The following is a 57,671-nucleotide window of genomic DNA, read 5'->3' as shown; positions in this document are numbered from 1 at the left end:
CGGGCATGCCATGCACCTTGACCATCAGCGGCATATTGTCTACGCGTACCAAGTTCTCGCGCCAGACCGTAGCTGCCACCTCTTTGATATCTTCCTGCAGCAGATATTGCAGACACCAGTAGCGCTCCATACGGCCCTGGAATTCATTGTAGGCATTGTAGGTCTGGTCAAAGTTGCGCATCACCACCGCCAGCTCGTCGCTGTTCTGTTTGTAGCTAGGCTCTTCTTGATTGACGACCGCAATGATCTGACGCTGATTGACCAGATCGACCGCACGGCGTAATGGCGAGGTGCTCCAGCTATATTGATTCACACCCAGGCCTTGATGCGGCTCGGCCTTGACGGTCATATACACCTTGCCGCCATTCTGCGCGCGGTAAATGCCAGGCACATTGTGTTCAGCCAGCAAACCACCCCAATGACTGTTGGCTTCTATCATCAGCTCAGCCACCAGTTTATCCATGGGTGAGCCACGCGGCGGCTGATGATGCTGACCTTGCCGTCTTTAACGTAGAAGTTGTAATCCAGCTGGACTGGACGTGTAGGATCATATTTGCCCCTGCCTTTTTCCAGCGACTCAGCCAGTTGGAACAGGAACACCAGCTTTTGCCAATAAGGATGGCCGCTATCCTGCTCCAAGGTGTTTTCGTTGAAGTAAGGCTCTAGCGTGTCATGGCGCAGATTAGCCACCACCTTGATTTGCTCCACCTTGGTCTGACGCTGCAAGATACTCAGGTCTGGTGCCACGTCGAGATAGAGGGACAATGCAGGTCGCCACTCGCCTTCATTCAGGCTGAAAGGCTGTATCGCCACTTCCGGCAGCATGGTGATCTTGTTGCCTGGCATATAAACCGTGGACAAACGGTGCAACGCCACCGCGTCCAATGGGCTATCGGGCAGAATGCCCAGCGCAGGTGCGGCAATATGAATACCCACACGGGTCACGCCATCGGCCAGCGCTTGCAGAGAGAAAGCATCATCAATTTCGGTCGTGGTGCTGTCATCTATGCTGAAAGCCTCCACTTCCGCACGTGGCAGATCTTGCGGCTCAACTGGCGGCTCAATCTCGGGGAAACCACAGCCTTCAGCAAAGTATTCGCGCAGGAAAGCGCCCAGGTGATAGTCATGAATGGAAGCAATAGCCCCGCACTGCTCCAGCACTCTTACCTGATGCTGGTTGGTTTCAATCGCGGCTTGCTCCAGCGCCTTCCACTCCAGAGTGTTCTTATCAGGATCATAGAGCAAGGCATCCATTCTGGGCTTGAACTCTTCAGGTAGCTTGCCGCTCTTTAGCGATTCTACAAACTGCGCCACTTTCTCGGCTTGCAGGCGCTTTTTCTCTAGCCCTGCCAGAGCTGCTTGCAATGTTTCTTCCGGAGCGGCTTTGTATCTACTTGCCCTTGCGATAAAAATACATGGGCGCACTGTGCAAACGCACAGCGATGGCGGCAGATTGCAGAGGCGTGGGCTTGGGGCCGTAGTATTCAACGGCCAGCTCTTCAAAGCCAAACTCATCCTCACCGCTGCATTCCCACAAGAAAGGAATATCCAGGCCTTCAGCCTCGGCATTGGCGCTTTCCAGAAAACCCGCCAAGGCTTGGTCAAAACGCATCAGCACATTGGCTGATTTGATTTTGGAGCGCTTGCCGGAGATAGACTCAACCTGGAGTGAGCCGGGATTCTCGGCCATGATGGAGGCAACCTTGAAGTTACCTTCTTCTTCAAATAATACGTTCATAACTCTGCTTTTTGTCCGCGTCCAGTTGACGACACGGGTTGATTGTCTGTAATTTAGCGCCTATGCATAACGCCGAACGAATGATACATGAGATTGGGCAGCGCCCGACCTCGTCGCGTGTTGCGGTACTGAATGTGCTGCTGGATACGGAAAACCCCCTCACCCACAATGAACTGCTGCACACCCTGACCCAGGAAGCACCGTTTGACCGGGTCACGCTTTACCGGGTGCTGGACTGGCTGGTGGAGTGCAATCTGGTGCACCCCATCATGGGTGAAGACCGTGCGCGGCGCTTCCAGCTCACGCAACGCAATGCCAAGCACCACCACGCTCATTTCCAGTGTACGTCCTGCGGCAAGATGTTCTGTCTGGACGAGGTCAAACCGCGGATTCCCAACAGTGTGCCTTCGCATTTCACCGTAGAGTCGGTAGAGCTCAATATCAAAGGCCAGTGCGACCAGTGCAATACTGGACGTAACAAGAAATTGACTGGCATTGCTATCAGCGCGGCTTAAGGCATCCCTGCCTTGAGCCAGGCGTTGCAATCTGCAACTTCCTGCAAAGAAATCCCCAGGCATTATAAACCAGCCTGACTGTCCACCTTCCCTAATCCACACATAAAACTGCTTGCATGGCCCACCACCATGCCATTGCAATTGATGATTGCAATCGATTTCACATGGCCCTAAAATGCAACTTAGTTGCATAAAATGCCGCATTGAATAAGACTTTTACACCTTAGACCTATCATCTGCAATGTTTGCACTTGTTATCTGGATACTGCCATGAATACTACTTCTCCCTCGTCCCGATTGCCCGTCACCGTGTTGTCCGGCTTTCTTGGCTCAGGCAAAACCACACTGCTCAACCACATTCTCAATAACCGCGAGGGCAAACGTGTTGCCGTGATTGTGAACGATATGTCCGAGATCAATATCGATGCGCAATTGCTACGTGATGGTGGAGCGACACTTTCGCGTGCCGATGAAAAGCTGGTAGAAATGAGCAATGGTTGCATCTGCTGCACCTTGCGTGAGGATTTACTGGTTGAGATTCGGCAACTGGCGCTGGAAGAACGCTTTGACTACCTGCTAATTGAATCTACAGGCATTTCTGAGCCTTTGCCTGTGGCAGAAACCTTTACTTTCCGCGATGAGCACCATGCTTCACTCTCGGACATCGCGCGTCTGGATACCATGGTGACGGTGGTGGATGCCTGCAATTTCCTACGGGATTATTGCTCGTACGACACGCTTGCTGCCAGAGGTGAATCTATGGGCGAGGATGACCAACGTACGGTGGTGAACTTGCTGATTGAGCAGGTGGAGTTTTGTGATGTCATTGTGCTCAACAAGACCGACCTGGTGACGGCTGATGAACTGGAGCGCTTGCAGGCAATATTGCATGGCCTCAACCCACGCGCACGCATTGCACACAGCCAGTTTGGCAAAGTGTCGCTAGACCAGGTTTTGAATACTGGATTGTTTAACTTTGAACAGGCGCAGGCCTCGCCGCGTTGGTTGCAGGAATTACGCGGTGAGCATGTGCCAGAAACCGAGGAATACGGCATAAGCAGCTTTGTCTATCGCGCGCGCCGTCCTTTTCATCCCACGCGGCTTTGGCAGTGGATCAATAGTGCATGGCCAGGCGTGATACGCTCCAAGGGCTATTTCTGGCTGGCCACCCGCCCGGATCATTGCCTGCTGTGGTCACTCGCCGGGGTTGTCAGGCAGCACGAGCCTGCAGGTTTCTGGTGGATTGCTACCCCAACCACCTTATGGCCCACGGATGCGGAATCCCTTGCCTGATCAAAGCCAAATTTGATCGACACTATGGTGACAGGCGGCAGGAGATCGTGATGATAGGCATAGACATGGATCAAGAGGCTTTAAGCCAAGCATTTGACCACTGCCTGTTGAGCGATGAGGAGCTGGCTTTGGGCATGACTGGCTGGGCACAATTGGCAGACCCATTCCCTGCCTATAGCGTATAAAGACTATGCAGCGCGTTAGCCGGGCAAGATATCTTAATAAAATTTCATGCTCACTAAAATTTCATGCTCAATAAGCTAGCCGCATGCTGTCATGGTGCAATGACAAGCTCTTAAGTTAAAATTCTCCAAGCCGCGCTATCAGCGCGGCAATTTCATCAAGGATAGACTTCATCATGACGCTGGACCCCCGCATTCCGGTCACGCTGCTCACCGGTTTTCTAGGCAGCGGCAAAACCACACTGCTGAATCAATTGCTCAACCACAGCGGCATGAAAGACACCGCCGTCATCATCAATGAATTGGGCAGCACCGGGCTGGATCATATTCTGGCGCGCACGGTAGAAAGCCAGCATATTGCCGACAATACGGTGTTACTGGAGTCTGGCTGCCTATGCTGTACGCTCAGCAACGAGTTGGCCGATACCATGCGCGATCTATTCTTCAAGCGCCAACTAGAGGCCATTCCACGTTTCACGCGCCTAGTGATTGAAACCACAGGCATGGCAGACCCCGGCCCCATACTCTCCAACCTGCTCAATGAGCCAGTAATTTCCTCTACTTACCGCCTTGATGCCGTAGTAGTGACCATAGATAGCCTGTACGGCTTGCAACAGATACGCGATCAAGGCGAGGCACGCAAACAAGCGGCCGTTGCCGATGTGCTGCTGCTGACCAAGAGCGATCTTGCCAACGATGAACAGCTGGATGTGTTGTCGCATGCGCTACATGCCCTCAACCCCGGCGCCACGCAATACCGTATCAGCCACGGCAATATAGACCCGGCCGCGATTATTGATGCCGGGCTGTTTGACCCCAGTGGCAAACAAGCCCAGCCCCAGCGCTGGCTACGTGCGCCTACCCGCACCAAGGCGGCGCGCGGCATGTTGCCGCAATCGGTACATGAAGATGATATTGTCAGCTTCACCGTCACCATGCCCAAGCCCCTGACCTGGGGCCAATTGGAGCCTGTGCTGCAATGGCTGTGCAGCACCTTTGGCGAGCAACTGCTGCGCTTGAAGGCATAGTCCACGCTGAGGATGCGCCAGCCCCACTCGCCGTGCATGCCGTGCAGCACACGCTTTACCCGCCCAATTTGCTTGAAGGCTGGGATGAAGAAGAGCCGATTACGCGCTTGGTGTTGATAGGTAAAGGGCTGGATGAGTTGAAGATTCGTGATGCACTGATGCAAATTTGAAGCACAGTTAAAATTAAACATCGCAGGTACAAGCCTGCCATGTTTAATTCCTGCCTCTAATCCTGACGCGGCAGTGCCTGCAACAAGTGACTCAAGCTCGCAGGCACATCATCTTGCATAATAAATACTAGACGGCTGATACTGTCTTCCCCCTGCCATGTCGTCAGCACCTGTGGTGCATGCAATACATGTTGTACCCGGTGCAGCGCCAGCGGGGCTGCTTCTCCCTGCACATGGAATATACCTTTAAAGCGCAGCAGCCCTACCTCGGCATAATCGCGCAAAGCAGCTTGCCAGTGCTCAAACTCTGCACGGGTCAATGGCTGGGGCAGCTCCAGGCTTAGCGTGGTTTTATTATTGAGATGACCATGTGTTTGGTCATCGGCATGAAGTAGCCCCTGCGCTGCTGCCAGTGATTGCAGCCAGCGCGGGAAACCCTCAGCATCCTTGCCGCTGGCAAACAGCCACGCCGGGTTCACACTATCTTCCAGCACATAAACACTGGCAGCAGCGTTGTATTCACTCAGCACCTCTCGCAAGTCCGCTACTGCTGCTTCAGGCACAAGGTCAGTTTTGCTGATCAGCACAAGGTCTGCCAGTGCCAGTTGCTTACGCGCCTCCGCATGCTTTTGCAATGTGCCTAGCCCCAATTGCGCATCCATCACCACGGCGATGGTATCTAGCTGGTAAAGCGCCGCGAGGTAAGCATCCTGCATTAGCGTATGCAAAATAGGTACGGGGTCAGCCAGGCCGCTGGTTTCTATCACCACACGGCGAAACTGGCGTTTCCCCTGACGTGAAAAACGCCAGGAAACATCTTTAAGTGTTTGTTTGAGGTCGGTACGCAACTGGCAGCACAGGCAACCATTGCTCAGTTCCACCACCGTAGTGGTATCGGCTTGATGCGCCACCAGTAAATGATCCAGCCCAACGGCACCAAACTCATTGATGATCACCAGCGTATCGGCCATTTCTGGGTGGGATAGCCAGCGATTGAGCAAGGTGGTTTTGCCACTGCCGAGAAATCCGGTGAGCAGACTGATGGGCAGGCGTGCGGGTGGCTCTTGCATAATAGTATCTGGCATATTTGATTCACATTGCTAAAGGCAGGCATTGAGGTCTAAAGTAGCTTGATATGAGGCTGAGTCGGCGAATTCCTACTTGGCTTTCAGTGTAGTCTGATATTACCGTTTGCGGGGAATGCGTATTCTCCACCTCAGACACATCAGCAAAACCGCTGTCTCCACTCAAATCAAAAAAGGGAAAACATCATGTCCAGCATCATAGGTCTACTGATCCTCATCGCCGACATCTACGCCATCATCAAGATTATCCAAAGCTCTGCTGACACGGTAAAGAAAATCCTCTGGATTCTTGGCGTGCTGATATTCCCCGTGCTGGGTCTGATTGTCTGGTATCTCGCTGGCCCAGGCAGCAAAAACAACTAGAGTAGCATTGAGTACTCAAAACGTTTTTCCACCCGGCATATGCAACTGCTTAAGCTGGGTGGCAAGCAGCACTGTTTTTACTTTCTCAAATCGGGAACAAGACCATGATTGTGACTTTCTCTACCGCACGCTATAGCGACATCATGTTGTTTGGCGATATCGCCAAACAGATGTTGCACCTGATGGGTCATAGCGGCACTATCCCCGGTGCCATACTGGCGGCCGATGTACCCGCAGCCCTGCAACGCCTGCAACAAGGTATTACAGGCGCGCCCAGCCCGGCTGCAACAGCTGATGATGCAGAAACCGAGCAGGCCACACATATAGACCTCAAAACCCGTGCCCTACCCCTGGTAGAACTATTGCAATCGGCCATTAGCAACAATAGCGATGTTTTGTGGAAATAAGTTGTTTAAAGCCCGAGTCTGGCCAAGCTTAGTGCTTGATCCAGAGTTCTATTGGATCACCTTGAGTTTGCCAGTACACTGCTTTCCATGAACAACGCCGAATTCCACACCAAAACCTTTATCTTCCTGCTGATTGCAGTGTCTATCGCCCTGGTGGTGATACTGCTGCCTTTTTATGGCGCGGTATTCTGGGGGGTTATTCTCTCTATATTATTCACGCCGCTGTATAGACGCATGTTGGGCCTGACCAACAACCGAAAAAATCTTGCTGCCATTGGCACGCTGCTGCTTTGCGTGCTGATTGTAATTGTGCCTGTCACCTTGATCGCCAGCTCACTGGTGCATGAGGGTGCGGCGCTGTTCCAGAAGATCAAATCAGGCGAAATCAATCCTGCGCAGTATTCACAGGAAATCTTCACTGCTCTGCCCGCCCCGCTGCATAGCGTGCTGGATAGGCTGGGCCTGAGTGATGTTGGCACCTTCCAGGAGCGACTATCTACCACTGCCATGCAGGCCAGCCAGTTGCTGGCGACCAAGGCCTTGAGCATAGGGCAAAACACCTTTGAGTTTGTGGTTGGTTTTGCCGTCATGCTTTATCTGATGTTTTTCTTGCTGCGTGACGGTGCCAGCCTCTCCATGCGCGTCAAGCAGGCCATTCCGCTCAGTGCCGAGCACAAGCGTCATTTGTTCAACAAGTTCACCACCGTGATCCGTGCCACAGTCAAAGGCAATATTCTGGTGGCTCTGACACAAGGTGCGCTTGGCGGTTTGATATTCTGGATTCTGGGTATTCAGGCTGCCTTGCTGTGGGCTGTGATCATGGCATTCTTGTCCTTACTACCCGCCGTGGGCGCTGGGCTGATCTGGGCCCCGGTAGCGGTTTATTTCCTGGCCACAGGTGCGCTCTGGCAAGGTTTCACCTTGATTGCCTTTGGCGTATTTGTGATTGGCCTGGTGGATAACATTTTGCGCCCTATTCTGGTGGGCAAGGACACCAAGCTGCCTGACTACGTGGTGTTGATTTCCACACTGGGCGGCATGGCGGTATTTGGCCTCAATGGCTTTGTGATAGGCCCGCTGATTGCGGCCTTATTCATTACCTTGTGGGATATTTTTGGCAGCTCCAGAAGTATGGACAAAACCTAGGGTTAAATAACCGTGAGATAAAACAAGGGCTGGTTTGCACCAGCTTGTGTTTTCTAGCAAGCATGACCGTCAGTGTTGCCTGCCTCTTAGCTCAGTGCATGCTGCTTCCAGAAGTTAGCCACATCCGCCAGACTGCCATTGAAACTATCCCTATCTACAGGGCCTATGCCAGCCATGCTATGCGGCTCAGGCCCCAGAGTACCGTCGGTATACTGCAGCAGAGCCCAATCACTCCAGATATCACTGAGATAGCCAAAGTTGGATGAATAGAATGCCTGCCATAGCGGACATTGCCCTAAGTTACCCAAGTTTTTCTCATCCTTAAGCATGTCCAGCATCCAATAGCCGCCATAGATAACTGGATAAACACCAGTGGCCTGCTTGAACAAATCGATCAACTCGACCAACTGCTGCTGCGACATACTGCCCTGCTGGCTATCTGGGTTTAGCTCCCAATCGAGGCAAGGCAGTACCTGAGCGCTACCAAATGGCTTGATTGCAGCGAGGAAGTGATCCAGCTGCTGTTGCACTGGTGCCGCAGTGGCAAAATGATATGCACCTATATATAGCCCCAGCGCCCTGGCCTGCGCCACGCGCACACCATATTGGGGATCAATATAATCAGTATGTTGGGTGGCCTTATGTATCATGCCAACCAAGCCAGCCGCCTGGGCCTGCTTGAAATCGACATTGAGATTGTGGTGGCTCAAATCCACAAAGGCATTAAGCCCGGGAATAGTAGTACTCAATTGACACTTACCTCCAGCATGGGGGATGTTCCCAAGGTCAACACCGCATTGGTATTGAACGGCAGCGGCTGATTATTGGCACTGTGGCCAAACAGGTTTTCAGCTCGCAGTACGGCAATGCCTACCTGCTCCAGCTTGGTGGCAAAGCGATTCTGTATATACTCAAACTGCATTTCAATTTCAGCTGGGTTGGGGTGGCCGCCTGTTTGCACAAAGTTGCCAAACATCACCGCCTTGGCCTTGAGCACCATGTCCGAATACATAAAGCCATCCAGAATACGCGACAGCTCGCCAGGGTTAAGTGCCACAGATTCAATGAACAAAATGCCATTATCGGTATCAGGCATGAACAAAATCGTACCTTTCATTGCCGAGAGCAACAGGCTGTTACCGCCCACGACCCGCAGGCCATCATGCACCCCAGGGGTATGTGCTACGGTGTTGAGCGGCGTCAGGGGGTAGCGTAAGGTGGTTTGCTCACCGCGCAATACCTTCAGCGTTTCTTCAATATGGTTCTGGTTCCAGGCAGGCTCAATATCGCCATTGGCGCCTAACTCTATGCTGTGCAAGGTGGGCCAGTTCCACACATGATTGAAGAAGATATGCAGCGCCGTAACATCGCTATAGCCAATAATGGGCTTGACGCGCGCAGGTGGCTTGAGTTGCGCCAACAAGGGCAGTAACTCCGAGCCCCAACCGCCGCCAAGAATCGCCCAAATGGCCTTGGAGTCAGAATTCAGGGCCTGCTCTATAAACGCGACACGTTTTTCTGCGGTGTTTGCCGCATTCAGCGGGACTGTGGGCGCAATCAGGCCATCGGGGATATTGACCTTGATATCCTTGTCTGCGAAATAGGCCTTGATGGCGGCTATGTTTTGTTGCGGGTTAGCCGGTGGGGATGAAGGGGCGATTACATCTATGGTGTCCCCCGGCTTGAGGAAATCCCAATGCAATTTTGTAACACTGCTTGGCGGTTGTGCGGACATGTTGTGCTCCTGCTGGTTGGCTATCAAGCTGCTTGTAAGTGGGATGGTATAAAGCGCTGAATAAACAAAAGGTGATAAAACCTCTTATTCGCAAAAAATATACAATAGTAAAATTATTGACGCAAGCGGTTATTTACCAGCCTGGCAGCAGGCAGCAGAAGCTAATGGCGAATAGGACTGATCCAGCGCTGGAACAGTCCCTATGGTTCTTGAATATCTTGAGATTTTGAAAGGCTGGATCAGGCCTTGAGTTGAGCTTGGCGCAGGTTTTGGCGGTTTGTCTGCTTAGCAGTGAGAGGTTTTTGCAATTGCTGCTTTACTTTGACCCAGGCAAGCAGCATCAAGCCACCGAACATCAGTAGGCATAGTTCAAACCCCAGGCTGGTGCCATCACCATGCTGCCAGAAATTCCATATGCCAGGCGCGCCCCTAGCCCATGAAAATACTGGCAGCACTAGACATAAAATGCTGGCTAGGCACAACTGTTCTTTCCAGGCGCACATCGGTTTACGCAACAATGCATGCAGCAGACTGAACAACCAGGTGAACAGAAACGCTTTCATCTCCCACCCTGCCCGGCTTTCCATTACCACAGGCAAAGCACGATTAGCCCAGAAATATACCAGCACCGCATTGATACTCCCCATGACCGCTGTGACGTTGAGGGCTTCTATCAATCGGTACACAGGCTTGCTCCAACTGCCAAACTCGTTTTCTGGACGCTTGCGGCGCTTGATGGTGAACAGAATCAAACCCGTGGCAATCAAACCGCAACTGACCAGACCCGCAAAGAAATACAGCCAGGACATCACCCAGCCGCCAAACAAAGCCATATGGATACCGACAAATCCACGATAAACATAGGTCGAATCCCGCCATGCAGTTTGTGTGCCCAAGTGCTGACCTGTGACCGCACTGAAAGCCACATGATCCGCCACGGCAGAAATACGTCTATCCAGATTCTGGAAAAACTCCACCACTGCCCCTGCATTGCCGCCATTTTGTATCGTCAACCAGCCTATGCTGTGTATGGCGGCCTCAGCCTCTGGCAACAGGCTGGACACTCTGATCATGTCCGCGCTTGTGTCTTGATAAGGCTGTTCAAATGACTGTACGGCATCCGCACGCAGATCACGGGGATTGTCATAAACCGCCTTGATACCCCAGGGCATAAAAGTATTGGGCTGCATGACCAATCCGGTATAGGTAATCATGAGCAAAAAAGGCAGAATCAACACCCCAGCCAGATTATGCGCATCCAGCCATGAACGTTGTGCCGAGGCGCTTCTGCGGAAAGTAAAAAAGTCCTTGAAAATACGTTTGTGAATGACGATACCGCTGATCAATCCGACCAGCATCACCACAGCGGCTAGACCCACTATCAGTGTTCCCGTTAACCCTGCCAGCAGGGTGTAGTGAAAATGCGTGAGCAGTGCGCCCCCTTCTGTTTCCCGCGCATGCACAGATTCGCCAGTCTGGGGATTCAACAATACCTCTTGCCATTCGCCCTTATCGCGCCAGCGTACCTCCAAAGTTGCATGGTTTTCAGAGATGGGCGCAATCATCCAGTTACTGCCTTTTTCCCGCTTGGCGTGCTGCTCTAGGTAAGCCTGGGCCATATCCAATTGCTGTGCCAAGCTGACCTCGGCACTGGCAGTATTCACGCTAGCTTCCGGCTGCATCCAGTGGCTGATGCTATGTTCAAACACCGCCATGGTCCCGGTAAGAAACACGGCAAACAACAGCCAGCCCAGATATAGCCCCAGCCAGGTGTGCAACCAGGCCATGGACAATGAAAACGTCTTTTTCACTTCAACACCCTTGCTAATACCAATAGGCCTAGCAGCATCAGCGCCAAACCCAGCACCCAGGCCCAGGCGCGCCATGCGCTGCGTACGGCAAAGGCCATCATCAGTATCACTACGAATATGGCATAGGGAAAAAACGTCCCCCAATACACTGCGTCCGCTCTATGCCCAGGCCATGCCGTCACCCAGAGCAGATTGGCCAGTACCATTAACGCATAGCCGCCTGCAAAGCCAGCCAGCACTCTGAGAAAAATATCAATGCCCGGCTTCATGGCTTGCTGGCTGACGCTTTTGCATCACGGCTGGAAAAACTACGCTGGCCGACAAAAAACTCCACTGCCCGAGCTGTCCCAGTCAACATGGCGGAGCCATGATTTTCACCCGGCTGTATATAAAAATGCGTATCCAGGGCTGAAGACGGCAAACCTTCCAGATCGGCCACAAGTTCAGTGGCCGCCTCCACCATACGTCTACGCTGCACATGCGCCTGCCTTTGCTCACCATTAGCCACATTTATGGGTGTTTGTTGCTCCAGGCTGCCTACCATCAACAGCAGGCGCTTGCCTGCCTGCTCAGGCAGCACCAGTTTCTGCCGCTCTTGCAGTATGTATTGCTGGTTCCACCAAATAGAGGGGCTAGAGGCGATATAGGTCTGGAAAGCCTCGGGTTTGGTAAACAGCACATGCAGGCTGAACAAGCCACCATAGGAGTGGCCGTACAAAGCTTGCTTGGCAGTGTTGATAGGTAGCTCGGCCTGCAACTGCGGCTTGAGTTCGTTTTCTATGAAGCGAGGAATTTGTCCGCACCGCCCTGGCGCGGAGCGCGGGTGTCGCCAGTATTACTTATATCAGGCGCGGGCGGCGTGTAATCCTCCGCGCGTGCCACTTCATCTAGCAAGCCTTTGGTGGTGTAGCCTATGCCCACCACAATAGCCGGAGTTACGCCTGTAGCATCGCGGCGCTGGGCTTGCCCATGAACCAGCATGGATAAGGGTGCAAACATGGTATTGGCATCCAGCACATAAATTACTGGATAACCTTCTGCAGGTGCAGTGCCTGCAGGTTTGTACAAGAAAATTCGGTAGGTCTTGCCAGTATTGGTCGAGACGATATCGCGCTGCTGGGCGATAGGTAGCGTGGCTTCATGCCAGGCAGTTTCATCCGCTGCATGAACAATGGAGGCCATATGGCCCAGGTTTGCAGCACCGCCACAAGAAATAAAGGAATGAGCTTCATCTGTACTTCCAATAAAAAACGGTTGGCTACTTGTTGGCAGCCAACCGCTTGTTGCAGATTACCAGTTGTACTTCAGCGTGGCGTTGACCACTCGGCCAGAACCATAGTAGCAGGCACCCAGACCAGTACAGGTGGTGACAAACAACCTGTCGGTCAGATTGCTAGCATTGACGGCAAACTCAGCCCCGGCATAACCCAGCGATTTCAGGTTGTAGCGTACCGCCGCGTCATAAGTCGTATAGCCATCGGTATGCAGGAAGGGATTATCCGTAGGACCAACACGACTTGCTGCACCATAGGCATCGCCTACATAACGCGCACCCAAACCCAGGCTCAGGCCATCAAGATAACCAGAGGTAAAGGCATAGTTACCCCAGAGTGAGGACATATGCTTAGAGACCTGCGGCACAGCGCTACCCTGGATTTCAGTCGTACTGCTGCTGTTAGTGATCTCGCTATCCATATAGGTATAGCTAGCCAATAAACTGAGTTGATCCGTGATCTGAGTTTTGGCTTCCAGCTCGACACCGCGTGTTCTGGCATCTACTTGGGTATAGCAAGTGTTGTTAGAAACGGTTTGAGGGCAGTTATTCGTACCCGATGTCACCATACGGTTATCCTGCTTCAACTCATAGACGGCAGCACTGATCATGCTCTTGCTGCCGGGTGGCTGATACTTGATACCCGCTTCATACTGCTTGCCTTGCACTGGCTTCACCGTGGCGTTATTCGCCATGCCTACCCCCATCAAGCCAGGATCAAAGGAAGTGGAATAGCTGATATACGGCGCAAGCCCATTCTCAAACAAGTAGACAGCGCCAGTACGCCAGGTGAAAGCATGATCATTAAAGCCTTCACGGCGGTTATTCAAGCCATTGGCCAGCATATTATCGAAGTAGTCATAGCGACCACCCAGGCTAAAGCGCCATTGACCAAGCGCGGCCTGCTCTTGAACATAAGCACCAGTCTGCTTTTGATCTGCATCCTGACGCCAGGCATCTGTCATGGCGTAAGTGCCAGCACTGGTATACACCGGGTTTAACAGCGAGAGGCTGGTGGCAGTACCATTGCTACGCGTGTTTTGCCAGTTGAAACGCTGGGCATCCAGGCCCAGCAACACCGTGTGCTTGAGGTCGCCTGTGGCAAAATCTGCCTGTAACTGGTTATCCACGCTCACGCCTTCAGCCTCGCCCACGCCCATGGTGGAGCGACGTGGGAATACAGCCTGATTAACGCTGTATTGACCGCCGATAACTGATTTATAAGTATTTTCTATGCTGACATAGCGCAGGTTCTGGTGGAATTTCCAGGTATCGTTGAAGCGATGATCAAACTCCCAGCCAACTGAGGACTGCTCTCTATCATAAGTGTTCCAGTCCTTGTCGCCATAGAAAGTGTCTCTGTCCAGGCGGCCACCTATCGCAGTATTAAATGCGACGGTGCCGTAATAAGGCAGGAACTGGAAGGTGGCACCGCCTTTGTCACGTTGGTATTGCGCCAGCAAGGTCAGACTGGTGTTATCGGAAATCTGCCACAACAGGCTGGGGGCAAAATAGGTGCGCTCCAGGTCGTTATGCTTGATCTGTGAACCACCATCGTTGTAGGAGCCTACCAGACGGAACAGTACGGACTGGTCATCGGCCAGGCTGCCACCAATATCGAAAGCAGCTTTGTATTGATCAAAGCTGCCGCCTTGAATACGGACTTCATTGATCTGATGCGCTGTTGGACGTTTGCTGACCAAGTTGATCATGCCGCCAGGAGTAATCTGACCATAGACAGCCGCCGATGGGCCTTTGAGCACTTCCACGCGTTCCAGGCCGAAATTGTCAAAGGTGGCTCGGTTCCACATCCCACCTGCTGGCAGTTTGAGGCCATCCTGGAACAGGTTGGAAATCCCAGCATCAGCTTCCATACCGCCCTTGATACCGCGTATGGAATAACTATCCGCGCGGCTATCCATGCCGCCGACTTCGGAGCGCACGCCTGCCGTATAGGCAATGGCCTCATTCAGGGTTTGCGGATTGCGATCCTCCAGCTCTTTGCGATCGATGACGGAAATAGACTGCGGAGTCTCAACCAGAGCGGTATCAGTCTTGGTTGCACCCTTGCTGTTTTTGACCGCATAACTGCTGTATTCATCCTGCTGCTTGCTGCTTTTTACAGAAACTTCTGGCAGCACGGCATCATCAGCACTAGCTGGCATGGCGAACATGGCAGCGACCAACATACAGACCAGCTTGGGCCGCATCACCAATGAGGATTGCTTCATTATTTTTTCCCTGATAAAAAAATCAGCGATTATAATGAAAATAGTTCGCAATACCATTTGATAATGCAAATTTGTTACAAAAATTTACAAAATACGTCCCTAGAACAAGGGCAAGGTAGGTGGCTGGGCTGAGGCTTTGGCGCGGGGTTTACGGTTGGGTTTTTTGCTAGCCTGCTGCGCATCGGCATTGGCCAGTTCGGCACTGAACAAATCCTGCTGCACAGGGAAAAGATCACCCTGCTCTTGCCAGACGATGAGCTCTGCGCGCAACTGGCTATCTATGCTGATTTCGCCGCGCGGTATGCAGCAGCAAGGCAGGATTTCATCGCTGGCAACAAAGGCCAGGGGTTGCTCCAGATAATGAACTTCGCCGCTAAGCATACGCACCCGGCACATGCCGCAGTAGCCGCCGCGGCATTGATACTCCACTTCATGTCCGGTGCGCTCCAGCCCATCCAGCAGGGTTTCGTGTGGATTAAGGCTGAAGCTGATGGACTGGCTGCGGACTAGGCTCACTATTCGGTTGGTTTAACGTCTGGTCAGTTGCTTAAGCGTGTGCTTAGCTTAAAGCTCGAAGTCGTTCAGATCATCTGCCGAAACTTCGGCGTCGATCTGGCCAATGAGGTAAGAGCTAAGCTCCACTTCCTGCGGCGCTACCTGTACGGTGTCGGAGGACAGCCAGGTGTTGATCCAGGGAATGGGGTTGCTCTTGGCATTGGGGAATGCAGGTGGCAGGCCGACCGAGGACATACGATTATTGGTGATGTACTCGACGTACTGGCAAAGAATATCCTTGTTCAAGCCTATCATGGAGCCATCCTTGAACAGGTATTCCGCCCATTTCTTCTCCTGCTCGGCCGCGTTTCGGAACATCTCAAAACTTTCCTGCTGCAGCTCAGCGGCAATCTCGGCAAACTCAGGGTCATCCTGGCCTGAACGCATGATGTTGATCATGTGCTGGGTGCCAGTCAGGTGCAGGGCTTCATCGCGCGCAATCAAGCGAATAATCTTGGCATTGCTTCCATCACCTTGCGCTCGGCAAAGGCAAACGAGCAGGCAAAGCTGACATAGAAACGGATGGCTTCCAGGATGTTGACGCTCATCAGGCAGCGATACAGCAGTTTCTTCAGCTCACGCTTGTTGACGGGTTTGATCTCGCCATTGATCTCGTGATCACCCTCGCCCAATTGCGAATAGATCATGGTCTGGTGAATCAAGTCATCGTAATAGGCCGAGATATCACTGGCACGGGCAACGATGTTTTCGTTGCGCACGATATCGTCAAAGATGATGGATGGATCAGAGACGATATTACGGATGATATGGGTGTAAGAGCGCGAGTGTATGGTCTCGGAGAAAGCCCAGGTTTCCACCCAGGTTTCCAGCTCGGGCAGCGACACCAGTGGCAGCAAGGCCACGTTGGGGCTACGGCCCTGTATCGAATCCAGCAAGGTCTGATATTTCAGATTGCTGATAAAGATGTGCTTTTCGTGCTCAGGCAGGTTCTGGTAATCAATTCTATCCTGCGAGACATCGACTTCTTCCGGACGCCAAAAGAAGGACAATTGCTTTTCGATCAGTTTTTCGAATACCGGATACTTCTGCTGGTCGTAACGCGCGACGTTGACCGGCTGGCCGAAAAACATCGGTTCTTCAAGCTGCTTATTATCGGTTTTGGAAAAAATGCTGTAAGCCATACTTCGGTCTCGCTATGGGGGATAGATGGCTGGCTGCCCTGAAGGCAGCCAGCGCTTCAATTAAATCTTGCAGGCACCACTGGCGCAGCCGTCATCTTCGGCCTCGGCACCACCCTCGCTCGCACCATCACGAGTGTTGTGGTAGTACAGAGTCTTGATGCCCAGTTTGTAAACCTGCAGCAAGTCCTTGAGCAGTTGCTTCATGGGCACACGGCCGCCCTCGAAACGCTTGGGGTCATAGTTGGTATTGGCCGAAATAGACTGATCGACAAACTTCTGCATGATGCCCACCAGCTTGAGATAGCCTTCGTTGTTGGGCAATTGCCATAGCAGTTGATATTGGCTACGTAGCGTATCAATTTCCGGTACTACTTGGCGCAAGATACCGTCCTTGGATTGCTTAACGGTCACCAAGCCACGCGGTGGCTCAATGCCATTGGTGGCATTGGCAATCTGGCTGGAGGTTTCCGAAGGCATCAGCGCGGTCAAGGTTGAGTTACGCAGGCCATGGGTCTTGATCTCACCACGTAGGGTTTCCCAATCCAGGTGCAGCGGCTCCTGGCAGATGCTATCAAGGTCTTTTTTGTAGGTGTCTACTGGCAGTATGCCCTGGGCATAAGTAGTTTCGTTGAAGGCGGAGCAAGGGCCGAATTCACGTGACAGCTGCACCGAGGCCTTCAACAGATAGTACTGAATCGCCTCAAAAGTGCGGTGGGTCAAGCCCAGCGCAGCATCGTCGGTATAGCCTGTGTTGTTCTTGGCCAGGTAGTAGGCATAGTTGATCACGCCTACACCCAGGGAGCGGCGCTTGTCTGTCGCATTCAGCGCAGCCTTCACCGGGTAATCCTGATATTCCAGCAACGCATCCAGTGCGCGCACTACCAGATCAGCCAGGCCTTCCAGTTCATGCAAATCTTCCAGCGCACCGAGGTTAAAGGCGGACAAAGTGCATAGCGCAATTTCGCCCTCTTCATCGTTGATATCGTTGAGCGGGTTGGTGGGCAGCGCAATTTCCATGCACAGATTGGACTGACGCACCGGAGCCTGCTTGGGGTCGAACGGGCTGTGAGTATTGCAGTGATCGACGTTCTGGATATAGATACGGCCAGTACCAGCACGCTCCTGCATCACCAGCGAGAACAGATCTACCGCAGGCAGCGTGCGCTTGCGTATGCTGCTATCGGCTTCGTATTGGGTGTAGAGACGCTCAAACTCATCCTGATCGGCAAAGAAGGCATCGTAAAGGCCGGGCACGTCATGGGGCGAGAACAGGGTGATATCGCCGCCCTTGATCAAACGCTGATACAGCAGGCGGTTGATTTGCACACCGTAATCAAGATGGCGTACGCGGTTTTCTTCTACGCCACGGTTGTTCTTCAACACCAGCAGCGATTCCACTTCCAGATGCCACAAGGGATAGAACAAAGTAGCCGCACCGCCACGCACACCGCCCTGCGAGCAGGATTTAACCGCGGACTGGAACAGCTTGTAGAACGGCAGGCAGCCAGTATGCTGGGCTTCGCCACCACGAATTTCGCTGCCTAGGGCACGAATACGGCCAGCGTTGACTCCTATACCAGCACGCTGGGAAACATATTTCACAATGGCACTGGTGGTCGCATTGATGCTGTCCAGGCTGTCATCACACTCAATCAGTACGCAGGAGCTGAACTGGCGTGTGGGGGTACGTACGCCCGACATAATGGGCGTAGGCAGGGAAATCTTGAACGTTGAGACCGCATCATAGAAACGCTTGATGTATTCCAGCCTGGTTTTGCCGCTGTATTTGGCAAACAAGCACATCGCCACCAGCACATAGAGGAATTGTGGGCTTTCGTAAATCTTCTTGGTGACACGGTTCTGCACCAGATACTTACCCTCTAGCTGCTTTACCGCAGCATAGGAGAAGTTCATATCGCGCCAATGGTCGATATGGCTGTTGAGTTCGTCGAACTCTTCGCGGCTGTAATCAGCCAGCAGGTGTTTGTCATACTTGCCCAGCTCGGTGAGCTTGCTGACATGGTCAAACAGATGAGGTGGCTCAAACTGACCGTAGGCTATCTTACGCAGATGGAAGATGGACAAACGCGCAGCTAGGTACTGGTAGTCTGGGGTATCTTCAGAGATCAGGTCGGCCGCAGACTTGATGATGGTCTCATGGATGGCATCGGTACGAATGCATCATAGAACTGGATATGCGACTTCAGTTCTACCTGCGATACAGAGACATTGTTGAGGCCCTGAGCGGCCCAATCAATCACCTTATGGATCTTCTCGAGATCAATAGGCTCCTGTCGCCCATCGCGCTTCGTGGCTTTCATGGATTCGTACTTGCTCATCGTGGCTCCCGGTCAGGAAGCAAGACATCCTATAACATGCGTACCGATACCCCATCGGCAGGTTTGCCTAGCAAACCCATGCGCATGAACCAGCAGACCGACAGCATCTGGACAATACCAGGACTAGCCAATCAGCCGAGGACACCCCGCCTCAAACATTATCAAATAAACCTACGGCAGGTTTCCTGGCTGCCGGATCACTGTTATCCATCGACCTTCCCGAGCTTGAGCCTACTAGCCCAGTGGTATTGTTGATGATGGAAAACTCCCCGGTTACAGTTGCGGGGGCAGCTGCGGTTTTCCAGGTGGTTACACCTGGCTCGCATTCCCTGTTCCCGATAGTGGCGGACGCCATATCGAGCACCGTAGTGGGAAGCACTATACCGCAATAAAATGGGGTAAGGTAGCTTGCAAAACACTACATATAGATATTTAAACTATTTACGTCTGTAGATGCCGGATTTATAAAGAGAAATTTTAGCGAAATTTTTTTACGTTTTTTCTGTCCATTTTCAGTAGTAAAAAATCCCAGAATAAGGTAGCCGACATGACAGATTCCTTGACCCCATCCCAACTACTCCCCGAAGACACCGCTACACCAGCCATTCAGCCGGTAACAGAACCCACACGTGGTGACATTGATGCCATGCCTGGCTTGGTATTGCTTGAGTTTGGTGCTGGCTGGTGCGGCTACTGCAAAGCGGCTCAGCCTTTGATCATGGAGGCCTTGAATAAAGATGCGCAGACACAACACGGCAAGCTCATGCATATCAAGATTGAAGATGGCAAAGGCAAGCGACTGGGGCGTAGTTTCAGCATCAAGCTCTGGCCGACCTTAGTTGCTTTGCTTAACGGCGTGGAAGTGGGACGTGTTGTGAGGCCACAGGATGCCAGGGAAATCCTGGACATCCTGCCACCCGCCTGAAAGTGACCTGGCCTAATCCCTGGCCAGCATTACAACTTCAGACATGTCTAGCTCAGACATGTTTAGTCAGCTGCAAACTCCTCGCGCAAGGCTTTGGTCACCTGCACCATATTAATCAGTGCCAGCCTGGTTTCTTCCCAGGCGCGGGTTTTGAGTCCGCAATCTGGATTAACCCATAGCCGCTCCACCGGAATCACCTGTATGGCTCTGCGCAGCAAGGCTTCAATCTCGGCAGTGCTAGGCACTCGCGGGGAATGAATATCGTAGACCCCTGGCCCTATCTCGTTGGGATAGGCAAACTCACCAAAACCATCCAGCAATTCCATATGCGAGCGTGAAGTCTCTATGGTGATGACATCAGCATCCATGGCGGCAATCGCTGGCAAGATATCGTTGAATTCCGAATAACACATATGGGTATGTATCTGCGTGCTGTCATGGGCCACACTGGCTGAGAGCTTGAATGCACGCACCGCCCACTCCAGATAGTGCTTCCACTCGCCGCCCTGCAATGGCAGGCCTTCACGGAAAGCAGGCTCATCAATCTGAATCACCTCTATGCCTGCACCTTGCAAATCATCCACCTCATCGCGTATCGCCAAAGCGAGTTGCAAGGCGGTCAGTTGGCGCGGCTGGTCATCGCGCACAAACGACCATTGCAACATGGTAACCGGGCCAGTGAGCATGCCCTTGACCGGGCGCGTGGTCAGCGACTGGGCATATTGCGCGGTAGCTACTGTCATGGGTGCAGGCCTATAAACATCGCCGTAAATCACTGGCGGCTTGACGCAACGCGAGCCATAACTCTGTACCCAGCCATGCTGGGTAAAGGCATAGCCCGCTAACTGCTCACCAAAATACTCCACCATATCGTTACGCTCAGCCTCGCCATGCACCAGCACATCAATATCTAAAGCTTCCTGCTCTTGTATGGCATGGGCAATATGCGCTTGCATTGCAGTTTCATACAGCGTTTGTGCCAACTCACCTTTTTTAAAGGCGGCACGGCTGGCGCGTATTTCTGCGGTTTGCGGGAAGGAACCTATCGTGGTGGTAGGCAATAAAGGTAAGCCCAGGCTAGCCGCTTGCACTTTGCGCCGTTCAGCATAAGGCTGCGCACGCTCCTCATTCAGCTGAGACAGCGCTGCCAGCCTGGCCTGCACTGGCGCTGCATGTACCCGTGTGGACTGTCTACGTGATGCAATCGCCGCCCTGGAAAGCGCTAGATTTTTTGCCACGCTTTGCTCACCCTGATTGATGGCGCGTACCAGCACACTGAGCTCCAGTAATTTCTCATCGGCAAACGCCAGCCAGGAGCGCGTCTCTGCATCCAGCTGCTCTTCATGCGCCAAAGTCACCGGCGTATGCAGCAAAGAGCAACTTGGAGCCACCCACAGGCGCTCACCCAGCTTGGCTGCGGCGGCTTGCAGCAAAGCCAGACTTTGATCCAGATCGTTACGCCAGATATTGCGGCCATCAATCACGCCAGCCGACAATACCCAGTGCCCAGGCAAGGCATTCAGCCAGGGTTGCAATTGCTCCGGCGCCCGCACCAGATCTATATGCACGCCATCTATGGCAGATTGGTGATATAGCCTGATAACGGGCAACGTTGGCAAAATAGGTGCTGAGCAGAATCTTGGGACGTGCGCCCCTGAACCAGGCATAAGCACGCTCCAAGGCTTTGAGCCAGGCATCGTCCAAATCCAGCGCCAATATAGGCTCATCTATCTGCAACCATTCGATTTTGCGCTGCTGCAACTCGCGCAACAACAAGGCATATTGCTCGGCAAGCTGATCCAGCAAGTCCAGACGCTCTACCCCCTTGGCCTTGCTTAAATACAACAGGCTGACTGGGCCTAATAACACAGGCTTGACCGGGTGCCCTTGCGCCTGCGCTTCATCCAGCCGCGCCAAGAACTCATGCGCCTGTATGGTAAAGCGCGTTTCTACCGTCAGCTCTGGCACCAGATAGTGATAATTGGTATCAAACCACTTGGTCATTTCCATCGCTGGTTGAGCCGCATTACCCCGCGCCAAAGCAAAATAGTCCTGCTCACTCAGGGGCTGAGCATTATCACCGCTAAACCCAAAGCGTGTTGGCGCCGCCCCAAACAGCAAGGCGGTGTCCAGCACATGATCATAAAAGGTGAAATCTCCCGCTGTAATGAAATCCAGGCCAGCCGCCTTCTGCTTTTGCCAATGCTGTTCACGTAAGCCTTTGCCTACCTCTTGCAGCCCAGCTGCGGTCAAGCCGCCTTTCCAGTAAGCCTCTTGTGCAAACTTGAGAGTGCGTTTCTCACCTATACGTGGGTAACCCAAAATATGTGCTTTTGCCATCATGCTTCCTTGTTTTTGTTGATGGCATGCATTGTCGGTCAGGCAAATTTTTTAAAAAAGCGAAAGTTTTTTTGATAAACTTGAATTAAATTCATATCACAGCCTTATCAAGATAAACCGGGACAGGAAAGCTCATCATGCTGGAAATCCGTCATCTCAAATCCATGCTCGCTATTGCCGACACTGGCAAGCTGGCCCATGCCGCTGAACGCGTGTTTCTCACGCAATCCGCCCTCTCACATCAGATACGCGTGTTGGAAACCCATTACGACATCACGCTGTTCCAGCGCACCGCCCATGGCATACGCTTCACTCCGGCAGGCGAACGCTTGCTGGCATTGGCACGCGAAGTGCTGGAAAGCCTGGGTAAGGCCGAGCGTGACTTGATACGCCTCAAGAGTGACCAATCTGGCGAGTTGCGGCTGGTGCTGGAATGTCACACCTGTTTTGACTGGCTGACGCCAGTGATGGATGCCTTCAGGCGCGCCTGGCCTGAAGTCGAGTTGGATCTGGTGGCAGGCTTTCACAGCGACCCCTGGCATTTGCTGCATGAAGCAAGGCCGATCTGGTGATAGGCAGCCTGCCTGATAAGCAGCGTGAACTGGCCAGCATGCCGCTGTTCAAGTTTGAGATTCTGGCCGTATTGCCGCCCGAGCATGAATTGCGCAACAAGCCGCGCTTACAGGCGGCAGACTTCGAGACAGAAACCCTGATTACTTATCCAGTACCCGAGGAACGTATAGACCTGATACGTCAGGTGCTGAAACCAGCAGGTATCAACATCAACCGCCGCACAACTGAGCTGACCATTGCCATCATGCAATTGGTCGCAAGCCGCCGCGGCGTTGCCGCCCTGCCTAGCTGGGGCATACAAAGCTATGTGGAGCACGAATACGTGATTGCCAAGCCGATAGGCACAGGCTTGTGGTCAGAACTGCATGCTATAGGCATGGTTGATACCATGGCCAAGCCCTACACCCTGGAGTTGGCGCGTATCATCCGCGATACTTGCGCCGAGCGCTTGCCTGGCATCAAACTTTTGTAAACTGCTTAAACCGTCTTGAGCGGGTGATAGGCGGGATCTGTGGCTTCAACAAATCCACTCATGCTTATATTACTTTCCTCAGGCAGAGCAATCATGTTGAACGATGAGATAAACGGATAGAGGTTTTCCGGATAATCGTTGAAATTATTCGGATTGAACAAGGGTGGCGTATGCACCATAAACGATAGCCCTGCGCTTGCACCCAGCAGATCAAGCTTTCAGACAAGTGCACACGGTCATTCTCGAAATAAATAACAGGCCTGCAGCGCTGTATCAATTGCTGGCTGCCCTTGAGTACCTCCAGCTCAAAGCCCTCAACATCCAGCTTGATCAGCGCGACCTGCACCTGCGCTAGGTGCGCATCCAAGGTGACGCAAGCGACCCGCTGATCGCGGGCATCCCCCTCCATGCGTAGTGACACTGAGCCAAAATTATTTTCCTGCATGTAGTCAGGTGCTCTGAAATACAACTCGGCATTGCTGGCACCGCAGGCCAATGGATAGGCGCGCACATTGGCGAGCGCATTCAAGGCCAGATTGGCATTCAGATTCTGGAAAATAAAGGGCTGCGGCTCATAGGCATACACGGTCTGGCCAAACTCTGCAGCACGTCTGGCCAGGCCCAGGGTGATAGCGCCGATATTAGCCCCCACCTCCACCACTGCCCCGCTGCCATTGATCAATTGCGACAATACAACAAACTCCAACTCGCTATATTCACCATATTTGATCAGGCCATTGCTATGTAGAAATCCATGGTATTCGCCAGCATGAGCCCATGGCGACATTTCACAAGTTTGTAAGGGAACGCAACTTTGCTCGCCAGCCCCTGCTCACTCTCAGACATGCCCTGTTCATCAAGCTCGATTTCCATTGCGCTCATATGCCCATCCTGTATTTAATCTGGTTTAAGGCCTGCCAGCCCGGGTCAAGCTCAGTCCAGTGCTCATGCCTCATGTATTAGTCATCCCCACAGAGATCACCCCCAGAATCAACATCAGCAGCAACACGAGCTTGAAGCGTTTTTCGCGGCGCTTAGTGCCAAAAGGATCCTGCGACTGGCAGCCACTGCACACCTCTGTAGTGGGGCTCAAAACCTTGTTGCAATCTACACATCCAAGCAGAGGCATAGCGTGAGTTTCCTAAAGCAAATTGATAGATAGAAGAGATCGCCACGACACTGGCGCTAATCAAGAAAACCCAGTCGGTAGATACACCACAAGCCCATCAGCAGCATCACACTGGCCAGTAACAGGCGCAATTTCCATCTATCCTTGCGGCGCTTGATACCAAAGGGATCGGTAGACTGGCAGCCACTGCAATAGCTCGCATCGGCATCTATGACCTTATGGCAATGCATACAACCCATTCTCATCTTTTGCTCACTGGCTAGAGGCTTGCTATCCATGCCCATATCAGTGTTGGCTGCGCTTGATTTGTTGTCCATTTAAGCTGGCTCTCCTGCACTGCTAGATAAGCTTGCTTGTGCATAGCAGCAAGCCAGGCACCAGGCATGCCTGTGTTTAATTGACATCAGCAACCTGCTTTTTCGACTTCGACACAGGGCCGTGCACCAGCTTGGCAACCACTTCGCTCGCGCCAGCGGCCGTGGTGTCGCCTTGACCGAGAAAACCCGGAATGGTGCTGATCAAGCCCTTGACGTGATCCAGGGTAATCAAGCGCGTGCACTCAAACTCGCGAGGTGTGTCCTTGTGGCGTGGGCACCAGAAAAAGTCATTATGGCTCCACATATGGCGCGGATCATTCCAGCAGCTATTGCAGGTGTGGTGGTTGAATACGCGATAAGGCGTATAAAATTCGTTTTCAGGATGGGTAAAGCCACTGATCATGACGGTAGGTGTGCCAGCAGCCCAGGCCAGCCAGGCGAGACCACTGGAAAGGCCAACAAAGAAATCCGCATGCTTGAGCAAAGCCACACGCTCAGGCAAAGGCAGTTGTCCGGTAAAATCTTCGGCCCCATGAGGGATAGACATCCAAGCCCTGCCCTGCCCCCAGGTGGCATCGCGGTCTATGCATAACACACGGTAACCTGAGTCCTTAAGCCATTTGACCAGTTGCACCCAGCCGCCTGGGTTGTTCCAGTATTTGCAGAATGAGGAGCTTTGCACAGCAATGCAGACATAAGGTTCTTTGATGCTGCGTTCATTGCTGGAGGCATGCACTCGTGGCGCGATTTCGCTAGGGTCCACACCCAGAATATGACCAGCGGTCTTGTGCAGCCCCACATAGCGAAAATCTACTGGTTGATGTGTACAGCTCCAGTCATCAAAGAACAAACCTAAGCGATAAGAGGCATAGAACTCGCCCTGAACTGACTCAGCAGCCTCTGGAGTGAGGAAGCGGATATGCGGGTATTCCGGCGCAAACATATCAATGGCGTATTGCCCCATCAAACAGGTCAGTTCGCAACCATGGGTTTCTTGAAAGCGCGCGGCATAAGGAAACCATGCCAGCACGTCACCCAGCGTACCCACTGGCAATTGCACCTGCACTTTGCGCCCACTGAGATCCATCTTGTGGTCTAGCAATAACTCTTCACCCAGCCAAATTTCAAGGTGCAGCGGAATATAGTATTTCTTGGTGGTGTGGATATGGCCGCCATCACTCAAGGTCTCAAATATGACGTTGCGCGTTACCAGGTCGCTGATGCGTACCCGCCACTGTGGCATTTTGCCAGTACGGGCAGGCAGGAATACGCGACAGCCGTAGTTGAAGTCATAGCGGATATTCTTGGCCCCTGTGAGTACGGGCATTTCCGCAGCCTCGACAAAAATGCGCACTGGCGGGCTTGCATCACTGCTGGTTTCTGCTGGGGCTGAGGTGGCTGATCGTGCTGGTCGGAGGATGCTTGATTGGCGACTTGTGAGTCTACTTTGGAAGCATTTATTTCAGGCGTATTGGCATTCTGGTCTGGCATCATTTCCCGGCTTTCAATTAATGTCAAAAAAGACAATATTGCGTAATTAATACGCCGGGAGTATACACGCTTAAATTTTAATTGTTAAATAAATTGCTTATTAAAGCGGGTAATTAATGTCAAAAAATCCAGTATAGATGCATATAGAAGACTTAGAAATGCGTAAACTACTGCCTCATAAAAGCAAGAAATCAATAGTTACTATTGATTTCATTGAGTTTTACAGCCCACCCTCCTGCCAAACAGCAGAAGGGCTTAACTGCAGATAATTTTTGATGACTTAAGCTATATCTATACGATGACCTTGAGCGGCAGATTGCATGGCAGCCACGATAGCTTGAGCATTGGCACGTGCATCCGCCAAGGTTAGGAATGGCGCCTTGTCATGCAGCACGCAATCACTGAAATGCTCAATTTCCAGAATGAAATGACTGCTCACGGGCAAGCGCTCTTCCCAATGGCGTCCATCTTCAGTCCACCAGCTGATTACAGGCACATCACCCGCCTGCTGCCAGACGGTATGGCACTTCAGTCCGCCCTTGCTGCCAGTGACTTCATATTCTGAGCGACGTGAACATTGGAAGCTGATATCAAAATGCCCATGCTGGCCATTACCGAAATCGAACACACCGCTGGTGGCAATATCGGCACCACTCTCGGTGTAGGTCGCCTGAGCAATCACGCTCTTGGGTTCGCTGCCGAAACAGCTGCGCAAGGAATGAATGGCGTAAGGGCCAATATCCCACATGGCGCCACCCCCATGGTCCACATCCTTTTCCAGCCTATAAAGCCGGGCAGGCTTCATGATGAAGGAGTAGCTGGCACGCGCAAACTTGATATCGCCTATTGCGCCAGAGCGTAACAACTCTTGTACGCGTGCGTATTGCGGATGGAAAGCATACATAAAGCCTTCCATGACCTTGACGCCCTGCTGACTGGCCGCCTTGGTGATGGCATCCACATCCGCCACAGTCAGCGCCAGTGGTTTCTCAATCAGCACATGCTTGCCATGCGCAATGGCCTTCAAAGCCCATTCAGCATGCTCATGATTCGACATAGGCAGGTAAACCGCCTCTACGCGCTCATCGTCAAGCAGCGCTTGCATGTCGTCATAGCAATTCACGCCTGCCAAGCCTGGCGCATGTTTTTCCAGCGTGGCCGCAGCCGCACCCGGCCTGCGGCTGGCAATGGCTACCAGCTCGCTATTGGCCGCTTCTACTATCGCTGGCAACAGGCGCTCGTTGACGCGAGCAGCACCGAGTATGCCCCATCGCAGTTTTCTTGCTTGATTCATATGCTGTCTCCTTGCGTTAAATTCTGATCAAAAAATGGCGAGTATTTAAGTCTTACTTTTGAGCTTTCCTAGGGCATGGTACCTGGAAAACCCGGGATCAATTCAGTCTGTTCCTGCGCCAGTGCAGCCGCGCGCGCCACCTCTTGTATCAGGCTGGGGCTGGCATAGGCATCGGCATGCAGCCCATGCGCAAGCTGATAAGCCCGTATCGCGGCCTGGGTTTTGGGGCCAGGCAGGCCGTCATGACCTTCGGTATCAAAGCCCAGGCTAGTGAGTTGCTGCTGCAAGCGTTTGATGGCCTCAATACTGACCGCCTCTTGCTCGGCCAGTTGCCCACCTTGCAAGGCTGGCCCACCTGCTAGACGGCTGGCCAAATGCGCCACACTCAAGGCATAAAGCGTAGAGCGATTCCATTTCATGATGATATTGAAGTTATCAAACACCATAAAAGCTGGCCCCTGCCAGCCCTGTGGCAGCACTACAGCGGCCTGGTCGTTGCCCGCAAGAAAACTGGCTGGCAGTGCATCTGGCATGGCCAGGCTCACCCCGGCCTGCATCCAGGCGCTGACACTACGCCTATTGCCCAGGCCAGTGTCTTGCCAGGCAAAATTCTCGGGCAGCACCACCTCCACCATCATAGGCTTGCTGCCCTGCCACCCCATGGCTTGCAGATAATGCCCGGCAGAATGCATGGCATCCGCAGTGGAGTTCCAGACATCTATCTTGCCGTCGCCATCTCCGTCAACCGCATAGGCCAGAAAGGTGGAAGGCATGAATTGCATATGACCCAAAGCCCCAGCCCAGGAACCCAGCATATCGCTGGCGGCAATATGCCCCTGATCTATGATGCGCAAGGCATCAACCAACTGGCTTTGGAAGAAAGCCTGGCGGCGTCCTTCATACGCCAGTGTAGCCAGGGCATGCGGCACCAGGAAGTTGCCGCGGGTCTGGCCGTAATTGGTTTCCAGGCTCCAGAAGGCCAGCAATACCTGGGCAGGTATGCCATAGCGCGCTTGCACCGCCTGTAACAATGCGCCCTGCTCGCTCTGCAATTGCTGACCACGGCTGATTTGCTTGGGCGTTACCCTACGCTGAAGATAAGTTGTGAAGGTTTGGATAAACTCCGGCTGAGATTGATCCAGCTCCACCACCCGTTCTATGGGCTTGGCATCGACAAAAGCCTGCTCCAGCGTCTGCTCGCTAATGCCCAGCTCACGCGCATAAGGCTTGAAGGCCTGCAACCAGGCGTCGAAATCTTCTGCCGACAACAGGCCAGGCTGTAACAGCAACACCATGATCAGGACAGCAGCCCTGAACCTACTGCTATTCAATGCGTTTCTCCTCGTTGCCAAGCTGATAGTTAAGCTGGTACGCAATTTTATAAGCAAAGCTGACCAGACAAAGTCAGGCCAAGCATGCATTTGGTTTAATCTAGCTATCAATCACAACACTGCGTTGATCGATGCCATATTGATCAACGCCATATTGATCAATGTATATGGTTCAAACATATATGGCTCAAGCGCGACTCAAATCTTCCCACACCTTGTCCAAACGTTTGGCCGATACCGGGAATGGGGTCTTGAGCTCTTGCGCAAACAACGACACCCTCAACTCCTCCAATAACCAGCGGTAATCCAGCAAGGCGCTAGGCACCTCATGATTGGCTTTGCGCAAGGTTAGCACTTTGCTTTCCCAACGCTCCCATAGCTGCTGCACCACCTGGCCACTGCGGGTATCGCGCTCAACACTGGCGGGATATTTATCCAGACGCAACCGCATGGCCTTGAGATAGCGCGGTAGATGTTGCAGGCTATCCCAGGGTGTAGCGCTAAAGAAGCGTTTGGGCAGCAGGCGCGCCAGCTGGGTTTCCACTTCCTTCTTAATTCTGGACAGGCTGCTAGGCACACCGTTCAACTTTTGCGTCAGCAAGGTATATTCCTCTGCAATCGCCGTCGCCAGGCGGCCAGCACTATCCACGACCGCGGGCAAGCGCGTGCGGGCTCGGGTTTTCAAGGCCATGAAATCCTGGTTGTTGCGTGGCAGGCCGTCATCGGCAATAAAGGCCCGGTCGGTAATCGCCACCAGCATATCTTCGCGTAATTCCTCTGGCGTCATGATATGGCGCAACTGCAAGGCATACTGATTAAAACCCGGCAGGCCTTTTTCCAGTTGCTTCATCTGCTCTTTAAGCTCAAAGCGTAGCAGGCGGCGCACCCCTGCGCGTTGTGAGGCTTCTGCCGCTTGCGCCGTGTCAAACAGCTTGATCGCCACACTGTCACCATGATCTTCCAGCGCGGGATACCCCGTCAGTTGACGGCCCTCACGGCTAAAACTCAGCGTAGCTGGCAGGTCACCAAAATCCCATTGCTTAAGCCCGGTTTTTTCTATGCCGGGAGAAGTGTTGCGGAAGGTCAGCTGTGCCGCCTGCCCCAGTTGTGCCTTGAGCGCATGCCAGTCGCGGCCACTGCCCAGCTCGCGGTTTTTTTCATCCACCACGCGGAAATTCATCAGCAAGTGCGCATCCAGGCCTTGGGTATCCCATTCACTGGTCGCTAGCTTAAGCCCGGTACGTTGCTGGATATAAGCCGCCAGCGTGGGCAACAAAGGCTCGCGCTGCTTGCCTGTGGCTTCGAGGAAGCCAGTGACAAAATCCGGCACAGGGACACACACGCGGCGCAAGGTCTTGGGCAAGGCCTTGATCAGGGCGGTGACCTTCTCCCGTATCATGCCAGGCACCAGCCATTCCGCCTGCTGCGGGTTAAGCTGGTTGAGCAGCGCCAGCGGCACGGTGGCTGTGACGCCATCCAGCGCGTGGCCAGGCTCAAATCTATACTTCAAGGGCAGTTGCACCCCATCCAGCGCCAGTTGCTCGGGGAATTGCACCTCGGTAATGCCTGCTGCGCCGTGGCGCATGAGGTCATCACGCGTGAGATACAGCAGGCGTGGTTTGGTTTTTTCCTCATCCTCGCGCCATTTCTCAAAGCTGGCCCCATTGAAAATGCCCTGAGGAATCAATGCGTCATAGAAGGCAAACAAGGTGTGCTCATCCACCAGCACATCCTGACGTCTGGCCTTGTGCTCCAATTCCTCAATCTCGGCAATCAAACGCTGGTTGGCACTGAAAAAGGCCGCACGGGTATCAAACTCCATATTCGCCAGCGCTTCGCGAATAAAAATCTCCCGGCTTTGCTGCGGGTCTATGGGGCCGTAATGCACGCGGCGGCGCGGCACCACGGTGAGGCCGTAGAGGCTGACTCTTTCCCAGGCCGCCACTTGTGCGGTCTTGCGCTCCCAGCGCGGGTCACTGTAATGGCTTTGCGTCAATTCACGCGCCAGTGGTTCTATCCAGTCCGGGTCTATACGCGCCACACAGCGGGCATAAAGCTTGGTGGTTTCCATCAACTCTGCCGCCATCACCCACTTGGGTCTGGCCTTTTTCAAGGCCGAACCTGGGGCCACATGGAAGCGTATGCCGCGCGCGCCCAGGTAGTTGTCGGCATCGCCATCCTTGAAGCCTATATTGCCCAACAGCCCTGCCAGCAAGGCACGGTGTACCTGTTCAAAGCTGGCAGGCGCTTCGTTGAGCTTGAGTTCCAGCTCCTCGGCAATCTCGCGTAGCTGTTGGAACAGTTCACGCCATTCCTTGAGCCGCAGGAAGGAAAGGAAATTGCTGTGGCATTTATTCAGCAAGTCCTTGTTGGATTTTTTGGTTTTGAGCGCTTCCTCGTAAAACTCCCATAGCTTGATAAAGCCCATAAAATCAGAGTGTTCCACATGGAATTTGGCATGCGCCTGATCAGCCGCCTCGCGCTTGTCCATAGGGCGCTCACGGGGGTCTTGTATTGCCAGCGCACTGGCAATAATCAAAATCTCGCGCACACAGCCCTGCTTCTTTGCCTCCAGGATCATGCGGCCCACGCGTGGGTCCAGCGGCAAACGTGCCAACTGGCGGCCAACCTCAGTGATCTGCTGCTCGGCATCCACCGCGCCCAGTTCCTGCAATAGCTGGTAACCATCGGCGATATAGCGCGAGCTTGGCGGTTCTATGAACGGGAAAGCCTGCACATCACCAAGCTTGAGCGCCGCCATGCGCAAAATTACCGCTGCCAGCGATGAGCGCAGGATTTCAGGGTCAGTAAACTCCGGGCGGTTATTGAAATCCGCCTCGTCATAAAGGCGTATGCAGATACCGTTGGAAACCCGGCCACAGCGGCCCGCGCGCTGCCGCGCCGCTGCCTGCGAAATCTTTTCTACCTGTAACTGCTCTACCTTGGCGCGCGCACTATAGCGATTCACCCGTGCCAGGCCAGTATCAATCACATACTTGATACCGGGCACGGTCAGCGAGGTCTCAGCCACATTAGTGGAAAGCACCACACGGCGGCCGCTACTATTGCGGAACACCTTTTGCTGATCTTCTATGGACAGTCGCGCAAACAGCGGCAGGATTTCCACATGGCGCAGGTGCTTGCCTAAATAATCTGCAGTGTCTCGAATCTCGCGCTCGCCGGGCAGAAACACCAGAATATCGCCGCCGCCCAGTCTGGATAACTGTTCAACCGAATCAAGTATGGCCTCTTCCATGGCTTCTTCGGCGTCATCCTCCTCCAGCCAGCTAGCGGCTGCCCGTGGCTTGCGCTGCACACCCATCAAATCCTGGCCCAGCAGCTCCACGTCATCATCTTCCAGCCATTTACGCAGCGAAGGATCAAGATTACCTGCCTTGCGCTTGAACTCGGGGCTGGCGTTGCTACTGGTTTTAACATCGGGTTCAACAGACGCAGCATCTGCCTCAAGTGCCAGCGTAGGCATCTCCACAGCTTTATTGGCCTGTGGCTCGGACTTGGCAGATAACTGCAGGCTGCGGCGATTGCCCAAGGCACGGTAACGCACTTCTACCGGGTAGGTGCGGCCAGAAACTTCAATCACGGGTGCGCCATTGAAATGGCTGGAGAAGCGTGCTGCATCTATGGTAGCGGAAGTAACAATGACCTTGAGGTCTGGCCTGCGTGGCAATAACTGCTTGAGATAACCCAGCAGAAAATCAATATTCAGGCTGCGCTCATGCGCCTCATCGATAATGATGGTGTCGTAGGCATTAAGGTAACGGTCGCCTTGAGTCTCAGCCAGCAGAATACCGTCCGTCATCAGCTTGATATAACTATCCTGCGACAACTTATCGTTAAACCTGACCTTATAACCCACCACCTCACCCAGCGGTGAAGAGAGTTCCTGTGCAATGCGCGAGGCAACAGAGCGCGCAGCAATACGCCTGGGTTGGGTATGGCCGATTAAACCTCCCACACCACGGCCCAACTCCAGACAGATTTTGGGCAACTGCGTTGTTTTGCCAGAGCCAGTCTCGCCACTGACAATCACCACCTGATGCTTGCTGATGGCTTCGGCAATTTCATCCTTGCGTGCGCTAACCGGAAGTTGCTCAGGATAGTCTGGCTTGGGCAGTTTTTCCTGCCGCTGCGCGCGGCGTAGCGCCGAGGCATGCAGCTTGGTGACCAGCTCGGTCATGGATTTGGTGACTGGCTTGCCTTGTTGCGCCATGGCGTCCAACTGCTGGATGCGGCGCTTGAAGGCAAACTGGTCTTGCAACATGCAGGAAGGAATTTCAGCCAGCATGCGTTGCAATAACTGGCGTTCGGAGATAGGGCTGGATGTACTCATAGATGGGGTGGGATTCTAACATGGCTACCTGACATTCCCGTGCTGGCAACCGCGCTGGCGCTTAGTCATGGGTATGGTTTTATGCACTTACTGCAGAAATTGTGCGTACTTGCGGCTCAAGCTCAGCTTTATAAAATGGGATTGCTGGGCTTGAGTCCAACATCTCTTTTTATCTGGAGGAATTGCATCATGAAAACAGGCTTACCCATACTACTGGCCATGCTCACCACGTTTGCCCTGCCACTCAACACCGTTGCGCAAGGAAAAACCAGCTTGCAAGTGAGTAAATCCATCACCATCAACGCCGATGCGCAAAAGGTCTGGGCGCTGGCGGGTGATTTTGGCGGCATGCAAAACTGGCATCCGGCGATTGCCAGCACCCAACTTGAAAGCCGCTCTGCCGCCAATGGCAAAACAGAAACGGTGCGTGTGTTGACGCTCAAGGATGGCGGGACTATCACTGAAAACCTGATCAGCCTTGATCAAAGCAAGATGCGTATCCAATACGCCATCATCACCAGCGTGCTGCCAATTTCAGACTACTCCGCCACCATCACGGTCAAAAAGCTGGCACAGGGAAAAACCGAGGTACATTGGCAGGGTCATTTCAACCGCGCTTATCAAGGCAAGGGCCAGATTCCGCCTGATCAGGATGATGACACTGCACGCAAGGTGATCACCCAGGTCTATGAGTCTGGGCTAGCCAGCTTGAAGCAGAAGCTGGAAACGCGTGATCAAGCACCAATAGACGCCTGCTCCGCAGTACCTGACGCTGAATCCTGGCTGCAAGTACTGCGATCCAGATGTTGCTCCCCCCAGGTTTTCAGTGCATTGAGTATGGGAGCAAGGCTGCGGCCATGCTCCGTCAGGCTGTACTCCACGCGCGGTGGCACCTCGGCATAGACCTGCCTGTGCACTAGCCCAGCAGACTCCAATTCGCGCAACTGGTTGGTCAGCATGCGCTGGGTGATATTGGGCAACATGCGTTTAAGCGCATTGAAACGCTGAGTACCTTCTAGCAGATGGTAAAGCAGCAGCCCTTTCCATTTACCGCCTATCAATTCCAGAGTAGCCTCAACCGGGCACCCTGCTACACAGTCATAGGATTCATGTTTAGCCATGGTGAGCGTCTTTCCTGCTTAATTAGCGTTTCCATTAGTATCATTTTGGATACTATATGCAAAAATTGTGCGTACTTGTGAATACAGAAGCATTGGTCAAGAATACGCCTCATCCCACCATAGTCAAGGAAACTATATGAGCACGATGAAAGCCATTGCCCTTACCCGCTACCTGCCTATTGCAGACCCGGAATCCCTAGTGGATGTGACGCTGCCGCAACCCAGTCCAGGCCCGCGTGATCTTCTGGTTAAGGTAGAAGCCATTGCCGTCAACCCTGTAGATACCAAGGTGCGCGCACCCAAAGATAAGGTGGAAAGCCAGCCACGCGTACTAGGCTGGGATGCTGCAGGCACGGTAGTCGCAGTTGGTGCAGAAGTCAGCCTGTTCAAGGTAGGTGATGTGGTGTACTACGCTGGCGATATCACCCGCGCTGGCAGCAATAGTGAGTTTCAGTTGGTGGACGAGCGCATTGTCGGTCACAAGCCTGCCAGCCTCAGTATTGCCGAAGCCGCCGCCCTGCCGCTGACCGCAATTACAGCATGGGAATCGCTGTTTGACCGTCTGCAGGTCAAGACGCCGCCACAAGTTACCAAGCGCCAGAGCATACTCATTATAGGCGGCGCTGGCGGTGTGGGTTCGATTGCCATTCAGCTGGCTGCCAAGGTGGCTGGGCTGGAAGTGATCGCCACCGCCTCCCGCGCCGAATCCCGTGCCTGGTGCCTGGAATTGGGCGCGCACCATGTGATTGATCATCGTGCTGATCTGGTGCAACAGGTGCGTACCCTGGGACGGGAATATGTGGATTACGTGCTGATACTCAACAATACCGACCAGCACATGCCTGCGGCGGTCACTGTGGTTGCCCCACAAGGCGCTGTTTGCAGCATCGTTGAAAATGCAGAATTGCTGGATGTGGCGCCGCTCAAAAACAAAAGCGCACGTTTATGCTGGGAGATGATGTTCACCCGCGCCATGTACCAGACTGAAGACATGATTCAACAGCATTACCTGCTTAATGAAGTGGCCAGGTTGGTAGATCAGGGCATTTTACGCACTACGCTTAATCAGACGCTCAGCCCCATCAATGCCGCCAACCTCAGGCAAGCGCATGCCGCACTGGAGTCAGGCAATACCATAGGCAAAATTGTGCTACAGGGCTTTTAAACCTAGGCATACGTTCAGCCAAGAGGGCTGCCGCACAAGGCAGCCCTTTGCTTTATAAGCTTGCTGGTAAGCCGTAAGCGAGTGCTGCCCGCATTAAGGCATGTCACCATCATAGCCACTGACATCATGCTAATATGAGCCATGCCTATGCCAAACCGCTACCACCCGCTTGCCGACTGGCGCGCCCGGTTATCTCCCTGGCTTTGCCAGCTTGGGCAAGCCGTCTCTTTGCTTGTGCCTGCAAACACTCCCAGGCTGACATTACGCACTCTGCGCTCAGGTAAAATCCATCGCCTTCTGCCAGCTTTTGGACTGCTTCTGCCATTGCTGGCAGTTGCCGTTCCTGCTCAAGCCGAAGTCACCGTTGTAGATCCCTGGGTACGCACCACAGCGCCCGGCCAACAAGTGGCTGCGGGTTATCTGCGCATGATGGCAGATCAGCATGGTTCTGGTTGGCGCCAGCTCAGCCTTTGCCGATAAGGTGGAGCTACACGATGTTCAAGTGGATAACGGCGTCATGAAAATGCGTCAGGTTTCTGAAATGGCGCTGGAACCGAAGCGCGTTGTGGAACTCAAACCCGGCGGCCTGCATCTGATGTTGACTGGCATCAAAGGCCCGGTAAAAGCGGGTGACAATATCCCACTGACCTTGATTTTCGTGGACAAGCACAACCGCCAGGAAAACCTCAACATTATCCTGAACGGACGCACTCCGGCAGCTTATGGCCTGCCGGTACATGGACACTGATGGCAGCGTATTGATGTCGGCAAAATAAAAACCAGCCAGATTGAGGAGTCCATATTGATCAGAAATTTTATCCGTGGCCTGAGCCAGCAATCCCTGCATAGGCTGAAATGCCTGCGTCAGCTATTCCTGCAATCCGTGCTGTCCTGGTTTTCACACAGAGCCACCAGCAAGGGCGCAGCGCTTGCCTTCTACACCATGTTTTCGCTCACCCCCATTCTGGTGCTGGTGATTGCGATTGCGGGCTATTTTCTTGGCGAGCGCGCGGCACACGGTGAAATTGTGGCGCAGATTTCTGATCTGGTTGGCGATAGCGGCGCGCAGGTGATACAGAGCATGCTCGCCAAATCCAGCAATCCCAAATCCGGCATTATTGCCACCCTGATTGCCAGTACGCTGCTGTTCATAGGCGCAACCACGGTATTTGCGGAACTGAAGGCAAGTCTTGATGAGGTCTGGGAAACCAGCAAGCCGCAGGCGCAAGGTGGCAAGCAAGCGGTAAGTGCTTTATTGAAAACCCGCTTGCTCTCCTTCAGCATCATTCTCTCGCTGGCCTTCCTCTTGCTCACCTCATTGCTGGTCAACGCAGGGCTGGCATTGGTTGAGCAGTTTGCTGCCGACTTTGTTGGGCGCTTTATCACCACCATAGGCATATTCAAGCAGGTATCAGCCCTGGTGAGCTTTGGCGTAATTACTTCAATGTTTGCGGTGATCTACAAAATGCTGCCCGACGTGAAATTACCGTGGTCAGATGTGTGGGTAGGCGCAGCGTTCACCGCCATCCTGTTTGGCCTGGGCAAAACCCTGATCGGCATTTATCTGGGCAATAGTGCCGTGGCCTCCAGCTTTGGCGCGGCTGGCTCCTTGATTGCGCTGTTGCTGTGGGTGTACTACTCGGCGCAAATTTTCTTCTTTGGTGCCGAAATCACACGGCAGTATGCCTTGACCTTTGGCAGCTTGCGCGATATCCCCGCAGATCAGATTCCGCGCAAATCCCAATAAATATCTAGGCTGCAGGTGCCTTAAGGATTAAGGTTTCTGCGGCCTAATTTACTGGGCTTAATGAAGTCTTAATTAAATGAAGTCTTAATTAATAGATAAACCGCGAGCGCAAATCTGCCAGATTGAGTGAGCTCAGTATCTGCTCCAGGCGCTCCTGCGCATTGCGCCTGGGGCTGTTCTTGTAGCGCGCGATAATCAATTCATTCTTCATTGAATGTTCCCAGCCCACCAGCTCGGTCACCGTCACCTGATAGCCATGGGCCTCCAGTTGCAAACAGCGCAGCACATTGGTGATCTGGCTGCCAAACTCACGTGTATGCAGCGGATGACGCCAGATTTCCGCCAGAGGTGTCAGGCCAAAAGACTCGCTCTTGTGCTTGCGCAACACCTCGGCCACCTCGGCCTGACAGCACGGCACCAGCACCATGAATTGCGCGCGTTTTTCCAGACCAAAGCGTATGGCATCATCGGTAGCAGTGTTGCATGCATGCAGCGCCGTGACGATATCCACTTGCGCGGGTAATTGTTCGGTGGTGATGGCGTCTTCCACACTGAGGTGTAGAAAATCCATGCGGCCAAACCCCAGCCGCTGCGCCAACGCGCGTGATTTTTCCACCAGCTCGCCACGGGTTTCTATGCCCATGACACGCCCCGTGGCTTGCTGCTTGAGAAAGAGATCGTAAAGAATAAAGCCCAGATAGGATTTGCCAGCGCCATGGTCTACCAGCACCGGGTCGGCCTGCTCTTGCATGACCTCAGTCAGCAAAGGCTCTATAAACTGGTAAAGATGGTAAACCTGCTTGAGTTTGCGTCGGGTGTCCTGATTGAGTTTGCCATCCCGGGTGAGGATATGCAGCTCTTTCAAGAGTTCTATGGATTGTTGCGGCTTGATTTCTGGGATTAGCGTCATACCGCCATTTTAGCATTGCCTGTGCTATTCAAATCCAGGCAATTCCAGTGCTGGCGATTCAAATCCTGGCAGCATCAATGCGATGCTTTAGATCGTGGCTTAAAGCCCAACCGCAGTGTGCTGCAATGTCTGACTAGTGTTGTGCATCACCCGCGCATGCGCGCTGGGCTGCTCACAAAAACTTGCGCGCAGGCGCATGAATTCCTCGTCACTGACATCCTGCTCGGGGTATTCATTGTCATGAAACTCCCAAGGGAAAATACGCCGCACCTGATGCTGATAACCCAGATGCACACTGGAAGGCAGATAAACCAGTTGAATAAAGGGATGCTGCTCGAATTCCTTGCGGATATACACTTCATCATTCACCGCCAACAGCCAGGGCAGACTGCCAGAGCCAGCAAATTGCTCACGGATAATCGCCTCAACCTGATTGATGGCGGTAAACGCCAGTTCGCGTTTATAGAGAAGCTCCTCCTCATCCACATGCAAGCGCTCGCGCGAGCTGGTGTATAAGCTGCGCCACAATTCGGCGGCGGTGGGCGTAATCGCCTGCCATGCCAGCAGAATTTCCAGCGCTACATGCCAATCCCTGCCCTGCTCCCAAGCCTGCATCACCTCCCAGGTTTGTCGCTTGATTGCGCTCTCCTGCGCGGCTTCTGCCGTGGCATTTCTGCTCTGCAAGTCCTTGCGCCCTGCCAGATCATCGATGAGTTGCAAGCCATCAATCAAGTGCGCCAGCATGCGCTCGGCCAGCAAATAGGCCGAAGCCAGCGCCGGATAATATTGACCGCAGACAAAAGCTTGCCTGCACTGGTTAAGACAATGATTATGAAACTCCACCACCGACATGGGCTTGGGGTTGAGCAGCCTCAAATTGGCCAGCTTGGCTTCAAAGCCAAACTCGCCATATTCGGCCTTGAGCATGGCCAGGGTGCGGCCATAACTTTGCTGTTGCAAAGCACGCTCCGCCTCAGGCAATTGTGCAGCAGGAGGCTGCAGGTTCAAGATACGGGTTTCGAATTCAGTGGCGATGACACGATAGCGCTTCATGTTGACTCCAGTGAGCAAACAAACCCCGCTGGCGGAGGTTTCAATTTTTTCACTTTGACTCAAGCTCAAGCACAAGTCAACTATTTTTCGACCAACAGCATTTAGGTTCGATAAAATGCATTTTCACGGTAATCACACCCCATGTCATGAACCCAGACCTCACCAGTTTCTGGCAACAATGCAGCCTGCTATTGGCACGCTACAACCGCACCGAGTTCATAGACCACCTGCTGGCCATGCTGGGGCGCATGCACCGTGCTGACCGCGCCTGGCTCATTGTCTATAGCGCCGATGGCACCCATTTCTGGAATGCCCACGAATGGGTGCGTAGCGGCGTACAAGCCTACCTAGATGCGCTGCAAGGCACTCCGGTGTCATTGATAGACTGGCTGCATCAGCAATTGCTTAAACGCCAGATTGTTTATATCGCCAACCCTGAGCTTTTGCCGCGCCAGGCACGTGGCTCAAGGCCGAGTTCCTGCGTCAGGGCAATAAGAGCATTTTGTGTGTGCCGATTTTTCATGGCGAGCGCCTGCTGGGGCTGTTTGGCTATGACACTGTCAGGCAACATGAAAGCTGGACTGAGGCCGAGCAGGATTTGCTGCGCGAAGTAGGCACGCTACTAGGCGAACTGGCGCAACAAGGGCAGCACCCACAAACCGCCCTGCAGGCCAACCAGCATCATGGTGATTTCATTTATGTGCGTATGAAGTACGGCCTGGCGGCAGTGAGTATGGATGATGTATTAATGCTGGAAGCGCAACGCGATTATTGCCACATTCACTACCGCGATGGCAGTAGCTCCATGGAGTTACGCAGCCTCAAGAGTTGGGCGCAGCAACTGCCGCCAGAGCGTTTTGTGCAAATTGCGCGCGGCATTATCGTCAATACTGGCCGCATCCAGCGCCTGGATAGATCTGCGGCCCAGGGCTGGCTGTTGACACTGGATGGCGTGGCGCAGCCGCTGAAGATAGGTAGACAATACCGCCACCAGTTGCGCCACCTGCTGGGTTTCTAAAGCTCGCCGTTTATACGGCAGGCAATTGCCCCAGATGACTGCCAATGATTAATGCACATGACTATTGTCACCTGCATGCTCGGCCTCATGGTGATGCACATGCACGCCGGGCGCGCCCTTGGCCTGTGACAGCCAAGCGGTGGCTATCGGATCATGTTCCATATCGCCGATATCGGTGAAATCCACGTGTTGATAAGCCTCTAGCATGGCTTCCGTCGTCGGCGTAATAGGCAGTTTGCCTTGATAGCGCTGTTTCAGTTGCACCGTCACCGTGTGCTTGGGGTATTGGTATTGCAGCTTGAGCGGTACTGCCAGCTCAGGAATCCAGGTTACTTCGGTCTTGATATTACCTATCTTGCCTTTGTAGATTTCAGTCGCCATGCCCTGATAAGCACGGCCTGCTTTCTTTTGCATACCATCCAGCTCTTCACGGCTGACCAGTTGCGATAAACCATGCCACTTACTCTCGCTGGCGTTGATGCCCAGCAGGCGCAAATCCACAGGCGCGTAGTCTATGGCACGCTGCAGGCCGTGCATGAGGTAGACATACTCCAGGCTGCCATCAGCTTGTAGACGCCAGAGATCGCTATGGTCGTCGTTGAGATCGCGCAGCTCCACCTGATTGGCCTCGCGCAGCATGAACCATTCACGCTTGACGGGTTTTTTGCAGGGAGTAGCGCATTGGGTAGTTTCAAATCTGGCTTGCAACTCAGGCAGGCTATCGGCCAGGGCCAGGCCGGGCAACAGGCTCAACAATGCCAGAGCGGCAGATTTCAGGGTGTTCTGCATGGTGCACACTTCCTCACTCTATTTAAATTTTTACTTGCTTACACAACTTCTGCTTGCTCAACAAAAGCTAAAGACGGAACCGCTGGCGCGGCCCCGTCTATCATAGGTTTTACCTAATCAATTGCTGCATCAGGCACACGCGATTAGAAGCCGAAGGCATCCTTCATCACGTGGAAGATATAGCTTTGTTCCTGGATACCTTGGAACAGGTAGGACTTAGGACCACCCGCGAAGATTTCAACTTCTTCAGCCGCGTGAGTCTCGGAGTCCAGCGGTACAGTCACTTCTTGGTGGAAGTCTGGATGGCTGGTATCCACATTGCTCATGTCTTCGATACGACCCGCACGTGCTGGGAAGTTGTAGACATTCTCACCAGGCACGTTAGGTAGTAACCCTTACCGTTGGCGTAGGAGATGGTGGTGTAAGGATTGCCGTCAGTGGCCTTGGTCAGCTTGCCATCCACAGTCACTTTACCCAGGATAGGGTTGCCACGTTGTGGGTAGCCACCAATGGTCATGGTGTGGCTGTGGTCAGCGGTCACGATGATCAGGGTATCATTCAGGTCAACCTTGGACAGTGCTTCCTTCACAGCGTCAGACAAAGCAATTGTGTCAGTCAGCGCGCGGTAGGCATTGTTGGCATGGTGGCCGTGGTCGATACGACCCGCTTCCACCATCAGGAAGAAGCCCTTGGGGTTCTTCTTGAGAATATCAACGGCCTTGCCTGTCATTTGTGCCAGGGATGGTTCCTTGCCAGTATCGCCAGCACGGTCATGCTCGTACTGCATGTGCGAACGCTCGAACAAGCCCAGCAGACGGTTGGTGTTGGCTGGATTGATGGCGTCAAACTGTGCTTGATTCCAGACAAACTTGCCACCGAACTTGCTGACGTATTCCTGGGTCAGGTTACGGCCATCACGGCGGTCACCTTTGCGGCCTGCATTTTCAGGATCATCCACAGTGTTAGGCAGGAAGCGGCTACGGCCACCACCCAGCACCACTTCGATACCATCACCAATACCGCCTGCACCGAAGTTGTCTATCAGTTGCGAAGCGATATCCTTAACCTCGGAGCCAGCAGGCACGTTGTTGTCAGACTCCCAGTCACGCGCGGAAGTGTGAGCATAAGTTGCGGCTGGAGTAGCGTGAGTGATACGCGCTGTGGAAACCACACCAGTGGAGCGGCCGTTTTGCTCGGCCAGTTCCAGGATAGTAGCCAGCTTGGCAGCTTGTACCTTGCTGTTATCACGGTCACCGTTGGCAACGCGGGAATCAACAGAAATCACACCGTCGTTGGTCTTCACACCGGTCACCATGGCAGTCATGGTGGGTGCAGAGTCAGAAGTCTGCTGGTTGGAAGAGTAAGTCTTGGACAAAGCCAGGTAAGGCAGGGTCTCGAAGCCCAGCTTGTTACGCTCACCATCCTGGCCCTTGAGTTGACCTTCAAGAATACGCGCAGCGGTAACAGTGGATACGCCCATACCGTCACCCACGAACAGAATCACGTTCTTGGCCTTGCGGGTATTGGGGTAAAGCTTCTTGGCAGCAGCCAGTGCATCCTGGCCATCCTTGAGCCAGAAAGCGGCATCTTCAGCGGCAGCCTGGCCAGCCAGTGCCATCATGACGGCAACAGCGGAAACCTTGAGTGTGATTTTCATTTTATGCAACTCCCAGAGTGATTAAACAGATTTAGTTTTATTAAACAGATTGGCGGCGACGCAAGGCCAGACCCAGCACACCCAGACCAGCCAGCAGCATGGCGTAGGTATCGGCTTCAGGCACGGCAGTCACGTTGAGGCTGACGTTATCAAGACCCAATTGCAGTGCGCCCTGGTTGCTGACAGCAGCAAAACGCAGGGTGTAATCACCACCTGCAGCCAGCACAGTGCTCAAATCGAAGCTGTATTCAACATAGCGGTTAACGTTGTCGTTGCCATCAAAGCGACGGCCATTGGCACCACCGAGGTAATAAGTGCCGACTACATCACTCGCCAGTACAGAGAATGGATCAGCACCTGCCTTGAGGATATCGACGCGTACGTGTTGGTTGGCGGCATAGCTACCGCCAGTAGTGGCGTCGAGGCCAGCCTGGTTGATATACACAATACCGTTGTCGCTTTGATCGTTCACAAACATATCAAAAGACAGCACAGCCGATGTCAGGGCAGTGACAGAGAAGTTCTGGTACAGCACTTGGCTGCTGGCAAAAGCAGAATCGAGCAGGCCGTAGTAGTTGCCACTCGCAGCGCCTACAGTTTTGTAACCGCTGATGGAAGATTGATTACCTTCAGCAGCCAGTACAGAACCAAAAATGTTCTGCTCAGCGACTTGCCAACCTTGTGGGTTGTAGCTTTCGCTGGCATCAGCTTCAAAGCCGCCATTAACAATAACTTGTTGCGCGAAAGCAGGTGCAGCAAACATTACGGTGCTGGCCAAAGCCAGGGCAATGCCGGATTTCTTGGACATCATGGTACTTCCCCTTGAACAGTGATAAACGATAACGGGGGCCATACTAGGAAGCGCTTGTGTTAACGATATGGAGCCATCTAGTCCATTCGGACTATGCCGCTGCCTTGGCAAGCGTCAGAAAATGCAACATAGCTGCAAAATAAAGCCGGGATGGCGAGCGGATGTTAAAATGACAGTGCAAACCGCAGGAAACCCGCTGGCACACTGAAAAAACTCATCGCTGGCATCAAATCATTCTCCTGGCGCTTGCCTGTAATTCCTCAACGCATGACTTTCAAAGAGTATCTCTAGATTATGGCAATTCAATGGTTCCCCGGTCACATGACTTCCGCACGCAAGAAAGCGGAAGAAACTCTGGAGTACAGCGATGTGGTGATCGAGGTGCTGGATGCACGCGTGCCGGAAGCCAGCCATAACCCCATGATTGATGGCCTGCGCCGCCATAGACAGCGGCCCAATCTGAAGATACTTAACAAGGCCGACCTGGCTGACCCTGCCGTGACCCAGGATTGGCTCAACTATTTCAATCGTCAGGATGGCGTCAAAGCCGTAGCCTTGTCCTGTAAAAAGCCCGGTGATGCCAGCAAGATTCCTGGTCTGTGTCGTGCACTGGCGCCACACCGCGGCACTCACCTCAAGCCTTTGCGCATGTTGATCATGGGCATACCCAACGTCGGCAAGTCCACCTTGATGAACGCCCTGCTCAACCGTCGTATTGCCAAAGTGGGCGATGAACCTGCGGTGACCAAAAGCCAGCAGCGCTTTGAGCTTAGCCCGCAGATGTCGATAACCGACACCCCAGGCATGATGTGGCCCAAGATCGAATATGAATCTGATGGCTTTATGCTCGCCGCCAGCCACGCCATAGGCCGCAATGCGGTGATTGATGAAGAAGTCGCCGAATTTCTCGCCGGAATTTTGCTGCAACGTTACCCTGCCCTGCTTAACGCACGTTACAAAACCGATGTCAGCAATATGGATGCCGTGGATTTGCTGGAAGCCGTGGGCAAGCGTAGAGGTTATCTGCTCAAGGGTGGGGAGCTGGATATGGAAAAGACCGCCATGGCTTTTCTGGTGGATTACCGCTCTGGCACTTTGGGCCGCATCAGCCTGGAAAGCCCAGCATCACGTGCAGAGATGCAGCAGCAGGTAGCCCAGGCACTGGCCGAGCAAGCTGCGGCAGAGGCTGCCGCCATTGAGGCCAAGCAGCAGGCGTTGGCCGCGCATATTGCGCAAGCTCAAGCTGAGTCCGGGCACACCCAGCCAGAAGATGAAGACCAGGCTTAAAGCAAACCAGGTTATCAAACTGAGCATGCATGCCAGCAAACTGATGTGACTATCTGCTGGCATGGGCACTGTTTACTGGCATGGCCTTGGCCTTTCACGCTAAAATCCACACCGTTGTTGTTACAAGCTTGTAGCAGCGCTTTCCTGATCAGGCTTGCCTGAGTAACCCCTGAATACCCCGCGCCTACAGGCAAATCAACATGTTAAGTTCAATGAATCCGCAACAGCGCGAAGCTGTGAAATATCTTGATGGCCCCTTGCTGGTACTGGCGGGTGCCGGTAGTGGCAAGACCCGCGTTATCACGCAGAAAATCGCCTATCTGGTAGAAAAATGCGGCTACTCCCCCAAGGAAATTGCCGCGATTACCTTTACCAACAAAGCCGCCCGCGAAATGCAGGAACGTGTGGGCCACTTGCTGCAAGGCAACAGCGCCAAGGGTCTGACCATTGCCACTTTCCACTCGCTGGGCTTGCAGATGCTGCGTCAGGAGTCAGAGCTGCTGGGCTATAAACCGCAATTCTCTATTCTCGATTCCTCAGACAGCTTCAAGATACTCTCGGATATTCTCGCCACCACCGATAAGCAATTGCTGCGCAAGACGCAATGGCAGATATCCAGCTGGAAAAACGACTTTATCAACCCGGATCAGGCAGCCGCCACGGCGGATGAAGAACTCACTCATGCCGCCGCCAAGTGCTACCAGATTTACCAGCAGACGCTGAAAGCCTATCAGGCCGTGGATTTTGACGACTTGATCAAGCTGCCGGTAGAGCTTTTCGATCAGCACCCGGAAGCGCTGCGTAAATGGCAGCATAAACTCAAATACTTACTGATTGATGAATACCAAGACACCAATGCCTGCCAGTACAAACTGGTGAAAATGCTCACCGGGGTTGAAGGCCGCTTCACTGCCGTGGGCGATGACGATCAGGCTATCTATGGCTGGCGCGGTGCCGATGTGGAAAACCTGCGCCAACTGACGCAGGATTTCAGCCGCCTCAAGGTGATCAAGCTGGAACAGAACTACCGCTCTACCGTGCGTATTTTGCGCGCAGCCAACCAGGTGATTGCCAATAACCCAAAGTTATTTGAGAAAAAACTCTGGAGCGAACTGGGCACTGGTGATTTGATTCAGGTGAGTGCCGCCAAGGATGAAGACCACGAAGCCGAATCTGTGGTGATGAAACTGCTGGCGCACAAATTTGAGCACCGCACGCAATTCCTCGATTACGCCATTCTTTATCGCGGCAATCACCAGGCGCGTATTTTTGAGCAACACCTGCGCCAGCAGAAAATCCCTTACACCATCTCTGGCGGCCAGTCTTTCTTCGACAAGGCCGAGATCAAGGATTTGGTGAGTTATTTACGGCTAGTCGCCAATGAAGATGACGACCCTGCTTTCATCCGCGCGGCCACTACGCCCAAGAAAGGCATAGGCAACACCACGCTGGAACGCCTGGGAGAATATGCCAGTGTTCACAAGATGTCACTGTTTGAGGCCGCTTACGAAGGTGATTTCCAGCGTGATATGGCTAACCGCCAACTGGAGGATTTGCTCACCTTCTGCCAGTTCATCAGCCGCATACAGGAGCGTGCCGAGAAAGACCCGGCGGGCGAAGTACTCAATGACATGCTGACCGCGATCAATTACGAGGCTTTCCTTTACGACAGTGAAGAACAGCGCAGCGCTGAGAACAAGTGGAAAAGCGTGCTGGATTTTGTGGCCTGGCTCACACGCAAAGGTGATGAAGATGAGAAAAACCTGCTGCAACTGACCCAGATGATCTCGCTGATGTCCATGCTGGAAGGCCGCGAGGATAGTGAGCCGGACGCAGTCAAACTCTCCACCTTGCACGCCTCCAAGGGTCTGGAATACGGCCATGTGTTCCTCATCGGTTGCGAGGAAGGCATTCTGCCGCACCGCGAAAGTGTGGACGAAGGCAAGATAGAGGAAGAACGCCGCCTGATGTATGTTGGCATTACCCGAGCGCAGAAATCCCTGCATATTTCCTGGTGCCGCAAGCGCAAGCGCGCGGGTGAGAATGAATCCTGCGAGCCCAGCCGCTTTATCTCTGAATTGCCTGCCGACGACGTCAAGCACTTTGGCGGCCCACAGGCCGACCCTGCCACCAGCAAGGAAGAAGGCCGCCAGCGCATGGCACAGATACGTGCCATGCTCAGCGGACAAAACTGAGGGGACAAGACTGAGCGGTAAATGCTGAGTAGTCAGGCGCACACAACCTAAGCTTTTCCTATTGATCCCCCAGGTTGCGCTGGCTTGGTAGATGACTGTTGCATAGCCATCAGCCTGCTGGTTTTAAGGTTATACCTATAGTCTTAATAGACTATTGAAACTATGGCGGCTTGGGGCAGAATAGCCATCATTCTGTAAGTCAGCTGTCCAGGGTATGCGGCCAGCGTCCAATAACAAAAGCAAGCTCATTTACTCGGGGATCACCATGAAACTGCATCTGATTGCCGCTGCTGTAGGCCTGGCACTGGCCGCCAACGCACACGCTACCGACCTGAGCGGCAGCCTCACCGCTGATAATCAATTCAGCCTCTACATCAGCACCAGCAACGACACACTGGGCGAACATATTGTCTCAGGCAACAACTGGGGTAGCGCGCCTAGTTTCTCTGGCTTCAATCTGGTGGCTGGACAAAATTACTTCCTGCATGTGGTCACCTATAATTGGGACTATGAGTCCGATGGTTTCTACATTGCTTCTGGCTTCCTGGGCAACTTTGCACTTAATGGCAGCAATTTCAGTTTTGCCAACGGCAGCCAAACCCTGTTAACCAACACCGCAGACTGGAAAGTAGCCGTAGGCTCAGACCTCAGCACCTGGGTAACGCCAACTGAAACGCCAATTTCATTTGGCCAAAATGGCGTGCAACCCTGGGGCTACCATGCGGCTATCGATGATGAAGCGCAATGGATATGGCAAAGCTCCAACAGCACTAAATATGCATTGTTCTCAACCGCCATCCTGGCAGCAGTACCAGAACCCAGCAGCTATGCCTTGTTGCTGGCTGGCATTGGCGTTCTGGGTGCAGCAGCCCGCAGGTCACGCAAGGCCTAATAGCCACCTATTTGCATCATTAAGCTCGTTTCAAAAAGCCACTCGCTCAAGCTGGTGGCTTTTGTATTTTTAGTTCCCTAACCATCTTGCTGGCTGTGTTAAAGTAATTGTCAGAAACAGGCCTTATCCTTTCGTGCGCCCCGCTCATTCGGAAGCACAAGCATCCTGTCATATCTCTTTATTTTCAAGCATTAAGAAGTGAGCCATCATGGGTAGTTGGATGATCGCACTGGCCGCCGGTGCATTTTGTATAGGCATGACTGAGTTTTTGCCCATGGGCTTGCTGCCCGATATTTCACATGACCTCGGGGTTTCCATTCCGGCCACGGGCAATCTGGTCACGGTCTATGCACTGGGCGTAGTGGTTGGCGGCCCGCTGCTGGTAGCCCTGACCATTAACCGCAGGCGCAAGGCCACGCTGCTGGCGCTGATGGCGATTTTCACGCTGGGTAATATGCTGTGCGCACTGGCACCCAATTACACCACGCTGGCGCTGGCCCGTATCTTCACTGCGCTCAGCCATGGCTCTTTCTTTGGCATAGGCGCTGTGGTGGCCCTTTATCTGGCCCCGCCGGGGCAAAGTAGCCGCGCTCTGGCGCTGATGTTCACCGGGCTGACCCTGGCCAATGTACTTGGGGTGCCGCTGGGCACCTTGCTAGGTCAGCAAACCAGCTGGCGTGTGCCGTTCTGGACCGTGGCGGTCTGCGGTGGCTTGGCCATGCTGGCCATCTGGCGTTTTATCCCTGATTTGAGCGCCATGCCCAAGCCGGATTTACGTAAAGAGCTGCGTGCTGTGGTACAGCCTAATGTCTTGTTGGCCATGGCGATTACCGCCATAGGCTTTGCCGGGGTATTCACTATCTTCACCTATATCACGCCTATCCTTGAGGATATGTCTGGCCTGGTGCCGCACGAGGTCAGCATTATGCTGATTGCCTTGGGCATTGCCGCCACCATAGGCCTCAACATAGGCGGAAAACTCGCCGACTGGAAACTATTGCCCACAATCACCCTCTCACTAGCAGGCATGGCCTTGTTGGGCATTATTTTCGCCTGGTCCATGCAGTTTATGTGGGCGGCGATTGCAACAGCGTTTATCTGGAGCCTGATCAGTTTTGCGGTGGGCCCAGGCTTGCAGACCAATGCCATGGCCCAGGCGGGCGACTCTCCACTGATGGCCTCTACCGCCAACCAAAGCGCCTTTAATCTAGGTAATGCTGGCGGGGCTTTTCTGGGTGGCCTGGTGATTCATCTTGAGCTGGGCCTGCCCGCTGTAGCACTGGCCAGCGCCGCTGTGGCTGTGTGCGGTGCCCTGTTGACGGTTTATAGCATGCGACATTACGGAAAAACCCAACTCTGACCGCGCGTTCATGGTGACCGCGCTTTCAGGGTTGCCATAACAAGAAAGCCAAAAACAAGAAAGCAAAGGTGAGACATGGCGAAGGCGGTAGTAAACAAGCTGGGTAGAGGCTTGCTCAAATTGGGCAAGCTGTTGTTCTGGTTATTGCTGGTGTTGGTGATTGCCGCAGTTATCGCTGAAATTCTCGGTTGGCCATTCTTACGCCAACCTGCGCAAGACTTGCTCAGCGACAAGCTAGAGCGTGAAGTCAGGCTGGAGCAGCCCTTCCAGCTGCATCTCTGGGCTGGCGTGCAGCTAGACCTTGGCCATCTGTATATTGCCGCCCCCGCCACTTTCAAAGTGCCGCATTTGGTGGATGCCCACAACATTAGCCTTAAGCTGCGTTACAGCGACATTTGGCACTTTGTGCAGCAAGGCAATTTGCGCATACGCGAGATCAGGGTAGACCAGATTGACGCCAGGTTGATACGCCATGCCGACGGCAGCGCCAGCTGGGAATTTCCGAAAAAAGACGATACGCCCCCCAGCCCCTTCCCGGTGATTGAAACCCTGATTGTTCAACAAGGTAGCGCTAAAGTCAGCGATGCCATCAGCAGCGCCAATCTTGATGTGAAATTCAAGACCGACGAAGGCAGCCTGCAGGAGAAAATGCGTTCGGAAGTCAGCGTCAACGGTCAATTCCAGCACAGACCGCTCAAGGCTTATATGGAAACTGCAGGCTTTCTGCCTGTGGCCACCCAGGATGCCGATGCGCCACCTATCAAGTCCAAGGGCTGGCTGGAGTATGCCAAGCTCAGGGTCGATTTTGAGGGTCAGGTTTCTGACCTGTTTGGCCGCCAGGATGTGGCGGGCAAGGCCGTGGTGACTGGCAGCTCGCTTTCGGTATTAGGTGAGTTGGTCGGCAGCGTGCTACCCACTACCGACCCATTCAGGCTGAGCGCCACCTTAAATAAACACAGTGATATCTGGGAAGTGGATGTGGATTCCGCCAAGATAGGTCGCAGCCAGCTCAGCGCAGCATTTAAATATGACCCGCGTAAACAGGCAGGAGCTGTGCCGCTGCTGACAGGTCATCTGCATGGCAGCCGTTTTTACCTCGCCGATCTGGCCCCGGCATTTGGCACGCGTGAGCCAGATGGCACAGAGGCAAAGCCTGCGACTGGCCGCGCCATTCCAGACAGGCCTCTGGACCTGCCCTCACTTAACCGCATGGATGCCGAAATCGCCATCAAGCTGGATTACATGGAGCTGGGTAATGCCTTTGCCCTGCCTATCTCGCCATTCAAGGCCAGGTTAAGTCTAGACCACGGCAAATTCAATGTCAGTGATATTCTGGCCCACACTGCCGATGGCACCCTGACTGGCAGCTTTGGGGTGGATGCCAGTGAGCCTGCTGTCAATGCAGCCAATCCAGCATTAGCCAGCGATGCCAAGCGGCAATATCCCCCACAATGGCAGATCAAGCTGGGCTGGAAAGATATTGTGCTGGAGAAATGGCTACAGGTTTCCAAGGCACGGCAGGAAGCTGCCAAGCAACAAGGCAAGCCCTTACCGCCGCCCTACCTCAGCGGCACCCTCAATGGCCGCACCAACTTCAGCGGCAAGGGCAGCAGCACGGCTGAATTGTTGGGCTCACTTAATGGCAGCAGCACTATCTTTATTGAAAAGGGTGAAGTCTCACGCCTGGTGATGGAGTTGATGGGCCTGGATATTGCCCAGAGCGTGCGTGCCTGGCTGGGCAATGACCAATCGCAACGCCTGGATTGCGCGGTGATGGACCTCAAGGCCAGCAATGGTGTCATTACGCCGCAAGTGGCCTTGCTAGATACTCCAGTCACGCTGGTGCTGATTGATGGCAGCATAGATTTGGGCCAGGAACAGCTGGACTTGCTGCTGGCTGCCAAGCCCAAAAACTTCTCACCGCTAACCGTGCGCTCACCGATCAAGGTACAGGGCAGCTTCGTCAACCCCAAGGTTAGACCAGAGGCTGTGCCGATTGCCGCACGCTTGCTGGGCAGTGTGGCGCTGGCGTTTGTTAATCCGCTGGCGGCCATCCTGCCTTATCTCGATACCGGCTCAAGCAGTCATGCTTATTCTTGCGGCCATGCGCTTGATGCTCATGCGGTGAATAAGGGGGTTGGCAAGGCTGGCACTGGCAATGCTAACGTGGATAAATCCCGTGCGGATAAATCTAGTACTGAGAAAGCTAGCCCTGAGAAAGCCAGCGCCAATTCCGCAGCACCTGCGCCGATTCCCGGGCATTGATTGGCAGCTGACCATGTTTCTTCATGCCGCGCAGGGTCAGCCAGCTGGCCTTGCCTGTTACAATAGCGCATGCCTTATATCACACTAGAACAAGCCAGTCTGGCTTACGGACACCACCCCCTACTCGACCATGCCAGCTTTCAACTAGACCCCGGGGAACGTGTTGGCCTGATAGGCCGCAATGGTGCGGGCAAATCCAGCCTGCTCAAGGTCATTGCTGGCGAAAGCAAGCTTGATGATGGCGTGCTCTGGAGCGCGCCCAAAGCCCGTATTGTCTACGTGCCGCAAGAGCCTGCACTGGACCCCGAACATACTATTTTCGAGGCCGTGGCCGAAGGCCTGGGTGGCCTGCGCCAGACCTTGATTGATTACCACTATGTATCACAGCAGATGGCTGAGCCAGAGGCAGATATCGATGCCTTGATGGAGCGCTTGCAAGCGCTGCAACATGATCTGGAAGTGCAGCAGGCTGGCAATCTCAGGCCAGGGTGGAAGCGACATTGAGCCGCCTTAATCTGGATGCCGAAGCCAAGGTAGCCACCCTCTCCGGTGGCTGGCGCAAGCGCGTGGCGCTGGCGCGTGCGCTGGTGGCAGAGCCTGAAGTGCTGCTGCTGGACGAGCCTACCAACCATCTGGATTTTGCTGCGATTGAATGGCTGGAAAACCTGTTGCTGGATTTTCAAGGCAGCGTGCTGTTCATTACCCATGACCGACGTTTTCTGGACCGCCTGGCGACGCGCATAGTTGAGCTTGATCGCGGCCAGCTTACGGAATTCCAGGGCAACTTCAGCCAGTACCAGATCAAGAAGGAAGAACTGCTGGAAATAGAAGCCACCCATGCCGCCAAATTTGATAAGGTGCTGGCGCAGGAAGAAGCCTGGATACGTCAGGGCATCAAGGCCAGGCGTACCCGCAACGAAGGCCGGGTACGCAGGCTGGAATCGCTGCGCCTGATGCGTGCAGCCAGGCGTGAGCACCAGGGCAATGTCAAACTGACACTGGATAGCGGCGAGCGCTCAGGCAAACTGGTTGCCGTGCTGGAGCACGTTAACCTGGCCTTTGATGGCAAGCCTTTGATCAAGGATTTCAGCACCCGCATCATGCGCGGCGACCGTATTGGTCTGCTGGGCCCTAATGGTGCGGGTAAATCCACCCTGCTCAAGCTGATACTCGGTGAACTGCAAGCCGATAGCGGCAGCATACAGCGTGGCACCAGCTCAATGTGGCCTACTTTGACCAGATGCGCGAGCAACTCGATGAAGAGGCTACGCTGGCCGACACCATCAGCCCTGGTTCAGAGTTTGTGCAGATTGGTAATGAGCGCAAGCATGTCATCAGTTATCTGGAAGATTTTCTCTTTCCGCCGCAGCGTTCACGCTCCCCGGTGAAATCGCTCTCGGGTGGAGAACGCAACCGCCTGCTGCTGGCGCGCTTGTTTGCGCGCCCCAGCAATGTGCTGGTGCTGGATGAACCCACCAACGATCTCGATATCGATACGCTGGAACTGCTGGAAAGCCTGTTACAGGATTTTGATGGCACTTTGTTCCTGGTGAGCCATGACCGCGCTTTCCTGGAAAACACAGTGACGCAGGTAATTGCGTTTGAAGGCCTAGGTGTATTGAGCGAGTTTGGCGGCGGCTATGACGATTGGTATCGCTTTACGCAAGCGCAAGCCGCGGCCAAGCCCAGCGAAAAAACCACGGCCAAGACAGCAGAAAAGGCTAACTCAGGCAGTCATAGCTCAGGCACTAATAGCCCAGCCCCCACTGCTCAGCCGCCCAGCCAGAAAAAACCTGCAGGTAAACTCAGCTTCAAGGAAAGCCATGAACTGGCCAGCCTGCCCGCCAAGATAGAGACGCTGGAAGCCGAACAGAGCAGCATTAACCTGGCCCTGGCAGATGCCAATATCTACAGGGATCAGCCCGATCAAGCCCGTGCCTTGCAGCAGCGCCTCAGCAGCATTGTTGATGAAACCGAAGCCGCCATGTTGCGCTGGGAAGAGCTTGAAAGCCGGAATTAGCGTAGAGTATTAGCTGCGATACCAATAGGTATCTTTGAACTCCAATAGGAACTCCAAATAGCCAACAAAATGCCGCTCACCCGGCATCATCAGGAGGGAAAGCTTGGATTCGTTGTGGAACTCGTACACAGCCAATATCGGCTATGCCATTAGCCAGCTTTGTATCGCCATGATTATGGGGGGGCTGTATTTCCTTGCCCCCACAGAACGCAGCACGCGCTACTGGGCTCTCTCCGGGCTATTGAGCATTTTTGGCTCCACGCTGAGTGCTTTCAGCATCTCCCGCTTTGGCTATTTGCCGCTGATTATAGGCTCTACGCTGATGATCGCGGCAATGACCGCCAAATGGTGGGGAACCCAGGCTTTCTTCGGCAAAAAACCCGCCTATGTTGGCTGGTATTTCATTCTGTTTTTTTTTATCGCCTTCAGTTTGATGCTGTTGCTGGAAGCAGGCCCTTCCGCACGCACCGTATTCTTCTCCCTGCCGCTGGCGATTTTGATGTTCCTCAACGTGGTTGAGGTGTTGATTGCGCGCAAATTCAACCTCTCCTTTGCTACCAGCCTGGTGGTGATTGCCTATACGCTGGCCGCGGCTGACTTTATAGGCCGTAGCGTGCTGGCGGTGGAAGGTACGGTAGACCTCAGCCCACAAAGCCATGACCCCATCAATGTGTTTGGCCTCTACTTTATTCCGATGTGGTGCAACCTGCTGGGCTCGCTAGGCCTGTTGCTGATGTATTTTGAATCCATCATTCATGAGAAAGAGCACCTTGCCACTCATGATGAATTGACCAAGGTGTTTAACCGCCGCGCATTGGTCAGCCTGGGGCGGCGTGAAGTGGAGCTTGCCCATCGATACAAGCGCCCTATCAGCATTTTCATGATTGATATTGATCACTTCAAACAAGTGAACGATACCTTTGGCCATGATGCGGGCGATAAAGTGTTGCGCAAAATTGCTCAAACCCTGGACGGCACATCGCGCAATACCGATATGCTGGGGCGTTATGGCGGCGAGGAATTCTGCATTATCTGCCCGCAAACCACCAATGAAGAAGCCATGAAACTGGCAGACCGCTTGCTAGAAGCCACGCGCGCTCTGCGGCACCGCGCCTGCGATAATCGCCAGATTACCTGTTGTTTGGGCTTATACAGCTGGAACCCGGAACGCGACCTGCCTGCTAACTGGGAGACCATGCTGCACCGCGCCGATACCGCCCTCTATGCCGCCAAGGAAGCGGGCCGCAATCGCATGATGCAATATCATGTGGAAGCAGATAGTGTTCATGACACACCCAGTATCACCCTACCATTTGATAAAAAAAATATATCAACATAATTAAATCAATTGATTTTTATTATTTGAGTCCAAGGTCTACACTCCAATCTCACTTTTGAGTTTCAAGTTTGAAACACAAGTTTTGATTTAACCACTGGAGACTGTCATGACCACATCTTTGATCAATACCGAAATCAAGCCTTTCAAGGCCAATGCCTTCCGCAATGGTGAATTTGTCACCGTGACCGATGCCGACCTCAAGGGCAAATGGTCTGCTGTGGTGTTCTACCCTGCGGACTTCACCTTTGTCTGCCCAACAGAATTGGGTGACATTGCCGATAGCTACGATGAATTGCAAAAGCTGGGCGTTGAAATCTACTCTGTTTCCACCGACACCCATTTCACGCACAAGGCCTGGCACGATGCCTCGGACACCATCCGCAAGATCAAGTACTTCATGATTGGTGACCCGACAGGCGTAGTAACCCGCAACTTCGGCGTGATGCGTGAAGACCAGGGCCTGGCTGATCGCGGCACTTTCATCATAGACCCCAATGGCGTGATTCAAGCGTGGAAATCACCGCAGAAGGCATAGGCCGCGACGCTGCTGACCTGGTGCGCAAGGTCAAGGCTGCACAATACGTGGCCAGCCACCCAGGCGAAGTGTGCCCAGCCAAGTGGAAAGAAGGCGAAGCCACCCTTGCGCCATCGCTTGATCTCGTAGGCAAAATTTAAAGCGAGAATTTAAAACCAAGAGTTTAAAGCTTTAAAGCAACAACCCGGGCAGTCCACTCCCTGCCCGGGTGTTTTACCCCGCTTATAGAACACAGAATTGAGAGCACATCATGTTGGATGCAAACATCAAGAACCAATTGAAGGCCTATCTGGAAAAAGTCACCAGGCCTATCGACATCATCGCCTCCGTCGATGGCGGAGAGAAGTCACGTGAAATGCTATCCCTGCTGCAGGATATCCAAAGCCTGTCTGGCCACATCAACTTGAGCCAACGTGATGATGACAATGAACGCAAGCCTTCATTCAGCCTCAACACCCCAGGCAGTGATATCGGCATACGCTTTGCCGGCATCCCCATGGGCCATGAATTTACCTCACTGGTACTGGCCTTGTTGCAGGTGGGTGGACATCCGCCCAAGGCTGAAGCTGAAGTGCTGGAACAGATACGCCATATTGAAGGCAGCTTCCATTTCGAGACCTATATCTCGCTGAGCTGCCACAACTGTCCAGAAGTGGTACAGGCACTGAACCTGATGGCGGCGCTTAATCCCAACATCCGCCACACCATGATAGATGGTGCCTTGTTCCAGCGTGAGGTTGAGGAGCGCCACATCATGGCCGTGCCTACCATCTTCTTGAACGGTGAGGAGTTCGGCCATGGCCGCATGAGCGTGCAGGAAATCCTCAACAAGATAGACACTGGCGCGATTGCCCGTGAGGCCGAAAAACTCTCGAGCAAGGCCCCTTATGAAGTGCTGATTGTAGGCGGTGGCCCTGCAGGTGCAGCCGCAGCCATCTACAGCGCACGCAAAGGCATACGCACAGGCATAGTGGCTGAGCGTTTTGGTGGCCAGGTGATGGACACCATGGCGATAGAAAACTTTATTTCAGTGCAGGAAACCGATGGCCCCAAATTGGCCGCCTCGCTGGAAGAACACGTCAAGAGCTATGACGTGGACATCATGAACCTGCAGCGTGCTGCTGGCCTGAAACCCGCCGAGGCTCACGACGGCTTGATGGAAGTCACCCTGGAAAATGGTGCCGTGCTCAAATCCAAATCGGTGATCATCTCCACTGGCGCACGCTGGCGCGAAATCAACGTCCCCGGCGAGCAAGAATACCGTGGACGTGGCGTGGCCTACTGCCCGCATTGCGATGGCCCCTTGTTCAAAGGCAAGAGTGTGGCTGTGATTGGTGGCGGTAACTCTGGCGTGGAAGCAGCGATAGACCTGGCTGGCATTGTCAAGGACGTGACTTTGCTGGAGTTTAACGGTGAACTGCGTGCTGACGCCGTGTTGCAAAAGAAACTGTTCAGCCTACCCAACGTTAGCGTGATTACTGGTGCGCAAACCACCGAAATCAACGGTGATGGTGAAAAGGTAGATGGCATCAGCTATACCAACCGTCAGACTGGTGAAAACCACCGCTTGCCGCTGGCTGCCGTGTTTATCCAGATTGGCCTGGTGCCCAACACCAGCTGGGTCAAGGATACTGTGGCACTGAGCAAGTTTGGTGAAATTGAAGTGGATGCCAAGGGCCAAACATCGGTACCTGGCGTGTTTGCGGCGGGAGATGTCACCACCGTGCCCTTCAAGCAAATCATCATTGCCATGGGTGAAGGTTCCAAGGCGGCACTGGGTGCCTTTGAACACCTGATACGCGCTTAAGCCATATGCGGTGCTGCTTCCCAAGCCAAAAGCTCAGGGTTAGCAGTACCGCTGGCGTCACTTAAAAGGTAGAATAGCGCCTTGGCTGTCCTCGTGGTGAAACGGATATCACCGGCCCCTCCTAAGGGTCAGTTTCAGGTTCGAGTCCTGACGGGGACACCATATCAAAAACATTCCACAACATCAGAAGTTAATTATTGTTACATTTCAATACATTAACTCAACGCACCACACCCCATCTGCCATAGATTGACATCACAAACACTAATTTGTGACAATGGATTCCCCACATTTTACCCAGGGATCTCCCCACATGGCATCCATTTACCGCACAAAAAATGGTTATCGCGCTCAAGTCGCCATCATGGGGACTCGAGATTCAAAAACTTTACCCACCAAGAGAGAAGCGGAAGCTTGGGCAGCTCAACGTGAAACTCATATACGCACTCAATCTAAAAAGACCC

At 53.5% G+C, this 57,671-nt stretch carries 43 protein-coding genes, 1 tRNA gene, 8 pseudogenes and 1 riboswitch (1 of these 53 running past the window's edge); of the genes and pseudogenes, 24 read left to right on the top strand and 28 right to left on the bottom strand.

All coding sequences use genetic code 11. The annotated features are described in order from the left end of the window. Positions 1 to 1,738, bottom strand: a pseudogene (locus tag JCM2850_RS19010) (ribonuclease catalytic domain-containing protein) (it extends 122 nt beyond the left edge of the window). A gap of 80 nt (positions 1,739 to 1,818) precedes the next feature. Here JCM2850_RS19010 and JCM2850_RS12025 point away from each other — a divergent pair. From JCM2850_RS12025 to JCM2850_RS19000, 3 genes and pseudogenes are all read left to right on the top strand, one after another. After that, on the top strand, positions 1,819 to 2,253 hold the full coding sequence (locus tag JCM2850_RS12025; RefSeq protein ID WP_234406240.1) for a Fur family transcriptional regulator: 435 nt from the start codon (positions 1,819 to 1,821) through the stop codon (positions 2,251 to 2,253). Positions 2,254 to 2,523: 270 nt separating this feature from the next. Continuing rightward, positions 2,524 to 3,731: pseudogene (gene zigA, locus JCM2850_RS19005) on the top strand (zinc metallochaperone GTPase ZigA). Between the two features lie 173 nt (positions 3,732 to 3,904). Then, positions 3,905 to 4,926 (top strand): annotated as a pseudogene (locus JCM2850_RS19000) (CobW family GTP-binding protein). A gap of 56 nt (positions 4,927 to 4,982) precedes the next feature. Here JCM2850_RS19000 and JCM2850_RS12010 read toward each other — a convergent pair. Further along, complete coding sequence (locus JCM2850_RS12010) at positions 4,983 to 6,011, bottom strand: CobW family GTP-binding protein (protein ID WP_025872102.1); 1,029 nt, start codon at positions 6,009 to 6,011, stop codon at positions 4,983 to 4,985. Positions 6,012 to 6,197: 186 nt separating this feature from the next. On the opposite strand from JCM2850_RS12010, the gene JCM2850_RS21095 reads away from it, so the two are divergent. From JCM2850_RS21095 to JCM2850_RS11995, 3 genes are all read left to right on the top strand, one after another. After that, positions 6,198 to 6,374: a PLD nuclease N-terminal domain-containing protein gene (locus JCM2850_RS21095; RefSeq protein ID WP_081775060.1), complete on the top strand. Its 177-nt coding sequence runs from the start codon at positions 6,198 to 6,200 to the stop codon at positions 6,372 to 6,374. Positions 6,375 to 6,478: 104 nt separating this feature from the next. Beyond that, a complete protein-coding gene (locus tag JCM2850_RS12000; protein ID WP_025872101.1) occupies positions 6,479 to 6,781 on the top strand; it encodes a DUF1840 domain-containing protein in 303 nt (100 codons plus the stop codon). Positions 6,782 to 6,868: 87 nt separating this feature from the next. Then, positions 6,869 to 7,927 carry an AI-2E family transporter gene (locus JCM2850_RS11995; RefSeq protein ID WP_025872099.1) on the top strand — a complete coding sequence of 353 codons (1,059 nt, stop codon included), beginning with the start codon at positions 6,869 to 6,871 and terminating at the stop codon, positions 7,925 to 7,927. An 86-nt stretch (positions 7,928 to 8,013) separates the two neighbouring features. On the opposite strand, the gene JCM2850_RS11990 is transcribed toward JCM2850_RS11995, so the two are convergent. The 11 genes and pseudogenes from JCM2850_RS11990 to JCM2850_RS22930 all read right to left on the bottom strand — a co-directional run bounded on the left by JCM2850_RS11990 (position 8,014) and on the right by JCM2850_RS22930 (position 19,013). Further along, positions 8,014 to 8,676, bottom strand: a complete 663-nt coding sequence (locus JCM2850_RS11990; protein WP_036266110.1) for a glycoside hydrolase family 25 protein — start codon at positions 8,674 to 8,676, stop codon at positions 8,014 to 8,016. Further along, positions 8,673 to 9,662: an LD-carboxypeptidase gene (locus tag JCM2850_RS18995; protein WP_051525408.1), complete on the bottom strand. Its 990-nt coding sequence runs from the start codon at positions 9,660 to 9,662 to the stop codon at positions 8,673 to 8,675. Before JCM2850_RS18995 ends, JCM2850_RS11990 begins: the two co-directional genes overlap by 4 nt. Positions 9,663 to 9,901: 239 nt before the next feature. Continuing rightward, positions 9,902 to 11,473 carry a PepSY-associated TM helix domain-containing protein gene (locus JCM2850_RS11975; protein WP_025872093.1) on the bottom strand — a complete coding sequence of 524 codons (1,572 nt, stop codon included), beginning with the start codon at positions 11,471 to 11,473 and terminating at the stop codon, positions 9,902 to 9,904. Then, on the bottom strand, positions 11,470 to 11,742 hold the full coding sequence (locus tag JCM2850_RS11970) for a DUF3649 domain-containing protein (RefSeq protein WP_025872091.1): 273 nt from the start codon (positions 11,740 to 11,742) through the stop codon (positions 11,470 to 11,472). Before JCM2850_RS11970 ends, JCM2850_RS11975 begins: the two co-directional genes overlap by 4 nt. Further along, positions 11,739 to 12,230, bottom strand: coding sequence for an alpha/beta hydrolase (locus JCM2850_RS20575; protein ID WP_051525401.1), 492 nt, complete (start codon positions 12,228 to 12,230; stop codon positions 11,739 to 11,741). The genes JCM2850_RS11970 and JCM2850_RS20575 overlap by 4 nt, the downstream gene beginning before the upstream one ends. Positions 12,231 to 12,250: 20 nt before the next feature. After that, positions 12,251 to 12,655, bottom strand: a complete 405-nt coding sequence (locus JCM2850_RS20570; protein WP_051525400.1) for an alpha/beta hydrolase — start codon at positions 12,653 to 12,655, stop codon at positions 12,251 to 12,253. Between the two features lie 108 nt (positions 12,656 to 12,763). After that, the gene (locus JCM2850_RS11960) at positions 12,764 to 14,977 is read right to left on the bottom strand and encodes a TonB-dependent siderophore receptor (protein ID WP_159105166.1); all 2,214 of its coding nucleotides are present in this window, start codon (positions 14,975 to 14,977) and stop codon (positions 12,764 to 12,766) included. 99 nt (positions 14,978 to 15,076) lie between these two features. Continuing rightward, the gene (gene yfaE / locus JCM2850_RS11950) at positions 15,077 to 15,493 is read right to left on the bottom strand and encodes a class I ribonucleotide reductase maintenance protein YfaE (protein WP_025872088.1); all 417 of its coding nucleotides are present in this window, start codon (positions 15,491 to 15,493) and stop codon (positions 15,077 to 15,079) included. Between the two features lie 48 nt (positions 15,494 to 15,541). Further along, positions 15,542 to 16,623, bottom strand: a pseudogene (gene nrdB / locus JCM2850_RS18985) (class Ia ribonucleoside-diphosphate reductase subunit beta). 111 nt (positions 16,624 to 16,734) lie between these two features. Beyond that, positions 16,735 to 18,801: a class 1a ribonucleoside-diphosphate reductase subunit alpha gene (gene nrdA / locus JCM2850_RS18980; RefSeq protein ID WP_234406246.1), complete on the bottom strand. Its 2,067-nt coding sequence runs from the start codon at positions 18,799 to 18,801 to the stop codon at positions 16,735 to 16,737. Further along, a complete protein-coding gene (locus JCM2850_RS22930; protein ID WP_234406239.1) occupies positions 18,801 to 19,013 on the bottom strand; it encodes an ATP cone domain-containing protein in 213 nt (70 codons plus the stop codon). The genes nrdA and JCM2850_RS22930 overlap by 1 nt, the downstream gene beginning before the upstream one ends. A 158-nt stretch (positions 19,014 to 19,171) precedes the next feature. Then, positions 19,172 to 19,396, bottom strand: a riboswitch (cobalamin riboswitch). Between the two features lie 164 nt (positions 19,397 to 19,560). Here JCM2850_RS22930 and JCM2850_RS11935 point away from each other — a divergent pair. Beyond that, on the top strand, positions 19,561 to 19,938 hold the full coding sequence (locus tag JCM2850_RS11935) for a thioredoxin family protein (protein WP_025872086.1): 378 nt from the start codon (positions 19,561 to 19,563) through the stop codon (positions 19,936 to 19,938). Positions 19,939 to 20,000: 62 nt separating this feature from the next. Here JCM2850_RS11935 and metE read toward each other — a convergent pair whose 3' ends face one another. Beyond that, positions 20,001 to 21,506 carry a 5-methyltetrahydropteroyltriglutamate--homocysteine S-methyltransferase gene (metE, locus tag JCM2850_RS18975; protein WP_439645865.1) on the bottom strand — a complete coding sequence of 502 codons (1,506 nt, stop codon included), beginning with the start codon at positions 21,504 to 21,506 and terminating at the stop codon, positions 20,001 to 20,003. After that, positions 21,415 to 22,281 carry a hypothetical protein gene (locus JCM2850_RS24310; RefSeq protein WP_439645864.1) on the bottom strand — a complete coding sequence of 289 codons (867 nt, stop codon included), beginning with the start codon at positions 22,279 to 22,281 and terminating at the stop codon, positions 21,415 to 21,417. The genes metE and JCM2850_RS24310 overlap by 92 nt, the downstream gene beginning before the upstream one ends. 134 nt (positions 22,282 to 22,415) lie before the next feature. Between JCM2850_RS24310 and JCM2850_RS18970 the strand changes: the two are divergent. Beyond that, positions 22,416 to 23,323, top strand: a pseudogene (locus JCM2850_RS18970) (LysR family transcriptional regulator). A gap of 91 nt (positions 23,324 to 23,414) precedes the next feature. Here JCM2850_RS18970 and JCM2850_RS18965 read toward each other — a convergent pair. The 6 genes from JCM2850_RS18965 to hrpA all read right to left on the bottom strand — a co-directional run bounded on the left by JCM2850_RS18965 (position 23,415) and on the right by hrpA (position 33,167). Further along, positions 23,415 to 24,110, bottom strand: coding sequence for an FkbM family methyltransferase (locus JCM2850_RS18965; protein ID WP_081775054.1), 696 nt, complete (start codon positions 24,108 to 24,110; stop codon positions 23,415 to 23,417). 398 nt (positions 24,111 to 24,508) lie between these two features. After that, complete coding sequence (locus tag JCM2850_RS11910; RefSeq protein WP_025872084.1) at positions 24,509 to 24,769, bottom strand: hypothetical protein; 261 nt, start codon at positions 24,767 to 24,769, stop codon at positions 24,509 to 24,511. 76 nt (positions 24,770 to 24,845) lie between these two features. Beyond that, positions 24,846 to 26,123 (bottom strand): autotransporter strand-loop-strand O-heptosyltransferase, encoded by a 1,278-nt coding sequence (locus JCM2850_RS11905; RefSeq protein ID WP_025872083.1) that lies wholly within the window; start codon positions 26,121 to 26,123, stop codon positions 24,846 to 24,848. A gap of 417 nt (positions 26,124 to 26,540) precedes the next feature. Beyond that, positions 26,541 to 27,554 carry a Gfo/Idh/MocA family protein gene (locus JCM2850_RS11900; RefSeq protein ID WP_025872081.1) on the bottom strand — a complete coding sequence of 338 codons (1,014 nt, stop codon included), beginning with the start codon at positions 27,552 to 27,554 and terminating at the stop codon, positions 26,541 to 26,543. Positions 27,555 to 27,622: 68 nt separating this feature from the next. Beyond that, the gene (locus JCM2850_RS11895; protein WP_051525398.1) at positions 27,623 to 28,849 is read right to left on the bottom strand and encodes a lytic murein transglycosylase; all 1,227 of its coding nucleotides are present in this window, start codon (positions 28,847 to 28,849) and stop codon (positions 27,623 to 27,625) included. Positions 28,850 to 29,072: 223 nt separating this feature from the next. After that, complete coding sequence (gene hrpA, locus JCM2850_RS11890) at positions 29,073 to 33,167, bottom strand: ATP-dependent RNA helicase HrpA (protein ID WP_025872077.1); 4,095 nt, start codon at positions 33,165 to 33,167, stop codon at positions 29,073 to 29,075. A 150-nt stretch (positions 33,168 to 33,317) separates the two neighbouring features. On the opposite strand from hrpA, the pseudogene JCM2850_RS22925 reads away from it, so the two are divergent. Beyond that, positions 33,318 to 33,950: pseudogene (locus tag JCM2850_RS22925) on the top strand (SRPBCC family protein); the annotation flags it as partial. A gap of 20 nt (positions 33,951 to 33,970) precedes the next feature. Here the strand turns inward: JCM2850_RS22925 and JCM2850_RS21090 are convergent. After that, the gene (locus JCM2850_RS21090; protein WP_081775053.1) at positions 33,971 to 34,357 is read right to left on the bottom strand and encodes a winged helix-turn-helix transcriptional regulator; all 387 of its coding nucleotides are present in this window, start codon (positions 34,355 to 34,357) and stop codon (positions 33,971 to 33,973) included. Positions 34,358 to 34,502: 145 nt separating this feature from the next. On the opposite strand from JCM2850_RS21090, the gene JCM2850_RS11880 reads away from it, so the two are divergent. From JCM2850_RS11880 to JCM2850_RS11865, 3 genes are all read left to right on the top strand, one after another. After that, positions 34,503 to 35,522, top strand: a complete 1,020-nt coding sequence (locus tag JCM2850_RS11880) for a zinc-binding alcohol dehydrogenase family protein (protein WP_025872073.1) — start codon at positions 34,503 to 34,505, stop codon at positions 35,520 to 35,522. A gap of 442 nt (positions 35,523 to 35,964) precedes the next feature. Next, positions 35,965 to 36,270 carry a copper chaperone PCu(A)C gene (locus JCM2850_RS18955; protein ID WP_051525397.1) on the top strand — a complete coding sequence of 102 codons (306 nt, stop codon included), beginning with the start codon at positions 35,965 to 35,967 and terminating at the stop codon, positions 36,268 to 36,270. A 54-nt stretch (positions 36,271 to 36,324) separates the two neighbouring features. Beyond that, complete coding sequence (locus tag JCM2850_RS11865) at positions 36,325 to 37,269, top strand: YihY/virulence factor BrkB family protein (RefSeq protein WP_025872069.1); 945 nt, start codon at positions 36,325 to 36,327, stop codon at positions 37,267 to 37,269. Positions 37,270 to 37,357: 88 nt separating this feature from the next. Here JCM2850_RS11865 and JCM2850_RS11860 read toward each other — a convergent pair whose 3' ends face one another. Continuing rightward, positions 37,358 to 38,179, bottom strand: a complete 822-nt coding sequence (locus JCM2850_RS11860) for a class I SAM-dependent methyltransferase (protein WP_025872067.1) — start codon at positions 38,177 to 38,179, stop codon at positions 37,358 to 37,360. 99 nt (positions 38,180 to 38,278) lie between these two features. Further along, positions 38,279 to 39,232, bottom strand: a complete 954-nt coding sequence (locus JCM2850_RS11855) for a hypothetical protein (RefSeq protein WP_025872066.1) — start codon at positions 39,230 to 39,232, stop codon at positions 38,279 to 38,281. 146 nt (positions 39,233 to 39,378) lie between these two features. On the opposite strand from JCM2850_RS11855, the gene JCM2850_RS21455 reads away from it, so the two are divergent. Then, positions 39,379 to 39,846 (top strand): hypothetical protein, encoded by a 468-nt coding sequence (locus tag JCM2850_RS21455; RefSeq protein ID WP_025872064.1) that lies wholly within the window; start codon positions 39,379 to 39,381, stop codon positions 39,844 to 39,846. Next, positions 39,741 to 40,250, top strand: coding sequence for a LytR/AlgR family response regulator transcription factor (locus JCM2850_RS20565; protein ID WP_159105165.1), 510 nt, complete (start codon positions 39,741 to 39,743; stop codon positions 40,248 to 40,250). Before JCM2850_RS21455 ends, JCM2850_RS20565 begins: the two co-directional genes overlap by 106 nt. 48 nt (positions 40,251 to 40,298) lie before the next feature. Here JCM2850_RS20565 and JCM2850_RS11840 read toward each other — a convergent pair whose 3' ends face one another. The 4 genes from JCM2850_RS11840 to JCM2850_RS11830 form a co-directional block, all read right to left on the bottom strand. After that, on the bottom strand, positions 40,299 to 41,039 hold the full coding sequence (locus tag JCM2850_RS11840) for a hypothetical protein (RefSeq protein ID WP_025872060.1): 741 nt from the start codon (positions 41,037 to 41,039) through the stop codon (positions 40,299 to 40,301). 143 nt (positions 41,040 to 41,182) lie between these two features. After that, positions 41,183 to 41,419: an alkaline phosphatase gene (locus JCM2850_RS23490; protein ID WP_267879283.1), complete on the bottom strand. Its 237-nt coding sequence runs from the start codon at positions 41,417 to 41,419 to the stop codon at positions 41,183 to 41,185. Then, positions 41,362 to 42,696: an alkaline phosphatase gene (locus tag JCM2850_RS18950; RefSeq protein WP_267879282.1), complete on the bottom strand. Its 1,335-nt coding sequence runs from the start codon at positions 42,694 to 42,696 to the stop codon at positions 41,362 to 41,364. Before JCM2850_RS18950 ends, JCM2850_RS23490 begins: the two co-directional genes overlap by 58 nt. A gap of 40 nt (positions 42,697 to 42,736) precedes the next feature. After that, entirely contained in the window at positions 42,737 to 43,507 is a 771-nt protein-coding gene (locus JCM2850_RS11830; RefSeq protein ID WP_025872058.1) for a PEP-CTERM sorting domain-containing protein, read from the bottom strand. Between the two features lie 294 nt (positions 43,508 to 43,801). Between JCM2850_RS11830 and ylqF the strand changes: the two genes are divergently transcribed. From ylqF to JCM2850_RS11780, 10 genes and pseudogenes are all read left to right on the top strand, one after another. Next, on the top strand, positions 43,802 to 44,794 hold the full coding sequence (gene ylqF, locus JCM2850_RS11825) for a ribosome biogenesis GTPase YlqF (RefSeq protein ID WP_025872056.1): 993 nt from the start codon (positions 43,802 to 43,804) through the stop codon (positions 44,792 to 44,794). Positions 44,795 to 44,994: 200 nt separating this feature from the next. Then, positions 44,995 to 46,989 carry a UvrD-helicase domain-containing protein gene (locus tag JCM2850_RS11820; protein ID WP_025872054.1) on the top strand — a complete coding sequence of 665 codons (1,995 nt, stop codon included), beginning with the start codon at positions 44,995 to 44,997 and terminating at the stop codon, positions 46,987 to 46,989. 265 nt (positions 46,990 to 47,254) lie between these two features. Continuing rightward, the gene (locus JCM2850_RS11815) at positions 47,255 to 47,881 is read left to right on the top strand and encodes a PEP-CTERM sorting domain-containing protein (protein ID WP_036266130.1); all 627 of its coding nucleotides are present in this window, start codon (positions 47,255 to 47,257) and stop codon (positions 47,879 to 47,881) included. 208 nt (positions 47,882 to 48,089) lie between these two features. Next, positions 48,090 to 49,241 carry an MFS transporter gene (locus JCM2850_RS11810; RefSeq protein ID WP_025872051.1) on the top strand — a complete coding sequence of 384 codons (1,152 nt, stop codon included), beginning with the start codon at positions 48,090 to 48,092 and terminating at the stop codon, positions 49,239 to 49,241. A 75-nt stretch (positions 49,242 to 49,316) separates the two neighbouring features. Then, entirely contained in the window at positions 49,317 to 51,506 is a 2,190-nt protein-coding gene (locus tag JCM2850_RS11805; protein WP_025872049.1) for an AsmA family protein, read from the top strand. Positions 51,507 to 51,575: 69 nt separating this feature from the next. Beyond that, a pseudogene (locus tag JCM2850_RS24035) lies at positions 51,576 to 53,526 on the top strand (ATP-binding cassette domain-containing protein). 103 nt (positions 53,527 to 53,629) lie between these two features. Further along, positions 53,630 to 54,865: a GGDEF domain-containing protein gene (locus tag JCM2850_RS20560; RefSeq protein ID WP_148301259.1), complete on the top strand. Its 1,236-nt coding sequence runs from the start codon at positions 53,630 to 53,632 to the stop codon at positions 54,863 to 54,865. A 106-nt stretch (positions 54,866 to 54,971) separates the two neighbouring features. Then, positions 54,972 to 55,540: pseudogene (ahpC, locus tag JCM2850_RS18935) on the top strand (alkyl hydroperoxide reductase subunit C). Positions 55,541 to 55,650: 110 nt separating this feature from the next. After that, positions 55,651 to 57,207 (top strand): alkyl hydroperoxide reductase subunit F, encoded by a 1,557-nt coding sequence (gene ahpF, locus JCM2850_RS11785; RefSeq protein WP_025872045.1) that lies wholly within the window; start codon positions 55,651 to 55,653, stop codon positions 57,205 to 57,207. A gap of 87 nt (positions 57,208 to 57,294) precedes the next feature. After that, a tRNA-Arg gene (locus JCM2850_RS11780) sits at positions 57,295 to 57,369 on the top strand. Positions 57,370 to 57,671 lie beyond the last annotated feature (302 nt).

This window comes from Methylobacillus glycogenes JCM 2850 (genome assembly GCF_000617925.1).
Taxonomy (GTDB): Bacteria; Pseudomonadota; Gammaproteobacteria; order Burkholderiales; family Methylophilaceae; genus Methylobacillus; species Methylobacillus glycogenes.
Note: the sequence above shows the minus strand (reverse complement) of the source record. Positions and strands in the feature narration are given on the sequence as shown.

What these genes read in the sequence shown, in the direction of transcription:
- JCM2850_RS11840 (WP_025872060.1), bottom strand. Translation starts at nt 41,039, where the DNA reads ATGCAGAACACCCTGAAATCTGCCGCTCTGGCATTGTTGAGCCTGTTG.
- JCM2850_RS12000 (WP_025872101.1), top strand. Translation starts at nt 6,479, where the DNA reads ATGATTGTGACTTTCTCTACCGCACGCTATAGCGACATCATGTTGTTT.
- JCM2850_RS12010 (WP_025872102.1), bottom strand. Translation starts at nt 6,011, where the DNA reads ATGCCAGATACTATTATGCAAGAGCCACCCGCACGCCTGCCCATCAGT.
- JCM2850_RS11860 (WP_025872067.1), bottom strand. Translation starts at nt 38,179, where the DNA reads ATGACGCTAATCCCAGAAATCAAGCCGCAACAATCCATAGAACTCTTG.
- hrpA (WP_025872077.1), bottom strand. Translation starts at nt 33,167, where the DNA reads ATGTTGCAAGACCAGTTTGCCTTCAAGCGCCGCATCCAGCAGTTGGAC.
- JCM2850_RS11805 (WP_025872049.1), top strand. Translation starts at nt 49,317, where the DNA reads ATGGCGAAGGCGGTAGTAAACAAGCTGGGTAGAGGCTTGCTCAAATTG.
- JCM2850_RS11880 (WP_025872073.1), top strand. Translation starts at nt 34,503, where the DNA reads ATGAAAGCCATTGCCCTTACCCGCTACCTGCCTATTGCAGACCCGGAA.
- ahpF (WP_025872045.1), top strand. Translation starts at nt 55,651, where the DNA reads ATGTTGGATGCAAACATCAAGAACCAATTGAAGGCCTATCTGGAAAAA.
- JCM2850_RS11820 (WP_025872054.1), top strand. Translation starts at nt 44,995, where the DNA reads ATGTTAAGTTCAATGAATCCGCAACAGCGCGAAGCTGTGAAATATCTT.
- JCM2850_RS21090 (WP_081775053.1), bottom strand. Translation starts at nt 34,357, where the DNA reads ATGGCTAAACATGAATCCTATGACTGTGTAGCAGGGTGCCCGGTTGAG.
- JCM2850_RS11900 (WP_025872081.1), bottom strand. Translation starts at nt 27,554, where the DNA reads ATGAATCAAGCAAGAAAACTGCGATGGGGCATACTCGGTGCTGCTCGC.
- JCM2850_RS18950 (WP_267879282.1), bottom strand. Translation starts at nt 42,696, where the DNA reads ATGAAAATCACACTCAAGGTTTCCGCTGTTGCCGTCATGATGGCACTG.
- JCM2850_RS11810 (WP_025872051.1), top strand. Translation starts at nt 48,090, where the DNA reads ATGGGTAGTTGGATGATCGCACTGGCCGCCGGTGCATTTTGTATAGGC.
- JCM2850_RS22930 (WP_234406239.1), bottom strand. Translation starts at nt 19,013, where the DNA reads ATGAGCAAGTACGAATCCATGAAAGCCACGAAGCGCGATGGGCGACAG.
- JCM2850_RS11830 (WP_025872058.1), bottom strand. Translation starts at nt 43,507, where the DNA reads ATGATGTCCAAGAAATCCGGCATTGCCCTGGCTTTGGCCAGCACCGTA.
- JCM2850_RS11970 (WP_025872091.1), bottom strand. Translation starts at nt 11,742, where the DNA reads ATGAAGCCGGGCATTGATATTTTTCTCAGAGTGCTGGCTGGCTTTGCA.
- JCM2850_RS21095 (WP_081775060.1), top strand. Translation starts at nt 6,198, where the DNA reads ATGTCCAGCATCATAGGTCTACTGATCCTCATCGCCGACATCTACGCC.
- JCM2850_RS12025 (WP_234406240.1), top strand. Translation starts at nt 1,819, where the DNA reads ATGATACATGAGATTGGGCAGCGCCCGACCTCGTCGCGTGTTGCGGTA.
- JCM2850_RS20570 (WP_051525400.1), bottom strand. Translation starts at nt 12,655, where the DNA reads ATGGCCTCCATTGTTCATGCAGCGGATGAAACTGCCTGGCATGAAGCC.
- JCM2850_RS24310 (WP_439645864.1), bottom strand. Translation starts at nt 22,281, where the DNA reads ATGATGGCAAAAGCACATATTTTGGGTTACCCACGTATAGGTGAGAAA.
- JCM2850_RS21455 (WP_025872064.1), top strand. Translation starts at nt 39,379, where the DNA reads ATGAACCCAGACCTCACCAGTTTCTGGCAACAATGCAGCCTGCTATTG.
- JCM2850_RS11855 (WP_025872066.1), bottom strand. Translation starts at nt 39,232, where the DNA reads ATGAAGCGCTATCGTGTCATCGCCACTGAATTCGAAACCCGTATCTTG.
- JCM2850_RS11960 (WP_159105166.1), bottom strand. Translation starts at nt 14,977, where the DNA reads ATGAAGCAATCCTCATTGGTGATGCGGCCCAAGCTGGTCTGTATGTTG.
- JCM2850_RS11815 (WP_036266130.1), top strand. Translation starts at nt 47,255, where the DNA reads ATGAAACTGCATCTGATTGCCGCTGCTGTAGGCCTGGCACTGGCCGCC.
- JCM2850_RS11935 (WP_025872086.1), top strand. Translation starts at nt 19,561, where the DNA reads ATGACAGATTCCTTGACCCCATCCCAACTACTCCCCGAAGACACCGCT.
- JCM2850_RS11995 (WP_025872099.1), top strand. Translation starts at nt 6,869, where the DNA reads ATGAACAACGCCGAATTCCACACCAAAACCTTTATCTTCCTGCTGATT.
- JCM2850_RS18965 (WP_081775054.1), bottom strand. Translation starts at nt 24,110, where the DNA reads ATGTCGCCATGGGCTCATGCTGGCGAATACCATGGATTTCTACATAGC.
- JCM2850_RS18955 (WP_051525397.1), top strand. Translation starts at nt 35,965, where the DNA reads ATGGTTCTGGTTGGCGCCAGCTCAGCCTTTGCCGATAAGGTGGAGCTA.
- ylqF (WP_025872056.1), top strand. Translation starts at nt 43,802, where the DNA reads ATGGCAATTCAATGGTTCCCCGGTCACATGACTTCCGCACGCAAGAAA.
- JCM2850_RS11910 (WP_025872084.1), bottom strand. Translation starts at nt 24,769, where the DNA reads ATGGACAACAAATCAAGCGCAGCCAACACTGATATGGGCATGGATAGC.
- JCM2850_RS11895 (WP_051525398.1), bottom strand. Translation starts at nt 28,849, where the DNA reads ATGGTGTTGCTGTTACAGCCTGGCCTGTTGTCGGCAGAAGATTTCGAC.
- JCM2850_RS18995 (WP_051525408.1), bottom strand. Translation starts at nt 9,662, where the DNA reads ATGTCCGCACAACCGCCAAGCAGTGTTACAAAATTGCATTGGGATTTC.